The 57,671-nt window shown below is 61.4% G+C and carries 51 protein-coding genes and 1 pseudogene (2 of these 52 cut by a window edge); 19 read left to right on the forward strand and 33 right to left on the reverse strand.

The features are described from left to right. The 5 genes from BLU76_RS15110 to BLU76_RS15130 form a co-directional block, all read left to right on the forward strand. On the forward strand, positions 1–15 hold the 3' portion of the coding sequence (locus BLU76_RS15110) for an ABC transporter permease (RefSeq protein ID WP_092223290.1). The gene continues 933 nt to the left of window position 1, outside the view; only the last 15 of its 948 coding nucleotides appear in the window; the start codon falls outside the window, past its left edge; the stop codon is at positions 13–15. Beyond that, positions 5–823 carry an ABC transporter permease gene (locus tag BLU76_RS15115; protein ID WP_057448389.1) on the forward strand — a complete coding sequence of 273 codons (819 nt, stop codon included), beginning with the start codon at positions 5–7 and terminating at the stop codon, positions 821–823. The genes BLU76_RS15110 and BLU76_RS15115 overlap by 11 nt, the downstream gene beginning before the upstream one ends. Positions 824–905: 82 nt before the next feature. Next, entirely contained in the window at positions 906–2,330 is a 1,425-nt protein-coding gene (locus BLU76_RS15120) for a gamma-aminobutyraldehyde dehydrogenase (protein ID WP_092223292.1), read from the forward strand. A 146-nt stretch (positions 2,331–2,476) separates the two neighbouring features. After that, entirely contained in the window at positions 2,477–2,740 is a 264-nt protein-coding gene (locus BLU76_RS15125) for a CopG family ribbon-helix-helix protein (protein WP_063322816.1), read from the forward strand. Beyond that, positions 2,703–3,002, forward strand: a complete 300-nt coding sequence (locus BLU76_RS15130; protein WP_063322817.1) for a type II toxin-antitoxin system RelE/ParE family toxin — start codon at positions 2,703–2,705, stop codon at positions 3,000–3,002. The genes BLU76_RS15125 and BLU76_RS15130 overlap by 38 nt, the downstream gene beginning before the upstream one ends. Before the next feature lie 44 nt (positions 3,003–3,046). Here the strand turns inward: BLU76_RS15130 and BLU76_RS15135 are convergent, their stop codons facing one another. Beyond that, a complete protein-coding gene (locus BLU76_RS15135) occupies positions 3,047–3,232 on the reverse strand; it encodes a hypothetical protein (RefSeq protein ID WP_092143945.1) in 186 nt (61 codons plus the stop codon). Positions 3,233–3,593: 361 nt separating this feature from the next. Between BLU76_RS15135 and BLU76_RS15140 the strand changes: the two genes are divergently transcribed. Next, positions 3,594–5,222 carry a glucan biosynthesis protein D gene (locus BLU76_RS15140; protein ID WP_063322818.1) on the forward strand — a complete coding sequence of 543 codons (1,629 nt, stop codon included), beginning with the start codon at positions 3,594–3,596 and terminating at the stop codon, positions 5,220–5,222. Between the two features lie 113 nt (positions 5,223–5,335). On the opposite strand, the gene BLU76_RS15145 is transcribed toward BLU76_RS15140, so the two are convergent. From BLU76_RS15145 to BLU76_RS15155, 3 genes are all read right to left on the reverse strand, one after another. Beyond that, positions 5,336–6,442, reverse strand: a complete 1,107-nt coding sequence (locus BLU76_RS15145; RefSeq protein ID WP_092143939.1) for an NADH:flavin oxidoreductase/NADH oxidase — start codon at positions 6,440–6,442, stop codon at positions 5,336–5,338. Positions 6,443–7,085: 643 nt separating this feature from the next. Further along, positions 7,086–8,795 carry a single-stranded-DNA-specific exonuclease RecJ gene (recJ, locus tag BLU76_RS15150; protein ID WP_092143935.1) on the reverse strand — a complete coding sequence of 570 codons (1,710 nt, stop codon included), beginning with the start codon at positions 8,793–8,795 and terminating at the stop codon, positions 7,086–7,088. Positions 8,796–8,960: 165 nt separating this feature from the next. Then, positions 8,961–9,503, reverse strand: a complete 543-nt coding sequence (locus BLU76_RS15155; protein ID WP_003198109.1) for a YaeQ family protein — start codon at positions 9,501–9,503, stop codon at positions 8,961–8,963. A 147-nt stretch (positions 9,504–9,650) separates the two neighbouring features. Here BLU76_RS15155 and BLU76_RS15160 point away from each other — a divergent pair, with 147 nt between their 5' ends. Continuing rightward, the gene (locus BLU76_RS15160; protein WP_063322821.1) at positions 9,651–10,850 is read left to right on the forward strand and encodes a CaiB/BaiF CoA transferase family protein; all 1,200 of its coding nucleotides are present in this window, start codon (positions 9,651–9,653) and stop codon (positions 10,848–10,850) included. 234 nt (positions 10,851–11,084) lie between these two features. On the opposite strand, the gene BLU76_RS15165 is transcribed toward BLU76_RS15160, so the two are convergent. The 11 genes from BLU76_RS15165 to ffh all read right to left on the reverse strand — a co-directional run bounded on the left by BLU76_RS15165 (position 11,085) and on the right by ffh (position 21,682). Further along, entirely contained in the window at positions 11,085–11,372 is a 288-nt protein-coding gene (locus BLU76_RS15165) for a DUF3509 domain-containing protein (protein WP_063322822.1), read from the reverse strand. Positions 11,373–11,557: 185 nt separating this feature from the next. Further along, complete coding sequence (locus BLU76_RS15170; RefSeq protein ID WP_092223294.1) at positions 11,558–12,928, reverse strand: transporter substrate-binding domain-containing protein; 1,371 nt, start codon at positions 12,926–12,928, stop codon at positions 11,558–11,560. Between the two features lie 120 nt (positions 12,929–13,048). Continuing rightward, complete coding sequence (thrC, locus tag BLU76_RS15175) at positions 13,049–14,458, reverse strand: threonine synthase (RefSeq protein WP_063322824.1); 1,410 nt, start codon at positions 14,456–14,458, stop codon at positions 13,049–13,051. Positions 14,459–14,604: 146 nt separating this feature from the next. Then, entirely contained in the window at positions 14,605–15,909 is a 1,305-nt protein-coding gene (locus tag BLU76_RS15180) for a homoserine dehydrogenase (RefSeq protein ID WP_003198098.1), read from the reverse strand. A 132-nt stretch (positions 15,910–16,041) separates the two neighbouring features. Continuing rightward, positions 16,042–16,773 (reverse strand): DsbC family protein, encoded by a 732-nt coding sequence (locus BLU76_RS15185; protein ID WP_092143926.1) that lies wholly within the window; start codon positions 16,771–16,773, stop codon positions 16,042–16,044. Between the two features lie 306 nt (positions 16,774–17,079). After that, complete coding sequence (xerD, locus tag BLU76_RS15190; protein WP_003198093.1) at positions 17,080–17,976, reverse strand: site-specific tyrosine recombinase XerD; 897 nt, start codon at positions 17,974–17,976, stop codon at positions 17,080–17,082. 133 nt (positions 17,977–18,109) lie between these two features. Continuing rightward, positions 18,110–18,460 (reverse strand): 50S ribosomal protein L19, encoded by a 351-nt coding sequence (rplS, locus tag BLU76_RS15195; protein WP_003175895.1) that lies wholly within the window; start codon positions 18,458–18,460, stop codon positions 18,110–18,112. Positions 18,461–18,505: 45 nt separating this feature from the next. Continuing rightward, positions 18,506–19,279, reverse strand: a complete 774-nt coding sequence (gene trmD / locus BLU76_RS15200; protein WP_170845966.1) for a tRNA (guanosine(37)-N1)-methyltransferase TrmD — start codon at positions 19,277–19,279, stop codon at positions 18,506–18,508. Further along, positions 19,261–19,797, reverse strand: coding sequence for a ribosome maturation factor RimM (gene rimM / locus BLU76_RS15205; RefSeq protein ID WP_058544503.1), 537 nt, complete (start codon positions 19,795–19,797; stop codon positions 19,261–19,263). The genes trmD and rimM overlap by 19 nt, the downstream gene beginning before the upstream one ends. Before the next feature lie 5 nt (positions 19,798–19,802). Continuing rightward, positions 19,803–20,054: a 30S ribosomal protein S16 gene (rpsP, locus tag BLU76_RS15210; RefSeq protein WP_003198088.1), complete on the reverse strand. Its 252-nt coding sequence runs from the start codon at positions 20,052–20,054 to the stop codon at positions 19,803–19,805. Positions 20,055–20,305: 251 nt separating this feature from the next. After that, on the reverse strand, positions 20,306–21,682 hold the full coding sequence (ffh, locus tag BLU76_RS15215; protein WP_003198085.1) for a signal recognition particle protein: 1,377 nt from the start codon (positions 21,680–21,682) through the stop codon (positions 20,306–20,308). 206 nt (positions 21,683–21,888) lie between these two features. On the opposite strand from ffh, the gene BLU76_RS15220 reads away from it, so the two are divergent. From BLU76_RS15220 to cmoB, 8 genes are all read left to right on the forward strand, one after another. Then, entirely contained in the window at positions 21,889–22,701 is an 813-nt protein-coding gene (locus BLU76_RS15220) for a cytochrome C assembly family protein (RefSeq protein WP_063322827.1), read from the forward strand. A 12-nt stretch (positions 22,702–22,713) separates the two neighbouring features. Beyond that, positions 22,714–23,955, forward strand: a complete 1,242-nt coding sequence (locus BLU76_RS15225; RefSeq protein ID WP_092223296.1) for a transporter associated domain-containing protein — start codon at positions 22,714–22,716, stop codon at positions 23,953–23,955. Between the two features lie 430 nt (positions 23,956–24,385). Continuing rightward, positions 24,386–25,699 (forward strand): MFS transporter, encoded by a 1,314-nt coding sequence (locus BLU76_RS15235; protein ID WP_063322829.1) that lies wholly within the window; start codon positions 24,386–24,388, stop codon positions 25,697–25,699. 150 nt (positions 25,700–25,849) lie between these two features. Continuing rightward, on the forward strand, positions 25,850–28,264 hold the full coding sequence (lon, locus tag BLU76_RS15240; protein ID WP_092143911.1) for an endopeptidase La: 2,415 nt from the start codon (positions 25,850–25,852) through the stop codon (positions 28,262–28,264). Between the two features lie 198 nt (positions 28,265–28,462). Beyond that, the gene (locus BLU76_RS15245) at positions 28,463–28,855 is read left to right on the forward strand and encodes a protease inhibitor I42 family protein (protein WP_092223301.1); all 393 of its coding nucleotides are present in this window, start codon (positions 28,463–28,465) and stop codon (positions 28,853–28,855) included. A gap of 2 nt (positions 28,856–28,857) precedes the next feature. Then, entirely contained in the window at positions 28,858–29,502 is a 645-nt protein-coding gene (locus tag BLU76_RS15250; RefSeq protein WP_092223302.1) for a lysoplasmalogenase, read from the forward strand. Between the two features lie 143 nt (positions 29,503–29,645). Next, positions 29,646–30,389, forward strand: coding sequence for a carboxy-S-adenosyl-L-methionine synthase CmoA (gene cmoA / locus BLU76_RS15255; RefSeq protein ID WP_018611163.1), 744 nt, complete (start codon positions 29,646–29,648; stop codon positions 30,387–30,389). Then, positions 30,386–31,342: a tRNA 5-methoxyuridine(34)/uridine 5-oxyacetic acid(34) synthase CmoB gene (cmoB, locus tag BLU76_RS15260; RefSeq protein ID WP_092143899.1), complete on the forward strand. Its 957-nt coding sequence runs from the start codon at positions 30,386–30,388 to the stop codon at positions 31,340–31,342. Before cmoA ends, cmoB begins: the two co-directional genes overlap by 4 nt. Before the next feature lie 504 nt (positions 31,343–31,846). Here the strand turns inward: cmoB and tadA are convergent. The 8 genes from tadA to treP form a co-directional block, all read right to left on the reverse strand. Next, positions 31,847–32,344: a tRNA adenosine(34) deaminase TadA gene (tadA, locus tag BLU76_RS15265; protein ID WP_092223304.1), complete on the reverse strand. Its 498-nt coding sequence runs from the start codon at positions 32,342–32,344 to the stop codon at positions 31,847–31,849. Then, a complete protein-coding gene (locus tag BLU76_RS15270; protein WP_092223306.1) occupies positions 32,344–33,720 on the reverse strand; it encodes a multicopper oxidase family protein in 1,377 nt (458 codons plus the stop codon). Before BLU76_RS15270 ends, tadA begins: the two co-directional genes overlap by 1 nt. Before the next feature lie 196 nt (positions 33,721–33,916). Continuing rightward, positions 33,917–34,309, reverse strand: coding sequence for a DUF6632 domain-containing protein (locus BLU76_RS15275; RefSeq protein ID WP_092143889.1), 393 nt, complete (start codon positions 34,307–34,309; stop codon positions 33,917–33,919). Between the two features lie 104 nt (positions 34,310–34,413). Next, complete coding sequence (locus BLU76_RS15280) at positions 34,414–34,701, reverse strand: PTS sugar transporter subunit IIB (protein WP_092143886.1); 288 nt, start codon at positions 34,699–34,701, stop codon at positions 34,414–34,416. A 2-nt stretch (positions 34,702–34,703) separates the two neighbouring features. Then, entirely contained in the window at positions 34,704–37,238 is a 2,535-nt protein-coding gene (ptsP, locus tag BLU76_RS15285) for a phosphoenolpyruvate--protein phosphotransferase (RefSeq protein ID WP_092223309.1), read from the reverse strand. 71 nt (positions 37,239–37,309) lie between these two features. Beyond that, positions 37,310–38,533, reverse strand: coding sequence for a maltoporin (locus BLU76_RS15290; RefSeq protein ID WP_092223311.1), 1,224 nt, complete (start codon positions 38,531–38,533; stop codon positions 37,310–37,312). Between the two features lie 142 nt (positions 38,534–38,675). Further along, complete coding sequence (treC, locus tag BLU76_RS15295; RefSeq protein WP_092223313.1) at positions 38,676–40,319, reverse strand: alpha,alpha-phosphotrehalase; 1,644 nt, start codon at positions 40,317–40,319, stop codon at positions 38,676–38,678. Positions 40,320–40,392: 73 nt separating this feature from the next. Further along, positions 40,393–41,835: a PTS system trehalose-specific EIIBC component gene (treP, locus tag BLU76_RS15300; RefSeq protein ID WP_092143874.1), complete on the reverse strand. Its 1,443-nt coding sequence runs from the start codon at positions 41,833–41,835 to the stop codon at positions 40,393–40,395. 243 nt (positions 41,836–42,078) lie between these two features. Here treP and treR point away from each other — a divergent pair, with 243 nt between their 5' ends. Beyond that, complete coding sequence (gene treR, locus BLU76_RS15305) at positions 42,079–42,783, forward strand: trehalose operon repressor (protein ID WP_092143871.1); 705 nt, start codon at positions 42,079–42,081, stop codon at positions 42,781–42,783. Between the two features lie 39 nt (positions 42,784–42,822). Here the strand turns inward: treR and BLU76_RS15310 are convergent. The 6 genes and pseudogenes from BLU76_RS15310 to BLU76_RS15335 all read right to left on the reverse strand — a co-directional run. After that, a pseudogene (locus tag BLU76_RS15310) lies at positions 42,823–43,221 on the reverse strand (helix-turn-helix transcriptional regulator); the annotation flags it as partial. 137 nt (positions 43,222–43,358) lie between these two features. Continuing rightward, positions 43,359–44,972 carry a Fic family protein gene (locus tag BLU76_RS15315; RefSeq protein ID WP_092223315.1) on the reverse strand — a complete coding sequence of 538 codons (1,614 nt, stop codon included), beginning with the start codon at positions 44,970–44,972 and terminating at the stop codon, positions 43,359–43,361. A 254-nt stretch (positions 44,973–45,226) separates the two neighbouring features. Continuing rightward, entirely contained in the window at positions 45,227–46,804 is a 1,578-nt protein-coding gene (gene guaA / locus BLU76_RS15320) for a glutamine-hydrolyzing GMP synthase (protein WP_045155136.1), read from the reverse strand. A gap of 79 nt (positions 46,805–46,883) precedes the next feature. Beyond that, positions 46,884–48,353, reverse strand: coding sequence for an IMP dehydrogenase (gene guaB / locus BLU76_RS15325; RefSeq protein ID WP_092143865.1), 1,470 nt, complete (start codon positions 48,351–48,353; stop codon positions 46,884–46,886). A gap of 293 nt (positions 48,354–48,646) precedes the next feature. Then, positions 48,647–49,195 (reverse strand): sugar ABC transporter ATPase, encoded by a 549-nt coding sequence (locus BLU76_RS15330; RefSeq protein ID WP_092223370.1) that lies wholly within the window; start codon positions 49,193–49,195, stop codon positions 48,647–48,649. Positions 49,196–49,265: 70 nt separating this feature from the next. Continuing rightward, positions 49,266–50,033, reverse strand: coding sequence for a sulfite exporter TauE/SafE family protein (locus tag BLU76_RS15335; RefSeq protein WP_092143862.1), 768 nt, complete (start codon positions 50,031–50,033; stop codon positions 49,266–49,268). 212 nt (positions 50,034–50,245) lie between these two features. Here BLU76_RS15335 and xseA point away from each other — a divergent pair, with 212 nt between their 5' ends. The 3 genes from xseA to leuA all read left to right on the forward strand — a co-directional run bounded on the left by xseA (position 50,246) and on the right by leuA (position 54,619). Further along, the gene (gene xseA / locus BLU76_RS15340) at positions 50,246–51,625 is read left to right on the forward strand and encodes an exodeoxyribonuclease VII large subunit (RefSeq protein WP_092223372.1); all 1,380 of its coding nucleotides are present in this window, start codon (positions 50,246–50,248) and stop codon (positions 51,623–51,625) included. A 3-nt stretch (positions 51,626–51,628) separates the two neighbouring features. Next, complete coding sequence (locus BLU76_RS15345; protein WP_092143859.1) at positions 51,629–52,450, forward strand: peptidoglycan DD-metalloendopeptidase family protein; 822 nt, start codon at positions 51,629–51,631, stop codon at positions 52,448–52,450. A gap of 489 nt (positions 52,451–52,939) precedes the next feature. After that, positions 52,940–54,619, forward strand: coding sequence for a 2-isopropylmalate synthase (gene leuA / locus BLU76_RS15355; protein ID WP_063322843.1), 1,680 nt, complete (start codon positions 52,940–52,942; stop codon positions 54,617–54,619). 193 nt (positions 54,620–54,812) lie between these two features. On the opposite strand, the gene BLU76_RS15360 is transcribed toward leuA, so the two are convergent. From BLU76_RS15360 to der, 4 genes are all read right to left on the reverse strand, one after another. Beyond that, positions 54,813–55,226, reverse strand: coding sequence for a hypothetical protein (locus BLU76_RS15360; protein WP_063322844.1), 414 nt, complete (start codon positions 55,224–55,226; stop codon positions 54,813–54,815). Positions 55,227–55,289: 63 nt separating this feature from the next. Then, positions 55,290–56,084 (reverse strand): amidohydrolase, encoded by a 795-nt coding sequence (locus BLU76_RS15365; RefSeq protein ID WP_092223317.1) that lies wholly within the window; start codon positions 56,082–56,084, stop codon positions 55,290–55,292. Further along, positions 56,072–57,220 carry a pyridoxal phosphate-dependent aminotransferase gene (locus tag BLU76_RS15370; protein ID WP_092223319.1) on the reverse strand — a complete coding sequence of 383 codons (1,149 nt, stop codon included), beginning with the start codon at positions 57,218–57,220 and terminating at the stop codon, positions 56,072–56,074. The genes BLU76_RS15365 and BLU76_RS15370 overlap by 13 nt, the downstream gene beginning before the upstream one ends. A gap of 270 nt (positions 57,221–57,490) precedes the next feature. Continuing rightward, positions 57,491–57,671: the 3' portion of a ribosome biogenesis GTPase Der gene (gene der / locus BLU76_RS15375; protein WP_063322847.1), read on the reverse strand. It continues 1,292 nt past the right edge of the window; only the last 181 of its 1,473 coding nucleotides appear in the window; the start codon falls outside the window, past its right edge; it ends in the stop codon at positions 57,491–57,493.

A 57,671-nucleotide genomic window follows, 5' to 3' on the forward strand; every position in this document is an offset into this window, starting at 1 on the left:
TTCGATGCACTCTGACTCTCAAGACCGGGCCTCGTGGGGCTTGCGGATCGCGGCGTGGGGCGGGCTGGTGTTCCTGCACTTCCCAATCCTGATCATCTTCCTCTACGCCTTCAATACCGAGGACGCGGCGTTCAGCTTCCCGCCCAAGGGCCTGACCTTGAAGTGGTTCAGCGTCGCCTTCTCGCGCCCGGATGTACTGGAAGCGATCAAGCTGTCGTTGCAGGTCGCGGCCATCGCCACACTGATCGCCATGGTGCTTGGCACCCTGGCCTCGGCGGCGCTGTACCGCCGGGATTTTTTCGGCAAACAGGGCATTTCGCTGATGCTGATCCTGCCGATTGCCTTGCCGGGCATCATCACCGGTATCGCGCTGCTGGCGACCTTCAAGACCTTGGGCATCGAACCCGGGATGTTCACCATCGTCGTCGGCCATGCAACCTTCTGCGTGGTGATCGTCTACAACAACGTGATCGCCCGCCTGCGCCGCACCTCCCACAGTCTGATCGAGGCTTCGATGGACCTGGGCGCCGACGGCTGGCAGACCTTTCGCTACATCATCCTGCCTAACCTGGGGTCGGCACTGCTGGCCGGCGGGATGTTGGCGTTCGCGCTGTCGTTCGACGAGATCATCGTCACCACCTTCACCGCCGGCCACGAACGCACTTTGCCGCTGTGGCTGCTCAACCAGCTTAGCCGCCCTCGCGATGTGCCGGTGACCAACGTGGTGGCGATGCTGGTGATGATGGTCACGATGTTGCCGATATTGGGCGCGTATTACCTGACCCGTGGCGGTGAGAGCGTGGCCGGTAGCGGCGGGAAATAGTCACGGTGGAACCGGATCCCTTGTGGGAGCGGGCTTGCTCGCTCCCACAGGAGTCACAAACAAGATTGAAGAGGACTTGGACATGCAAACCAAACTGCTGATCAACGGCCACCTGGTGAACGGCGAAGGCCCCGGCCAGGCAGTGTTCAACCCGTCGCTGGGGCGAGTACTGGTGGAAATCAACGAGGCCAGCGAGGCCCAGGTCGATGCCGCCGTGCGCGCCGCCGATGCCGCCTTCGAAGCCTGGTCGCAAGTACCGCCCAAGGACCGCTCCCTGTTGCTGCTCAAGCTGGCCAATGCCATCGAAGCCCACGGCGAAGAACTGGCGAAGCTGGAGTCGGACAACTGCGGCAAACCCTTGAGCGCCGTGCTGAACGACGAGATCCCGGCGATTGCCGACGTATTCCGCTTCTTTGCCGGTGCCAGCCGCTGCATGAGCGGTTCGGCGGGGGGCGAATACCTGCCGGGGCACACTTCGATGATCCGTCGCGATCCGGTGGGCGTCATCGCCTCCATCGCGCCGTGGAACTACCCGCTGATGATGGTCGCCTGGAAAATCGCCCCGGCCCTGGCGGCCGGCAATACCGTGGTGCTCAAGCCGTCGGAGCAAACCCCACTGACGGCGTTGCGCCTGGCGGAACTGGCGTCGGAAATTTTCCCGGCCGGCGTGCTCAACGTGATCTTTGGCCGTGGGCAGACCGTCGGCAATCCGCTGGTCACCCACCCGAAAGTGCGCATGGTGTCGCTGACCGGCTCCATCGCCACCGGCTCGAACATCATTTCCAGCACGTCCGACAGCGTCAAGCGCATGCACATGGAACTGGGCGGCAAGGCCCCGGTGATCATTTTCGACGACGCCGATATTGACGCGGCGGTGGAAGGCATTCGCACTTTCGGTTTCTACAACGCCGGCCAGGACTGCACCGCCGCCTGCCGCATCTATGCCCAGCAAGGCATCTACGAGCAGTTCGTCGAGAAACTCGGTGCCGCGGTGGGCAGCATCAAATACGGCCTGCAAACCGCGCCGGACACCGAAATGGGCCCGCTGATCACCGCCCAGCACCGCGACCGCGTGGCCGCTTTCGTCGAGCGGGCCATCGCCCAGCCTCATATCCGCCTGGTCACCGGCGGCAAAGCGGTGGACGGCAACGGTTTTTTCTTCGAACCGACGGTGCTGGCCGACGCCCAGCAGGATGACGAAATCGTCCGCCGGGAAGTCTTCGGGCCAGTGGTGTCCGTCACCCCGTTCCTCGACGAAGCACAAGTACTGGCCTGGGCCAACGATTCGGACTACGGCCTGGCCTCATCGGTGTGGACCGCCGACATTGGCCGTGCCCATCGCCTGTCGGCACGCCTGCAATACGGCTGCACTTGGGTGAACACGCACTTCATGCTCGTCAGCGAAATGCCCCATGGCGGTCAGAAACGTTCCGGCTATGGCAAGGACATGTCCATGTATGGGCTGGAGGACTACACGGTGGTGCGGCATGTGATGTTCAAGCATTGACGACAAGACAACGTTGGCAACACATGCTCGCGCCTGCCCGGCGTTCGTCCTGCTAAGGTTTTCGTCGATCGGTGCACGCCCGCCGGTTGACGGAAATCCTGGCAGCACCTAGGGTGTCTACAACGTATACACCTTGGAGATCAGCCATGGCCTCGCCCGTTTTGTCCTTTCGTGTGGAAGAAGGTCTGGCCCAACAGCTGGACTTGCTGGCTGCCGCCACCGACCGCGACCGCCAATATCACCTCAAGCGTGCACTGGTTCGATATGTGGAAGCCGAATCCTGGCATCTGCAAGCCATCAGCGAAGGCATGGCCGATGCCGACGCTGGAAATCTGACCGATCTGGACGCCGTGAAGGCTAAGTGGGCAAAGCGTGCCGAGCATCGTACTGACCGACAAAGCACAGAGTGACCTCGACTCGATCCACGAACATTACCAAAGCGCTATCGGCGCAGAAGGCGCCGATGAGGTCATCCTCGCCATCCTGGAGACATTGCGCCAACTGCAACGCTTTCCCGGCTCGGGCCGTCCTTCGGTCGTTCCCGATATTCGAGAGCTGGTGTTGACACGCTACCCGTTCGTTGCCCCGTACCGGCTCGAGCAGGGACAACTGCAAGTGCTGCGGATACTGCACCAGCGCACCGAACGTCCCCAGGACTGGTCGGTGGAGTGATGTCGGCCGGCGCGCCTGCCCCGACCGCTCACCTGCGCCACGCTTCAAAACCGCGAAACACTCCTCATCGCATCCACCAGGTAGCGCATGGCGATGCGGTCGTTTTCCGACAACTCCCGATAACGCTCCACCAGTCTCAATTCTTCAAGGCTGAGCCGGCGTGGCCTGCGCGGGTTGGTCAGGCCAGGAAAGATCCCCAGCATTTCGGTAATGCCCTGTATTTTTGTCATGAGTTGTCCTTCTTTACGTCGAGGTTGACCTGATAGCCCCGTCTGAACCCGGATTAGATCGTCTATCACGCTAAAGAATAGGGAGGATTCAAAGCGTGAAAAGGGAGTTTTAGAGTAATTAGTCAAAAAAAGTCGAAATCGATATAAAAAAAGAAATAACTGTAAGAAAATTTGACCAAGCCACGCTTTCCTTGCTCTCAAAGCCCGTATTTCCCCTATGATTTTGCGCCTCGGTGAACCGATCCAGCTCTCAGGCATCTGTTCTAACGTTCGTCGCGTTTGGCCAAAGGCATGTCCGAACTCCCTTATCAGTCTTTGTTGCCAGGAACGGCTCGGGATTGTTTCGAGAAAGGTTGTATTTATGCACCGCAGGAATCTGCTCAAGGCCTCCATGGCCTTCGCCGCCTACACCGGGCTTTCAGCCTCCGGGCTCATGGCCGCACGCGCCTGGGCCGCCGATCAGACTGCCGACGGCGAAGCCCGTCCTTTCGACTTCAACGGTTTGAAAGATCAAGCCCGACGGCTGGCCGAGAGCCGCTATGTCGACACCAAGCAAGTCCTGCCAGAAACCCTGGCCCTGATGTCTCCGCTGCAGTTCAACGCCATCCAGTACGACGTCAACCACTCGCTGTGGAATGACCTGGACGGGCGGCAACTGGATGCGCAGTTCTTCCACGTCGGCATGGGCTTCAAGCAACCGGTGCGCATGTACAGCGTCGATCCGAAGACGCGTATGGCCCGTGAGGTGCACTTCCGTCCGGAACTGTTCAACTATCAGAAAACCACGGTCAACACCGCGCAATTGAAGGGTGACCTGGGCTTCGCCGGCTTTCGCGTCTTCAAGGCGCCGGAACTGGACCGGCACGACATCGTTTCGTTTCTGGGGGCCAGCTACTTCCGCGCCGTGGATGCCAGCGGCCAGTACGGGCTGTCGGCCCGCGGCTTGGCCATCGACACCTACGCCAAGCAACGCGAAGAATTCCCGGACTTCACCAAGTTCTGGTTCGAAACCCCGGAAAAGAACAGCACCCGGTTCGTGGTCTATGCCCTGCTCGACTCCCCCAGCGCCACCGGAGCCTATCGGTTTGACATCGATTGCCAGCCAACCCGGGTAGTGATGGAGATCGACGCGCACATCAATGCCCGTACCGCCATCGAGCAACTGGGTATCGCGCCCATGACCAGCATGTTCAGCTGTGGCACCGTCGAACGGCGCATGTGCGACACCATTCACCCGCAAATCCACGATTCCGACCGGCTGGCCATGTGGCGCGGCAACGGCGAGTGGGTGTGCCGTCCGTTGAACAACCCCGCCACCTTGCAATTCAACGCCTTCGCCGACAAGGACCCGAAAGGTTTCGGCCTGGTGCAGACCGACCACGACTTTGCCAGCTACCAGGACACTGTGGACTGGTACAGCAAGCGCCCAAGCCTGTGGGTCGAACCGACGACGGCCTGGGGCGAAGGCTCGGTCGACTTGCTGGAGATTCCTACCACCGGCGAAACCCTGGACAACATTGTCGCGTTCTGGACGCCGAAAAAACCGGTGGCCGCCGGTGACTCGCTGAACTATGGCTACAAGCTCTACTGGAGCGCGCTGCCGCCGGTCAGCACGGACCTGGCCCGCGTCGACGCCACCCGCTCAGGCATGGGCGGTTTCATCGAAGGCTGGGCACCGGGCGAGCATTACCCGACCGTCTGGGCCCGTCGCTTTGCCGTGGACTTCAGCGGCGGCGGCCTCGACCAACTGCCGCCGGGCACCGGCATCGAACCGGTGGTGACCTGCTCCCACGGCGAAGTGAAGGACTTCAATGTGTTGGTGCTGGATGCGATCAAGGGCTACCGCATTACCTTCGACTGGCACCCGACCGACGACAGTGTGGAGCCGGTGCAGATGCGCCTGTTCATTCGCACCAAGGACCGCACCTTGAGCGAGACCTGGTTGTACCAGTACTTCCCGCCGGCGCCGGATAAGCGCAAGTATCCCTGATCGTTATCCAGCGACTGGGCTTGCTCGCGATGAGGCAAGTACAGGCACCGGCATTTCAGCCAGACAAGCAAAAGCCCCGGCCAACCCGACCGGGGCTTTGTTTTATCCCTCACTCAATCACGCAAATCCGACTCATGAATCGGCTGGTCCCGATGCGTGGCCCGCTGGTACTGCGCGGGCCACGTGGCCTTGCGTCCGCCCAGGTCATCGTCGGCATGCAGGGCCCAGTACGGATCGCGCAACAATTCGCGGGCCAGGAAGATGATATCGGCCTGGCAGGTGCGCAGGATGTGTTCGGCCTGGGCCGGTTCGGTGATCATGCCGACGGTGCCGGTGGCGATTTCCGACTCCTTGCGCACCCGCTCGGCAAAGCGCGTCTGGTAACCCGGGCCGGTGGGAATTTCCGCATTGGCGGCCGTGCCACCCGATGACACATCGATCAAATCCACTCCCAGGGCCCTGAACCGCCGTGCCAGCTCCACGGTTTCGTCCGGGTTCCACCCGTCCTCGACCCAATCGGTGGCAGAAACGCGAACGAACACCGGCAGTTCTTCAGGCCATACGGCCCGCACCGCTTCGGTGACTTGCAGCACCAGGCGGATGCGATTCTCGAACGAGCCGCCATATTGATCGCGCCGCTGATTGCTCAAGGGCGAGAGGAACTGATGCAACAGATAACCATGGGCCGCGTGGACCTCAACCACCTTGAAGCCGGCCGTGAGAGCACGCTTGGCCGAGTCCACGAAGGCCTGGATCACCCCGGCGATCTGCTCTTCGTCCAGTTGGACCGGCTGGGTGTGCTGCGGGTCGAAGGCAATCGGCGATGGGCCAACCGGCACCCAACCGCCGTCCGCCGGTTTTACGCTGCCATGCTTGCCCAGCCAGGGTCGCCAGGTGCTGGCCTTGCGTCCGGCATGGGCCAGTTGTATGCCCGGCACGGCCCCTTGGGCGGTAATGAACCGGGTGATGCGTTGCAAGGGTTCGATCTGTTCATCATTCCACAGCCCCAGGTCCTGGGCAGTGATGCGACCGTCGGCGGTGACGGCGGTGGCTTCGGTGAACACCAGGCCGGCACCGCCCACGGCACGGCTGCCCAAGTGCACCAGGTGCCAATCGTTGGCCAGGCCATCGGTGCTCGAATACTGGCACATCGGCGATACCGCGATGCGATTGGGCAGGGTCAATTGGCGAAGGGTATAGGGTTCCAGCAGCAGACTCATGGGGCACCTCTCGAATCAGTGGGCAGGCTCCAGGGTTCTGTTTGAAAAGTCGACGTGTGACAAAAGGTGCAACACCCGCCCCCGCGGGCAAAAAATTCGACAAGACGTCACAAGGGCTATCAAGCAGTGCTTAGAGCCTAGTCGACAACCCGCAGGGACGGAGGGTTCAGAACTTAAAAACCGACGGTGTGACGCAAGCGCCTCCCCCTGTGGCGAGGGAGCTTGCTCCCGCTGGGCTGCGCAGCAGCCCCCTCTCAAGCTCACTCAATCAACCTGATCCACCGCGTCGCCAGGTTCTAGGGCCGCTGCGCGCCCCAGCGGGAGCAAGCTCCCTCGCCACGGGAATTGGGCACGGCGTGGGTTAAGGGAATGCCTCGAATCGGTGTCAGCTTCAAGAGCAAATCGGTTGGTCGACCGGAATGCTTTTGAGCTTTTGAGCTTTTGAGCTTTTGAGCTTTTGAGCTTTTGAGCTTTTGAGCTTTTGGGCTTTTGGGCTTTTGTGGCGAGGGAGCTTGCTCCCGCTGGGCTGCGCAGCAGCCCCCTCTCAAGCTCACTCAATCAATCTGATCCACCGCGTCGCCGGGCTCCAGGGCCGCTGCGCGCCCCAGCGGGAGCAAGCTCCCTCGCCACAAAGGCCTGTCGGCTAGCGCGGTTCGATATGGGCAATCATCAACTGCACCGTTTCCTGGCCGCGGAACTCGTTGAGGTCGAGCTTGTAGGCCAGTTCCACCCAGCGCACGGTAGGGTTGGGCCAGATCTCGCGGTCGATGCCGAAGGCAATGCCGTCGAGCTTCACCGAGCCGCACTCGCTCTTGAGGACGACCTTAAGGTGCCGTTCGCCCACCACGCGTTGTTCGACCAACTGGAACACGCCATGGAACATCGGCTCCGGGAAATGCTGGCCCCAGGGACCGGCATGGCGCAGCGCCCGGGCCAGTTCGAGGTGGAACTCCTCCACTGCCAGGGTGCCATCGGACAACAGCCGGCCGGTCAGGTCTTCTTCGCGCAATTGCCGGCGCACTTCCGCGTCGAACGCTTCGGCGAACAACGGAAAATTCGCTTCCGGCAACGTCAACCCCGCCGCCATGGCGTGACCGCCGTACTTGCTGATCAGGGTCGGATGCTGCGCCGCCACCACGCTCAGCGCATCGCGAATGTGAAAGCCCGGTACCGAGCGCCCCGAGCCCTTGAGCAAGCCGTCCCCGGCATCGGCAAAAGCAATGGTCGGACGGAAATAGCGCTCTTTCATCCGCGAGGCGAGAATGCCGATGACCCCTTGGTGCCACTGCGGATCGAACAGGCACAAGCCGAACGGCATGGACTCCACCGGCAGGTCCTTGAGCTGGGCCAGGGCTTCGCGCTGCATGCCCTGCTCGATGGACTTGCGGTCCTGGTTCATGCCGTCCAGTTGCGCCGCCATCTCCCGCGCCAGGGCCGGATCGTCGGTGAGCAGGCACTCGATGCCCAGGCTCATGTCGTCCAGGCGCCCTGCCGCATTCAGACGCGGCCCGAGGATAAAGCCGAGGTCGGTGGAGGTGATACGCGAAGCGTCGCGCTTGGCCACTTCCAGGATTGCCTTGATGCCGGGCCGGGCACGCCCGGCGCGAATCCGTTCCAGGCCCTGGTGCACCAGGATCCGGTTATTCGCGTCCAAGGGCACCACGTCGGCCACGCTGCCCAGGGCCACCAGGTCGAGCAATTCGCCGATGTTCGGCTGAGGTGTACTGGCATACCACCCCAGGCTGCGCAGACGCGCCCGCAGGGCCATCAGCACATAGAAAATCACCCCGACACCCGCCAGGGCCTTGCTCGGGAACTCGCAGCCCGGCTGATTCGGATTGACGATGGCATCGGCTGCCGGCAGTTCGAGGCCGGGCAAGTGGTGGTCGGTGACCAGCACCTTGAGCCCCGCCGCTTTCGCCGCAGCCACGCCTTCCACGCTGGAAATACCGTTATCCACGGTGATCAGCAACTGTGGTTCGCGGGCCAAGGCGACTTCGACGATTTCCGGGGTCAGCCCGTAGCCATATTCGAAGCGATTGGGCACTAGGTAGTCGACATGGGCCGCACCGAGCAGGCGCAACCCGAGCATGCCCACGGTGCTGGCGGTCGCGCCATCAGCATCGAAGTCACCCACGATCAGGATGCGTTGGCGTTGCTCCAGCGCCGTCACCAGCAGATCCACCGCGGCGTCGATCCCCTTGAGCTGCTGAAAGGGAATCAAGCGCGCCAGGCTCTTGTCCAGTTCGGCCTCGGACTGCACACCACGCGCAGCGTACAGGCGGGTCAACAGGGGCGGCAGGTCACCGAGAAATGGCAGGGTGTCGGGCAGTTGGCGGGGTTCTATGCGCATGGGGTGACGGACATTTCTCTATAAAGCTATGGAATTTTGATTACTTGTGGCGAGGGAGCTTGCTCCCGCTGGGCTGCGAAGCGGCCCCTTTTTGTGGGTGCTGCGCACCCAAGCGGGAGCAAGCTTCCTCGCCACAATGAGTTCACTCAATACCGGGTCAACGGCTCAACCACGCTCGCCCAGCAACCATTGCAGCTGGACTTCATGCTGACCACGGTCGTCGGTCACGAAAATCGTGCCCTCACTGATCATCACATCCCACTTGATCACCCGGGGCATGTCCTGGGCCAGGGTTTCGAGCACTTCCTGGGGCACAGCGGCGATGTTGACGTTCTTCAGGTTCTTGACCGCCGGGATCACCTTGCCTTCCCACACCCGCAGGCTGCCGTAGGCCAGCAGGCTGGTGCGCTCGGTCCGGCGCGAGCACCAGGTCAGGCGATCGGCATCCGGCTGGCCGACTTCGATCCAGTGCAGCACACGGTCATCCAGGCTTTTTTCCCACAGCGCAGGCTCGTCGACGTCTGACAGGCCACGACCAAACGCCAGCAGCTCGTTGTACCAGAACGCGTAGGCCAGCAGACGCACGGTCATGCGCTCTTCGGTTTCCGAAGGGTGGCGGGCGATGGTCTGCTTCACATTCTCATACACATTGCGGTCGAGATCGGTGAGGTTCAGTTCAAACTTGTAAGTCGTGGACGGCTGGGCCATGAACGGGCTTCTTGATACGAGGAAAGGCGGCAAGTCTAACCGATGACGCGGGCAATCCACGAATTGCCGACCATCAACCTACGGCGACTGACGCTGGCCTATGATAAAACGCTCTATTCGTTCTGCCTTTGTCCTACAGGATCTGTCATGTCGCTTACTGCCAAACCCCTTGCCGGCGTCAAAGTCATCGAACTCGGCACCTTGATCGCCGGGCCCTTCGCCTCGCGCATCTGCGGCGAATTCGGAGCCGAAGTCATCAAGGTCGAATCGCCCGACGGCGGTGACCCCCTGCGCAAGTGGCGCAAGCTATACGAAGGCACCTCGCTGTGGTGGTTCGTCCAGGCACGCAACAAGAAGTCCCTGACCTTGAACCTCAAGCACCCTGAAGGCCTGGCGATCCTGAAAAAACTGCTCGGCGAAGCCGATATCCTGATCGAGAATTTTCGCCCCGGCGTCCTGGAAAAGCTCGGCCTGGGCTGGGATGTCCTGCACGCACTGAACCCGAAACTGGTGATGGTGCGGCTTTCAGGCTTCGGCCAGACCGGGCCGATGAAAGATCAGCCGGGGTTTGGCGCGGTGGGCGAATCCATGGGCGGCCTGCGCTACATCACCGGCTTCGAGGACCGCCCGCCAGTGCGTACGGGGATTTCCATCGGCGACTCCATCGCCGCCCTCTGGGGCGTGATCGGCGCCTTGATGGCCCTGCGTCACCGCGAGATCAACGGCGGCACCGGGCAAGTGGTGGACGTGGCGCTGTACGAGGCGATTTTCGCCATGATGGAAAGCATGGTGCCGGAGTTCGATGTGTTCGGCTTCATCCGTGAGCGCACCGGCAACATCATGCCCGGCATCACCCCCTCGTCCATCCACACCAGCTCTGACGGAAAGCACGTGCAGATTGGCGCCAACGGCGACGCAATCTTCAAGCGCTTCATGCAGATCATTGGCCGCGACGACCTGGCCAATGACCCGCAACTGGCCAGCAACGATGGCCGTGACAGCCGCCGCGACGAGCTGTACGGCGTCATCGATCGCTGGGTCAACGCGCTGCCGCTCGATAGCGTTATCGACCAATTGAACCAGGCCGGAGTGCCGGCCAGTCGGATCTTCAGCGCCGAGGATATGTTCAGCGACCCACAGTTTCTGGCCCGTGAAATGTTCCTGCAGGCCAAGTTGCCGGACGGCAAGGCGTTCAAGATGCCGGGGATCGTACCGAAACTCTCCGACACCCCGGGCACCTCCGAATGGGTCGGGCCGGCGCTGGGTGAACACAATGCACAAGTGCTCGGCGAGCTTGGCTACGATGCACAGCAGATCGCCAAGCTGCGCACCGAGGGTGCCATTTGACACACCGCAGCAGGCCGTCACAGAAGATCAGACCTGTGGGAGCGCCTGACAGAACGCGCTAAAAACGTAAAAGCCAGGCAAAAAGAAACCCCGAGAAGTGGGGAGACGACTCGGGGTTAAACGTGACCATTCATGGTCCGTACAACAAGCGACAAGCACCGGAGCACAATGCTTGCTCTTGTTGGTAAAGAGTCTGACTCGTCAGGACGTAGGAAGGTTCCCACAAACCCCCAGTCAATTCGCCCCGACCATGACCTTGTCGCGCGCCAGATTGCGCAGCGCCGCAATCACACAGGGCTCCAGGCGGCCCTCGGCAATCAATACATCGCGATGCAGGCCATCGACCACATCCGTCAACTGACGCTTGTCGGTCAATTGGGCCTGATTGAACACTCGCTCGACCATGATGGCCCCGGAGGCATTCTTCAGCGTCACCAGGCATTCGCCCTTGGCGCCGGAGGGAGTCAGCGTGACCAGATACGGGCTCAAAGCCTCACTCAGCAATAGGCTGATACTTTCCATTCGCTCACCCTTCAATAGTCCGAAAAACAACTGCATGTTCACAGTAAGTGACCGTGGGCCGCAGCAGAAAGTTCGTCAGCGCACCGGACCGGCACGCCTCCAACCTGTTCAACCGAGCATGCGCGCCCAATATGACAGGCAAACAACAGCCTTCTCTTGAGGCCTTGGCGTGGTGACGCTCGGCGTCAGGCCATCAACTTGTCGCAACGGCGCCGCCGACGCCCGGCATCGGTCCAGCCCCCCAGAATGCCGCGCAACTGCCCATCAGCCCCATAGAAGGGCACCGACCAATGATAGATTTCCCGCAAGCCGCTGCTGAACATCAATTGCCGGTCGAAGAACCGAGACTGGCCGGTGCGCAATTGCTCCATCACCTCCCCATGGAGCAACTCGGCGGTGGCCGGTGGAAATGCCGCCAAATCCGTCAGCCGCGTGCCCCGCAGCTTTTCGAAGCGGGTCGCTAACTGGTCCTCGTAGCTTTTGTTGCACATGACCAGGCGCCCTTCCAGGTCCCGGATGAAAATCGGGTCGGGAATGGCGTCCATCAAGGCGCGTTGGAGCATCAATTGGTCCTTGAGGATCGCCTCAGCCTTGAGGCGCTGGTCGATTTGTATCTGCAGACGGCGGTTCCATAGCAGGGACAGGAGGCCGAACACCACGACCACGGTCACGCACCAGTACCCCCAGCGGGAAAACCGCTCCCAGATCGATGGCGCCGGCGCGGGTGTGCTACCGGCCATCCATTTGGAACGCAGCGCGCGCATGTCCTTGGCCGGGAAGGCTTCCAGGGCTTTGTTCAAGATGCTCAGCAGCACAGCCAGGTCCTGGCGTACCGCGAGGTAGTCAGGTTCCCACTTGCCCTCAAGCCCCCTTCCTACCTGCAATTGCCCCGCCGGATAGAGATGCACCCCGGTTTCATTTTCGATGGTGGCATAGGCCTCCCGACTCTCGACCAATGCCCGCGCCTCGCCATAGGTCTTGGTCGTGCGCAATTTGATGGCCGGGTAGTCGCGCCTGATCTCCGCTTCCAGGGCATGCCGCGCCGGCAACGCCAGGACCTTCCCTTCCAGCTGTTCCAGCGAATGGAGGATCGACTCTCCGTCACGGCCAACAAATACCCAGCCCGAGCCACCAAATGCATGGCTAAAGCTCAGGAAATCCCTGCGTTCGTCATTCATCGCCAAGAGGGTCGTCATGTCGGCTTCGCTGTTCTCCAGCATCGTCAGCAACTCGCCGGGGGAGAACGACTCCCGATGCACGAACTCAAGGCCAGTCATTTGCGAGATGCGCTGGAGAATGTCGTGGTTCAGACCGTTCCACTGCCCCAGTTCATTCTTGAACAGGTACAGCGGAAACTGCATCGTGGCCACAATGACGCGTGGGTTCTCCTTGATCCACTTCAATTCCTGCGCATCCAATACCAGCCGCTCGCCAGGATTGAACGGCGGCGTTTCGAAAGCCGCCAACTGCGTCGCATTGCCCCCCTGCACCCAGTGCATCAGGGCCAGGCCCATTACCCAGCCCCGGGCTGGCTTGCATTTGCTAAAAAACGACATCTGCATTTCCTTCGAGATGACTCGCCCGTCCCTCCAAGGGCGAAAACCTGATCAGTTTGGCATGCAGAAACAAGAAAGCCCGTCAGGAGACGGGCTTCAAAATGTGACAGGTCTAGGCTATCAGAGCGGCTTGCCGCGGTTGCCATGCTGGCTGACAAAGGCCTGCACAGCCTTCAAGTCGTTGGGCAACACGGTGCAACGCTCATCTCGCTCAAACAAATCAGAAAGATGTGCAGGTAGTTCAAGCGCTTTTCCTACACCGGCTTTCTCCACGGCTTCCGGGAACTTGACCGGATGCGCCGTGCCGAGAATCACCATCGGGATGTCCAGGCTACGACGGCACTCACGAGCGGCCCTGACGCCAATGGCCGTGTGCGGATCGAGCAACTCACCGCTCTGCGCGAACACCTCGGCGATGGTTTCGCAAGTCTGCTCATCGTCCACGGCCAGGGAGTCGAACAACTTGCGGGCTTCGGTCCAGCGCTCAGGCTCGACGCTGAAACCGCCGCCCTGGCGGAAGCTGTCCATCAGGCCGGCAATCGCCGCACCATTGCGACCGTGCAGGTCGAACAGCAAGCGTTCGAAGTTCGACGACACCATGATGTCCATTGAAGGCGACAGCGTGGCGTGCAGGGTTTCCTTGACGTACTGGTTGCCGCTCATGAAGCGGTGCAGGATGTCGTTGCGGTTGGTGGCGACGATCAATTGATTGATCGGCAGGCCCATGTTGCGCGCCAGGTAACCGGCGAAAATATCGCCGAAGTTGCCGGTCGGCACCGAGAACGACACGGAGCGGGCCGGGCCGCCCAATTGCAGGGCCGCGTGGAAGTAATAAACGATCTGGGCCATGATCCGCGCCCAGTTGATCGAGTTCACCGCCACCAGCCGCGTGCCCTTGAGGAAGCTCTGGTCGGCGAAACTGGCCTTGACCATTTCCTGGCAGTCATCGAAGTTGCCTTCGATGGCGATGTTGTGGATGTTATCGCCAAAAATCGTCGTCATCTGCCGACGTTGTACTTCCGAGACCCGGTTGTGCGGGTGCAGGATGAAAATGTCGACGTTCTCGCAATGCTTGCAGCCTTCGATGGCCGCCGAACCGGTGTCGCCAGAAGTGGCACCGACGATCACCACACGCTCGCCACGCTTTTGCAGCACGTAGTCCAGCAGGCGACCGAGCAATTGCAGGGCGAAGTCCTTGAACGCCAGGGTGGGGCCGTGGAACAGCTCCATGACCCATTCGTTACCGTTGAGCTGACGCAGCGGTGCGATGGCGTTGTGGGAAAAGACGCCATAGGTCTCTTCCAGGATTTTCTTGAAATCGGCGTCCGGGATGCTGCCGGTGACGAACGGGCGCATGACCCGGAACGCCAGCTCGTGATACGGCAGGCCGGCCCAGGAAGCGATTTCTTCCTGGGTGAAACGCGGCAGGTTTTCCGGCACATAGAGACCGCCGTCCGTGGCCAGGCCGGCCAGGAGGACATCTTCGAAATTCAGGGCCGGTGCCTGGCCGCGGGTGCTGATATAGCGCATAAGGGCAAACCTTCGGTTTGAGCTTCGAGCTTCAAGCTACAAGCTACAAGTTAAAAGCAGCCGGGCTTTTGCTTGTAGCTTGCAGCTCATGGCTTGCAGCTGTATTGATTTAACTTGCAGCTTTTAGCTTGGAACTTGCAGCTGCTTCAATTCAAATGCTCGACGCGGATACGGACCACCGGACCCACGACGCCCTGCAGGGCCTCCAACGCCGCAATCGCGTCGTTGATGCGCTGCTCGACCACACGGTGGGTCAGCAGGATCATCGGCACCAGGCCGTCGTGTTCCTCGACTTCCTTCTGCATGATCGACTCGATGTTGATACCGCGTTCCGAGAGAATGCTCGCCACTTGGGCCAGCACACCCGGATGGTCCTTGGCCTGGATACGCAGGTAGTAGGAGCTTTCGCATGCCTCGATCGGAAGAATCGGGTGAGCCGACAGCGAGTCTGGCTGGAAGGCCAGGTGCGGCACACGGTTTTCCGGGTCCGAGGTCATGGCGCGAACCACGTCCACCAGGTCGGCGATCACCGAAGAGGCCGTCGGTTCCATGCCCGCACCGGCACCGTAGAACAGCGTCGAGCCGGAGGCGTCGCCGTTGACCATCACCGCGTTCATCACACCGTTGACGTTGGCGATCAGGCGATCGGCCGGGATCAAGGTCGGGTGCACACGCAGCTCGATGCCGTTGGCGGTGCTGCGCGCCACGCCCAGGTGCTTGATGCGATAGCCCAAGGCTTCGGCGTAGTTCACGTCAGCGGTGGTCAGCTTGGTGATGCCTTCGGTGTAGGCCTTGTCGAACTGCAACGGGATGCCGAACGCAATGGAGGCCAGGATCGTCAGCTTGTGCGCTGCGTCGATGCCTTCCACGTCGAACGTCGGATCAGCCTCTGCGTAGCCCAGGGCCTGGGCTTCGGCGAGCACGTCTTCGAAGGTACGACCCTTCTCGCGCATCTCGGTGAGGATGAAGTTGCCGGTGCCGTTGATGATCCCCGCGACCCAGTTGATACGGTTGGCGGACAGGCCTTCGCGGATCGCCTTGATCACCGGGATACCACCAGCCACGGCGGCTTCGAAAGCCACGATCACGCCCTTCTCGCGGGCCTTGGCGAAAATCTCATTACCGTGAACAGCGATAAGCGCCTTGTTCGCGGTGACCACATGCTTGCCATTCTCGATGGCCTTGAGTACCAGCTCACGGGCAACGGTGTAGCCGCCGACCAGCTCTATGACGATGTCGATCTCAGGGTTCGTGGCCACTTCGAAGACATCGTTGGTAATCGCAATACCGGTCGTCTGGAACTGAGGCTTTGGCGTGCGCATGGCAATTTGTGCCACTTCGATCCCACGCCCGGCACGACGAGCAATTTCCTCGGCGTTGCGCTGAAGTACGTTGAAGGTGCCGCCACCGACGGTACCTAACCCACAGATGCCTACTTTGACCGGATTCACTCTTGACTCCCCATGAAACGGCCGACACAAGGTCGGCCGTGAAATACAGCCGCGCAGCAACGCGACTTTGTGTTTAACGGCCCGACGAAGGTTTTCGCCGAGCCGTGATCTTCAGAAGCGGATCGCCCATGATCATTTTGCGCCCAGGGCCAGTTTGGCGACTTGTGGCGCCGGCTGATAGCCCGGAATCACCTGGCCGTCGGCCAAAACGATGGCCGGCGTGCCGTTCACACCAATGGACTGGCCAAGGGCGAACTGCTTGGAAACCGGGTTCTCGCACTTGGCGGCCTTGATTTCCTTGCCATCGACCATCTTGTCCATGGCCGCTTTCTTGTCCTTGGAGCACCAGACCGCCTGCAACTGCTCATCGCCCGGCGAGCCCAGGCCCTGGCGCGGGAATGCAACATAGCGCACTTCGATGCCACGCTTGTTCAGCTCCGGCACTTCGGCGTGCAGCTTGTGGCAATACGGGCAAGTGGTGTCGGTGAACACGGTGATGTGGGACTTGGTTTCGCCAATGGCCGGATAGACCACGGTTTCAGCAACTGGAATGCCATTGATCAACTTGGAAATGCCCTGGCGCTCGGTCATCTCGGTGAGATTGACCGGCTTGCCGTCCTTGAGCTCGAACAGGTTGCCCTGGACGATGTACTGACCGTCGGCGCTGGCGTAAAGCACGCGGCTGCCCTTGAGCTTGACCTCATACAGGCCAGCCATGGGACTGGCCGAGATGGTTTCGATCGGCACTTCGAGCTGAAGGTTTTCCAGGCTCTTGCGGATAGCCTTGTCGGCCGCGTCGTCGGCAATGGCAAAGGTACTGGCCAGCGCAATGGCGGCGGCGGTGAATATCTGGATCAAACGCATGGGGACTCCTGAGGCGAACAAATGAGACGGGAAACGCCGACCCGCAGATTCGGGTTCCAACCGCCCACTGTGCAAACCGGGAAAGCCTACCACATAAGGCCCGCGTGACCGAATGCACCTGTCGCAAGACAACATGCAATGCACGAGCATCAGTAACTTTGTGGCGAGGGAGCTTGCTCCCGCTCGACTGCGCAGCAGTCGCTAATGACGCACCCGTTTTTCCTGACAGTTCCTGGTGTGTGGATTCAGGGCCGCTGCGCGCCCCAGCGGGAGCAAGCTCCCTCGCCACAAAAAGCGATGCAACGCCTATCCACGCGGGTGATGCTTGGCATGCAAGTCCTGCAACCGCGCCCGGGCGACATGGGTGTAGATCTGGGTGGTGGACAAGTCGCTGTGGCCGAGCAGCATCTGCACCACCCTCAGGTCGGCGCCGTGGTTGAGCAGGTGCGTGGCGAAGGCATGGCGCAAGGTGTGGGGCGAGAGGGATTTGTTGATTCCGGCCACCTTGGCCTGGTGCTTGATGCGGTGCCAGAACGTCTGGCGGGTCATCTGCTCGCCGCGCAGGCTGGGGAACAGCACGTCGCTGGGGCGCCCGCCCAGCAGTTCGTGGCGGGCATCGCGCATGTAGCGCTCGACCCAGACGATCGCTTCCTCACCCATCGGCACCAGGCGTTCCTTGCTGCCTTTGCCCATCACCCGCAGCACGCCCTGGCGCAGGTTGACCTGCTCCAGCGTCAAGCTGATCAACTCGGTGACCCGCAGGCCGCAGGCGTACAAGACCTCCAGCATGGCCCGGTCGCGCTGACCAATGGCTTCGCTGAGGTCGGGGGCCGCCAGCAGCGCTTCCACATCGGCTTCCGAGAGGGACTTGGGCAATGGACGCCCCAATTGCGGCATCTCCACGCGCAAGGTCGGGTCCACCGCAATCAATTTTTCCCGCAGCAAATAGCGATAAAAACCACGCAAGCCAGAGAGAAACCGCGCCGTCGAGCGCGGTTTGTAGTTCTGCTCCAGGCGCCACGCCAAGTGATCGAGGATTAATTCCCGACCGGCATTGATCAGTTCCAGGTGGTTTTCCTGCAACCAACCATTGAACAGCGCCAGGTCACTGCGATAAGCATCACGGGTGTTATCGGACAACCCCTTTTCCAGCCACAGGGCGTCGAGAAACTGGTCTATCAGCGGATGATCGATGGCGGGCATAAGAACTCTTGAAGGATGCGGGCACACACAGCATCAAAATGGCAAGTGAAGCTATGCAGGGTGCTCAAAGCGCAAATCGCAGGCAACAAAAAAGCAGCCCGCAGGCTGCTTTTTTTTGCATCGGAAGCTGGACTTAAGCCAGTTTTTCCTTGATGCGAGCTGCTTTACCCGACAGGTCACGCAGGTAGTACAGCTTGGCTTTACGTACGTCACCGCGACGCTTGACAGCCATGCTGTCGATTTGCGGGCTGTAGGTCTGGAAAGTACGCTCTACGCCAACACCGTTGGAGATTTTACGAACGGTGAATGCACTGTTCACGCCGCGGTTACGCTTGGCGATAACGACGCCTTCGAACGCTTGCAGACGGGAACGGTCGCCTTCCTTCACTTTCACCTGAACGACAATGGTGTCGCCTGGGGCAAAGGTAGGGATTTCTTTGGTCATCTGCTCTGCTTCGAGTGCAAGGATGATTTTGTTAGTCATGCTGTGCTCCTAAGGCAAGTCGTCGGACTCACCATCGATACGTTGTTAACTATCGTCCCGCTCGCGGATGTATTCCTCGAGCAGCTTCTTCTCTTCTCCAGAAAGCGAGCGGCTTTCCAGAAGATCGGCGCGTCGTTCATAGGTCCGACCAAGGGACTGCTGTAAACGCCAACGCCGGATGTGCGCGTGGTTGCCACTTAGCAACACGTCGGGAACACGCTGATCCGCATACACCTCCGGTCGGGTGTAGTGCGGGCAATCCAGCAGACCATCCGTAAAGGAATCTTCCTCAGCGGAATCTGCATGCCCTAAAGCTCCAGGCAGCAGTCGTGTAACCGCATCGATCAGGACCATCGCCGGCAGCTCGCCGCCAGACAGTACATAGTCGCCAATCGACCACTCTTCATCGACATGAGCTTCAATGAAACGCTCGTCAATGCCTTCATAACGGCCGGCAATCAGGATCAATGCATCCGAATTCGCCAGCTCGCGTACCGCCGACTGAGTCAGCTGGCGGCCTTGGGGCGACAGGTAAATTACCTTCGCACCCTCCCCGGCTGCCGTCCTGGCCTGAACCAGCGCATCTTCCAGGGGCTTGATCTTCATCACCATGCCCGGACCACCGCCAAACGGGCGATCGTCCACAGTGTGATGCCGATCCGTGGTGTAGTCCCGCGGATTCCAACAGGTGAGCTGTAACAGCTCCTGTTTCACCGCGCGGCTGGTTATGCCGTACTCGCTGATGGCGGAAAACATCTCGGGAAACAATGTGATGACTTCAACGCGCAAGTTAGCCACGTTCAGAAATCCGCATCCCATTCCACCTTCATCTCGCCTGCGGCAAGGTCGACGGCCAACACGCATTGCTCGGTATAGGGCAACAGGCGTTCGCGATCATCCAGGCTGCCGACGCAAGGCTTGACCACCATGACATCGTTCGAACCGGTCTCGAGCAGGTGATCGATTTTCCCGAGCAATTGCCCGAGGTGGTCGATGACCTTCAGACCCACCAGCTGGTACCAGTAGTACTCGCCGTCGGTCAGTTCAGGGAACAGGTTGCGCGGCACGCAGATCTCATAACCGGCCAGAAGACGCGCTTCTTCACGATCATCGAGACCCTTGAGCTTTGCGACCAGGAACTTGTCGTTCCCGCGTCCGCTGACCAGCTCCACCTGTTTCACGCTACCTTCGCGCTTGAGCGTCCAGGTTTTGTAGTCCAACAGGTTCTTGATCGGATCAGTAAAGGAATACACCTTCACTTCGCCGCGAACGCCATGTACAGAGTAGATTTTGCCGACAACGATCAAATCATCAGCATCTTTTGGCGTCGCGTTCATATTGCTCAGGCCGCAGCCTTAGCCGATTCCTTCAACAACTGAGCAACGCGCTCAGAAGGTTGTGCACCAACGCTCAGCCAGTAGGCTACGCGCTCTTGGTTCACGGACAGACGAACTTCCTGACCACGGGCAACAGGGTTGAAGAAACCAACCTGCTCCTTGTGGGAACCGTCACGCGGGTTGCGGCTGTCGGTTACGGTCAGGTGGTAAAACGGGCGCTTTTTGGAGCCGCCAAGGGCAAGACGGATTGTTAGCATGTGAACATCGTTCCTGTAGTCGGTGCTGCAAATCTAAATGCACAGCGGGCATAGGTGCCCGAAAGGCCGCATATTCTAAGGAATATCCGGACTTTTGCAAATGTCTTTTTCCGGCGCCTGGCGCCATGCGATCAAGATTTGCCATAGAGCCGTCATGAAAAACGGCAAGTCAGCTCCCGCGTAGCGCGGGTTTGCTGGAGATCCCCGCATCCGTGCGGGGCAACGCCGACATGACAGCCGGCGCAGATTCTTTACATTTTCGGCATGCCGCCGCCGGGCAACATACCGCCCATGCCGCGCATCATCTTGGCCATTCCGCCCTTGGCGGAGAATTTCTTCATCATCTTCTGCATCTGCTTGTGCTGCTTGATCAAGCGACCGATGTCCTGCACCTGGGTGCCGGAACCCATGGCGATACGGCGCTTGCGCGAACCGCTGATCAGCTCAGGGTCGCGGCGCTCGGCCGGGGTCATGGAGTTGATGATGGCTTCCATCTGCTTGAACTGCTTTTCAGCCGCGCCTTGGGCGTTGCCCATCTGCGCCAGGTTCACGCCGCCGATGTTCGGCAGTTTGTCCATGAGCCCGCCGAGGCCGCCCATGTTCTTCATTTGTTGCAGCTGGTCGCGGAAGTCTTCGAGGTCGAAGCCCTTGCCCTTCTTCAGCTTCTTGGCCAGTTTGTCGGCCTTGTCCTTGTCGAGGGTCTGTTCAGCCTGCTCGATCAGGCTGAGCACGTCGCCCATGCCGAGGATGCGCGAAGCGATACGCTCGGGATGGAACGGCTCGAGCGCTTCGCTCTTCTCGCCCATACCGATGAACTTGATCGGCTTGCCGGTAATGGCCCGTACCGACAGCGCGGCACCGCCACGGGCGTCACCGTCGACCTTGGTCAGGATCACGCCAGTCAACGGCAGCGCATCGCCGAATGCCTTGGCGGTGTTGGCCGCGTCCTGGCCGGTCATGGCATCGACCACGAACAGGGTTTCCACCGGGTTGATCGCAGCATGCAGCGCTTTGATCTCGCCCATCATCTCTTCATCGATGTGCAGGCGACCGGCGGTATCGACGATGACCACGTCGATGAATTTCAGCTTGGCTTCTTTAATAGCCGCCTGGGCGATGTCCACCGGTTTCTGGCTCAGGTCGGACGGAAAGAACGTCACGCCGATGTCGTTGGCCAGGGTTTCCAGTTGCTTGATCGCCGCCGGACGGTAGATGTCCGCCGACACCACCATCACCGACTTCTTCTTGCGCTCTTTAAGGAAGCGCGCCAGCTTGCCGGCTGTCGTGGTCTTGCCCGCGCCCTGCAGACCAGCCATCAGCACCACCGCTGGCGGTACGGCACTCAGGTTCAGGTCTTCGTTGGCGGCGCCCATCAGGCTTTCGAGTTCGGCCTGGACGATCTTCACGAACGCCTGGCCCGGTGTCAGGCTGCGCGACACTTCGGTGCCGACGGCGCGTTCCTTGACCGAATTGACGAAGTCCTTGACCACCGGCAGGGCGACGTCGGCTTCGAGCAACGCCATGCGCACTTCGCGCAGGGTGTCTTTGATGTTGTCCTCGGTCAGTTTCGCCTTGCCGGTGACATGGCGCAGCGTCTGCGAGAGACGGTCGGTTAGGTTTTCAAACATGCGCGATCCTTTCAGGCCCAGATGAGACCGGGATAATGGCGGCCCAGACCGTGAAAAATGTGCTCGGCGAGCCTGCGGCGTGGGCAGGTCGCGGATTATAGCGAAGAAGCGGGCAACGTACACCTTGCTGTCAGTTGCTGTGGTCTTTCGTGCGGAGGCGGTTCTATGCCAAACTCAGCGCCTTTCGGGCTTGCCTAACAGGATTTATGCTCCCCTTGTCACCCAGCTTGCTTGCCACGCTCGCCGCCGCCTGCCTTTATGCCGCTGCGACCCTCTATCAAGGCACCCGCCTGGCCACCGGCGCCAAGGCGAACAAACGCCTGCTGGTCACGCTCGGCGTGCTGGCGGTGCTCGGCCACGCGGCCAGCCTTTATACCCACTTGATGACGCCGATCGGCCTGGGCCTGGATTTTTTCAACGCCGCCAGCCTGATCGCCGTGGCTGTGATCGGCTTGACGCTGATCGCCTGCTCGCGCATCCCGGTGGAGAACCTGCTGGTGCTGCTGTTCCCGCTGGGGCTGGCGACGGTGCTGCTGGCGCAGTTCGCGCCGTCAGGTACGGTGCAGATCATCGACGAAGAGCCGGGCATCCTTGCCCACATCCTGCTGTCGATCCTCGCCTACGGCCTGTTCACCATCGCAGTGTTCCAGGCCTTGCTGCTGCTGGTGCAGGACCACCAGCTCAAAAACAAACACCCGTCCGGGCTGATCCGCAACTTCCCGCCATTGCAAACCATGGAAAGCCTGCTGTTCGGCTTCCTCTGGGCCGGCTGGAGCCTGCTGTCGCTGTCGCTGATCTCCGGTTGGCTGTTCGTCGAGAACCTGTTCGCCCAGCACCTGGTGCACAAGACCCTGCTGGCCTGCCTGGCGTGGATCGTCTTCAGCGTGCTGCTGTGGGGCCGCAACCGCCTCGGCTGGCGCGGCCACAAGGCGATTCGCTGGACCCTGGCCGGTTTCTGCCTGCTGATGCTCGCGTACTTCGGCAGCAAGCTGGTTCGCGAATACATCCTGCATGTCTGACGGACGGCCCTGATGGATACATTGCCCGTGGCGCCGCTGTTTGCCGTGCTGGTGGTGCTGATCCTCTGGTCGGCCCTGTTCACCGCCATCGAAGCCGCCCAGCAGCATCTGTTGGCCCAGCGCACGGCCTCGCGCGCCAGTGACAAACCGCTGGCAACGCTGACATTCCCACTGGCCAGCCTGATCCTGTGCAATACCCTCTGTCGCACCCTGGCCGTGGTCATCGGCACCTTGCTGGCGATTTTTACCTGGCTGGAAAACGGCCCCTGGGTCGCCTGGCTCGGCACCAGCGCCGCCCTGCTGGTGCTTGCCGACTACCTGCCGCGCGCCTTGGCCACCCGCCAGCCAGAAGCGGTGCTGGCGCTGGGCAACACGTTGCTTGGCATACCGTTGAAGATCCTCTATCCGTTTGCCTGGCTGTTGAATAGTGCCAGCCAATTGTTGCTGCGCCCCTTTGCGCGCAAGGCCCGCATTGTGCAGCAGAGCGACGACGAGATGCCCGCGCCACCGCGCAGCGAACACGAACCTGAGCACGGCGCCAGCCGACTGCACCCGATTTCCGGCATCCACGCCCTGGACAACATCACCGTCAACGATATCCTCGTGCCCCGCAGCGAGGTCGATGGGATCAACCTCGACGACCCCATCGGCGAGATCATCGAACAGCTGCGCCTGAACCGTCGCACCCGCCTGCCGGTGTTCCACAGCGACATCAACCAGGTCGAAGCGGTGCTCAACACGCGCCAGATCCGTCATTTGCTGGCGGATGCGAGCCTGACCCAAGAAGCGCTGCTGGCCGCCTCCCACGAGCCTTACTTCGTCCCTGAAAGCACGCCATTGCAACTGCAATTGCTGAATTTCCACAAGCAGCAACGGCGCTTGGGCATGGTGGTGGACGAGTACGGCGAAGTGCTGGGCATCGTCACCCTGGAAGACATCCTGGAAGAAATCGTCGGCGAATTCGAAAGCGAGCACAGCCTCGACAACCCCCACGTCCACCCCCAGCCCGATGGTCGCCTGATGATCGATGGCGCGGCGTCGATCCGCGAATTGAACAGGACCCTGGGCTGGCATCTGCCTTGCGACGGCCCCAAGACCCTCAACGGGCTGGTGACCGAAGCCCTGGAAACCATCCCCGAAAGCCCGGTGTGCCTGAAGATCGGCCGTTATCGACTGGAAATCATCGAGACCGTGGACAACCGTGTCAGCCAGGTGCTGGCGTGGCATAACAGTTTGATGCCTGCCGCTTCCTGAAACTCCTGCCTGGACCGGGCGCAGGGTAGCCCTTGTGGCGAGGGAGCTTGCTCCCGCTGGGGCGCGAAGCGGCCCTGAAACCTGATAAAACGGTGCGTCAGGCAGGTTGGGGTTGCTGCTTTGGGGCTGCTTCGCAGCCCAGCGGGAGCAAGCTCCCTCGCCACAGAGTTCTGCGCAAGCGTCACGAACGTGCGCAGGCTCACTTGTTGATTAGTTAGCCTCCTTCCTATACTCCATCCGCTTACCCAGCCCCGCCCGAACCCCGTGCCTACCCCGCACCCAGCCGGTTCCGGCCAGACCATCGGCAAAATCCGCATCAGTCCTGCGACTGTTCCCACCCGAAACAGCGAAAGGATACCCGCCCACATCCCTGGGTGTTCGACCATAATAATTCGCTCCAATGGAGCACATGACTGTCAGGGATAACCGCATGACGACCGCTACCTGCAACGAGGCTGTGTCTGCCCAGCCGACAAACTCGACCACCCGCGTGGCCACCGCAAGTTTCATCGGCACCGCCATCGAGTTCTACGATTTCTACGTCTACGCCACGGCTGCGGCCCTGGTGATCGGGCCGGTGTTCTTCCCGCAAACCTCAGGCACGGCACAGATGCTGTCGTCCTTCCTGACGTTCGGCATCGCCTTCCTTGCCCGCCCGTTGGGCTCTGCGCTGTTCGGCCACTTCGGTGACCGGATCGGGCGCAAGTCCACGCTGGTGGCGTCCCTGTTGCTGATGGGTGTGTGCACCACCCTCATCGGTGTGCTGCCCGGCTACGCCAGCATTGGCGCCTGGGCGCCGATCCTGCTGTGCGTGCTGCGTTTCGGCCAGGGCCTGGGGTTGGGCGGTGAATGGGGCGGCGCGGCGCTGCTTGCCACCGAGAACGCGCCCAAAGGCAAGCGTGCCTGGTTCGGCATGTTTCCCCAACTGGGGCCCTCCATCGGTTTCCTGGCGGCCAACGGGCTGTTCCTGACCCTGGCCATGGGCCTGGATGATGAGCAATTCCGCGCCTGGGGTTGGCGGATTCCGTTCCTGCTCAGTGCCGTGCTGGTGATCGTCGGCCTCTATGTACGGCTCAAGCTCCACGAAACCCCGGTATTCGCCAATGCCATGGCCCGACAGGAGCGGGTAAAGGTGCCGTTGGTCGAGCTGTTCAGCCAGTACTGGGCGCCAACGTTGCTGGGCGCGGCGGCGATGGTGGTGTGCTACGCGCTGTTCTACATCTCGACGGTGTTTTCCCTGAGCTACGGCGTATCCACCCTCGGCTACAGCCGCGAGACCTTCCTGGGCCTGCTGTGCTTTGCGGTGCTGTTCATGGCCGCCGCCACGCCCTTGTCGGCCTGGGCCAGCGACCGCTACGGGCGCAAGCCGGTGCTGATCGGCGGCGGCGTATTGGCGATTGCCTCGGGTTTCCTCATGGAACCCTTGCTGACCCACGGCTCGACCAGCGGCGTGGCGCTGTTCCTGTGCATCGAGCTGTTCCTGATGGGGGTGACCTTTGCCCCCATGGGCGCCTTGCTGCCGGAACTGTTTCCCACCCACGTGCGCTACACCGGCGCCTCGGCGGCCTACAACCTGGGCGGCATCGTCGGCGCCTCGGCCGCGCCGTTCTTCGCCCAGAAACTGGTGGCGATGGGTGGTTTGAGCTACGTCGGCGGTTACGTATCAGGGGCTGCGGTGCTCAGTGTGATCGCCGTGTTGTGCCTGAAAGAGACACGCCACAACGATTTGAACAGGGTCGCCTGAACAGGGAGCCGGGCCTGGCAACAGGCCCGGCTCCAGACCTGTCGGACACCTGAACAACGCTCAATGAAATACCCGCTAACATTCACCCACCATTGAAACCACCCCCCACCTGCCCCATCTAAGACCCATACCCCATTGCGCAGGTGCCCCATGAGCGACCAGCACTCTACCGAAGCCACTCACGATTACGCCGATTCCGACCACATCGAACACACCTCCTCCGGCACCGGCCTGGCGCTGCCTGGCCAGAATTTGCCGGACAAGGTCTACATCATCCCGATCCACAATCGTCCGTTCTTCCCGGCCCAGGTGCTGCCGGTCATCGTCAACGAAGAACCGTGGGCCGAAACCCTGGAGCTGGTGGCCAAGTCCGACCATCACTCCCTGGCGCTGTTCTTCATGGACTCGCCCCAGGAAGACCCGCGCCATTTCGACACCTCGAAACTGCCGCTATACGGCACGCTGGTGAAGGTGCACCATGCCAGCCGGGAAGGCGGCAAACTGCAATTCGTCGCCCAGGGCCTGACCCGCGTGCGTATCCGCACCTGGCTCAAGCACCATCGCCCACCGTACCTGGTGGAAGTCGAATACCCGCACCAGCCGAGCGAGCCGACCGATGAGGTCAAGGCCTACGGCATGGCGCTGATCAACGCGATCAAGGAACTGCTGCCGCTCAACCCGCTGTACAGCGAAGAGCTGAAGAACTATCTCAACCGCTTCAGCCCCAACGACCCTTCGCCGCTGACCGATTTTGCCGCTGCGCTCACCTCCGCCACCGGCAATGAGCTGCAGGAAGTGCTCGACTGCGTGCCCATGCTCAAGCGCATGGAAAAAGTCCTGCCGATGCTGCGCAAGGAAGTCGAAGTGGCGCGGCTGCAGAAAGAGATCTCCGCCGAGGTCAACAACAAGATCGGCGAACATCAGCGCGAGTTCTTCCTCAAGGAGCAGCTCAAGGTCATCCAGCAGGAGCTGGGGCTGACCAAGGACGACCGCAGCGCCGATATCGAGCAGTTCGAGCAGCGGCTCGAAGGCAAGGTGCTGCCGGCCCAGGCGCAGAAGCGCATCGAAGAGGAAATGAACAAACTCTCGATCCTGGAAACCGGCTCGCCGGAATATGCCGTCACCCGCAATTACCTGGATTGGGCGACCTCGGTGCCGTGGGGCGTGTATGGCCAGGACAAGCTTGACCTCAAGCACGCGCGCAAGGTGCTCGACCAGCACCACGCCGGCCTGGACGACATCAAGGACCGCATCCTGGAGTTCCTCGCCGTCGGCGCCTACAAAGGCGAGATCAGCGGTTCCATCGTGCTGCTGGTCGGCCCGCCGGGCGTGGGCAAGACCAGCGTCGGCAAATCCATCGCCGAATCCCTGGGGCGGCCGTTCTACCGTTTCAGCGTCGGCGGCATGCGCGACGAGGCGGAGATCAAGGGCCATCGGCGCACCTACATCGGCGCCCAGCCGGGCAAGCTGGTGCAGGCGCTGAAAGATGTCGAAGTGATGAACCCGGTGATCATGCTCGACGAAATCGACAAGATGGGCCAGAGCTACCAGGGCGACCCGGCCTCGGCCCTGCTGGAGACCCTCGACCCGGAGCAGAACGTCGAATTCCTCGACCACTACCTGGACCTGCGCCTGGACCTGTCGAAAGTACTCTTCGTCTGCACCGCCAACACCCTGGACTCGATCCCCGGCCCGCTGCTGGACCGAATGGAAGTGATCCGCCTGTCGGGTTACATCACCGAAGAAAAAGTCGCCATCGCCAAGCGCCACTTGTGGCCCAAGCAACTGGCCAAGGCTGGCGTGTCCAAGGGCAGCCTGAGTATCAACGACAGCGCCCTCAAGGCCCTGATCGATGGCTATGCCCGTGAAGCCGGGGTGCGACAGTTGGAGAAACAGCTGGGCAAACTGGTGCGCAAGGCGGTGATGAAGCTGATCGACGACCCCAAGGCCGTGATCAAGCTCGGGCCAAAGGACCTCGAGGCCTCCCTGGGCAAACCGGTATTCCGCAACGAGCAGGTGTTGTCCGGCATCGGCGTAATCACCGGCCTGGCCTGGACCAGCATGGGCGGCGCGACCTTGCCGATCGAAGCGACGCGCATCCACACCCTCAATCGCGGCTTCAAGCTGACCGGGCAACTGGGGGACGTGATGAAGGAGTCGGCGGAAATCGCCCACAGCTACGTCAGTTCGCACCTGAAGCAATTTGGCGGCGATCCGAAGTTCTTTGACGAGGCCTTCGTTCACCTGCACGTACCGGAAGGCGCCACGCCCAAGGACGGCCCGAGCGCCGGCGTGACCATGGCCAGCGCGTTGCTGTCCCTGGCCCGCAACCAGCCGCCGAAAAAAGGCGTGGCCATGACCGGCGAACTGACCCTCACCGGGCACGTCCTGCCGATTGGCGGGGTGCGCGAGAAGGTCATCGCGGCGCGGCGGCAGAAAATCAACGAACTGATCCTGCCGGAAGCCAACCGGGGCAATTTCGAAGAACTGCCGGACTACCTCAAGGAAGGCGTCACGGTGCACTTTGCCAAGCGGTTTGCAGATGTGGCCAAGGTGTTGTTCTGATCGTTATACAGCGGCTGTACCGGCCTCATCGCGAGCAAGCTCGCTCCCACAAAGGAATCTTGTGAACGCCACAAGTCCCTGCGGGAGCGAGCTTGCTCGCGATGGGGCCCTGACAGACAACACATCCCCACCTGACACACCCAGTAGCATCTTCGGTTATGCTCGCCGTTCGTCGTGAATGCCGGAGCCGTTGCCCTTATGTCCCTCACTCGCCTGCTTGTCCCCCTCAGCCTCGCCCTGTTGAGCGCCTGTGCCACGCAACCGAAACACAACGTGACCGTGGAAAAACTGAGCCAGTGCCCGGTAAGGCTCAATAACGGACAGAACCTGATCCTGAGCCTGCCCAGCAACCCCAGCACCGGTTATCGCTGGGCGATCCAGGATTCGGCCGGTGGTGTATTGAAGGGCTTGGGGCCGGAGGTTTATCGCAACCCGGAAGACGCCGGCATCGTTGGCGCCGCGGGTGTTTCGACCTGGCGCTTCCAGGCGTTCAGCGCCGGCACCGGGCGCTTGCGCCTGACTTATCAACAGCCCTGGGCCCCGGAAGTGCCGCCCGTGGAAACCTTTGACTGCGCCATTTCGGTGAATTGACCGTGGGCTGGCTGATCCTGGCACTGATGGGCGCAGTCACCTACCTGTACGGCCTGACCGTGCACGCCACACTCTTGTGCCTGCTGGTCAAGCCCATGCCGGTGCTGGCCCTGCTCGGCTGGCTGCACGATGCGCCGCCCAGTGACTATCGGCGCTGGGTCAGTCTCGGGCTGATTTTCTCGCTGGTGGGCGACGTATTGCTGGCCTGGCCGGGGGACCTGTTCGTGTTCGGCCTCGGCGCGTTTCTGCTGGCGCACCTGGCCTACCTGAAAGCCTACCTCAGCGACTGCCGCCGCCCGGCGCTGCTGCCCTTGGCCCTTGCCTTGGGCATCGGTGCGATGCTGTTGGGAGTCCTGGTGTCGAACGGCCTAGGGTCGTTGCTGGTGCCGGTGATTGTCTACGGCCTGGTCATCAGCACCATGCTCTGGCGGGCGTTGGCGCGGCTGGGCACCGGTGTGCCCAAGCGTTCGGCGTGGCTGGCCGCCGCCGGGGCGCTGGCGTTTGTGTTTTCCGACAGCCTCATCGGCATCAACCGGTTCGTGCACCCCTTCCATGCCGCGTCTTACCTGATCATCATCAGTTATTGGCTGGGCCAATGGGGCATTACAGCGTCGGCGTTTACCCAAAAGCCACACGGAGCCAAATAATGTGGGAGCGAACCTGCTCGCGATAGCGGTCTATCAGTCAACATTATCGCTGGCTGATCCATCGCTATCGCGAGCAAGCTCGCTCCCACAGGTTTTTTGGTTAAAATGCCGGCCTTTTCACCACCCATGCCGCTGGAACCGCCGTGAGCAAAGACCCTGATCGCCTATTCGCCCAACCCCTGGCCCAAGTGCCGGACTTCGCCTTCAACGAGGACGTGGTGCGGGTGTTTCCGGACATGATCAAGCGTTCGGTGCCGGGTTATCCGACCATTGTCGAAAACCTCGGCGTGCTCGCCGCGCAATTCGCCCAGCCGGGCAGCGTGCTCTACGACCTGGGCTCGTCCCTGGGCGCGGTGACCCAGGCCCTGCGCCGCCACGTGCGCACCGACGGTTGCCGGGTAATCGCGGTGGATAACTCGGCGGCCATGGTCGAGCGCTGCCGCGAATACCTCAACGGCCAGGACTCGATGTTCCAGGAGCTGCTGCCGGTGGAAGTGATCGAAGGCGACATCCTCGCCCTGACGTTCCAGCCGGCCTCGGTGGTGGCACTGAACTTCACCCTGCAATTCATCGCGCCGGACCAGCGCACCGCACTGTTGAGCCGCATCCGCCAGTCGTTGCTGCCCGGTGGCGCCCTGATTCTCTCGGAAAAGCTGCGCTTCAACGATGCAGAGGAACACGCCCTGCTCACCGACCTGCACGTGGCGTTCAAGCGCGCCAACGGCTACAGCGAGCTGGAAATTGCCCAGAAACGCAGCGCCATCGAAAACGTCATGAAGCCCGACAGCCTAGAAGAACACCGCGAACGCCTGCTCGCGGCCGGGTTCTCGAAAGTCGTGCCGTGGTTCCAGTGTCTTAACTTCGCCTCGTTGATTGCCCTGCCATGATCGATCTGTCCCCCCTCGCCCGCCATCTGGCCGGCACGCCCCTGGCCGATTGGGCCGCGACGCTGCAGACGCAACTCGACAGCAAGATGGAAAAGGGTCACGGCGACCTGGAGCGTTGGCAAAGCGCCCTCGATGCGCTGCCGGCCTTGCAACCCACCACCGTCGATCTGCTGAACGGCCTGACGCTCGACACCGATTGTTCCGACGAAACCCGCGCGCAGATGCGTACCGCGTTGATGGGCCTGTCGCCATGGCGCAAAGGACCTTTCGACCTGTTTGGCGTGCACGTAGACACCGAATGGCGCTCGGACTGGAAGTGGTCACGGGTGGCCCCGCACCTGGACCTGAAAGGCAAGCGCATCCTCGATGTGGGCTGCGGCAACGGCTACTACATGTGGCGGATGCTCGGTGCCGGGGCTGACACGGTGATCGGCGTCGACCCCAACTGGCTGTTCTTCTGCCAGTTCCAGGCGGTGCAGCGCTACCTGTCGCAGCCCAACGCCTGGCACCTGCCGTTTCCATTCGAAGCCTTGCCGCCGGAGCTGGAAGGCTTCGACACGGTGTTTTCCATGGGCGTGTTCTACCACCGGCGCTCGCCGATCGAACATCTGCTGGCGCTCAAGGACTGTCTGGTCAAGGGCGGCGAGCTGGTGCTCGAAACCCTGGTGATCGAGGGCGACGAACACCAGGTGCTGGTGCCCGAGGATCGCTACGCACAGATGCGCAACGTCTGGTTCCTGCCGTCGGTCCCGGCCCTGGAGCGCTGGCTGCGCCGCGCCGGGTTCAGCGATGTGCGTTGCGTGGACGTGAGCCTGACCACCGTAGAGGAACAGCGCAGCACCGAGTGGATGAAGTATCAGTCGCTGAGCGACTTCCTCGATCCCGCCGACCACGGCAAAACCATCGAAGGATTGCCGGCGCCGATGCGGGCGGTGATTGTGGCGCGTAAGTAAATAGCCCAGCCTTATTGGAGGCCAATGCTGTTCACTGGAGATGGTCAGAGTCACTGTGGCGAGGGAGCTTGCTCCCGCTGGGCTGCGCAGCAGCCCCCTCTCAAGCTCACTCAATCAACCTGATCCACCGCGTCGCCGGGCTCCAGGGCCGCTGCGCGCCCCAGCGGGAGCAAGCTCCCTCGCCACGGGAATTGGGCACGGCGCGGGTCAAGGGAATGCCTCGAATCAGTGTCAGTTTCAAGAGCAAATCGGTTGGTCGACCGGAATGCTTTTGAGCTTTTGAGCTTTTGAGCTTTTGAGCTTTTGAGCTTTTGAGCTTTTGAGCTTTTGAGCTTTTGAGCTTTTGAGCTTTTAGGCTTTTGTGGCGAGGGAGCTTGCTCCCGCTGGGCTGCGCAGCAGCCCCCTCTCAAGCTCACTCAATCACCCTGATCCACCGCGTCGCCGGGTTCTAGGGCCGCTTCGCGGCCCAGCGGGAGCAAGCTCCCTCGCCACGGGGTTGTGTGTTCAATCTTGCGATTTGGCTCTTCGGGCCTTGAAGAACTCGCTCAACACCGCGCTGCACTCCTCGGCCAACACCCCGCCCTCGAACATCACCCGATGGTTCAGGAAACCCTGGCTGAAGAACTGCCCCTGGCTCTGTACGATGCCAGCCTTGGGCTCCAGGGCGCCGTAGACGACCCGGGCGATACGCGAATGGACGATGAGGCCAGCGCACATGCTGCAGGGTTCCAGCGTCACATACAGCGTGCTGCCGGGCAGGCGATAGTTGCTCACCGCCTGGGCGGCGGCGCGGATGGCGACCATTTCCGCGTGGGCACTGGGGTCGTGGCCACTGATCGGGCAGTTGAAACCGCGTCCGATGATCTCACCGTCCTGCACCAGCACCGCGCCCACGGGCACTTCGCCCAGGGCGGCGCCTTGTGCGGCAAGGGCCAGGGCTTCGCGCATGAAGTCCTGGTCGCGGCTACGGTCGATGATTTTGGCGGGACGAATCTGACGCATCACGCCACCTCGATGGCGGCCATCAGGCCGGTTTCCATGTGGTCGATCACATGGCAGTGGAACATCCACACGCCTGGATTATCCGCCACCAGCGCCACCTGCGCCCGCTCGTTCTTGCCCAGCAGGTAGGTGTCGGTGAAGTACGGCACGACTTTGTGGCGGTTCGACGCGATCACCTTGAAGCTCATGCCGTGCAAATGGATCGGGTGCTGGTACTGGGTCATGTTCTTCAATTCGAAAATGTAGCTCTGGCCTTTTTTCAGCGTGGCGATCGGCCGGTCGGCGCAGGTCTTGTCGGTGATGTCCCAGGCCTTGCCGTTGATCTGCCACAGGCTCGGCGGCTTGCCGTTGTCGACGTTGACCGACACCGAACCGACCCATTCGAAATTGAAGTTGAGTTTCTCGGCATTGGCCAGGTCCGGCTCGGACACCGGGTTGGGCGGCAGCGCCGGCGGCCATTGGCTCGGGGCGTCACTGTTAGGCACCGAGCGCAGGGTCCCCAGGCGCACCGGGCCGTTGCGCAACGACAATTCTTCGCCCGCCGGCGGCGCCTTGATCGCCAGGCAAATGCGCATGCCCGGGCCAAGCCAGTATTCCTTGCCCAGCGGGCGCGGTTCGATGGGGTTGCCGTCCAACGCATAGATCTGCGCTTCAACGCCTGGGATGTTGATACGGTAAGTCAGGGTGTTGTCGAGGTTGAGCAAACGCACCCGGGTGATCTGCCCGGCCGGCAGGTCGATCACCGCCTGCGGCACACCGTTGATGGTCGCCAGCCGCCCGGCCGTGCCGCCACGCGCCGCCTCACGGGGAATACTGAACTCCACGAACTGACCTTGTTCGTCCACATGCCAGCTCTTGAGGCTCAGGGTCTGTTCATACTTGAAGCCAGTCGGCTCACGCTCTTCGATGATCAATGGTCCCACCAGCCCACGCCCGAGCTCTTCGCTGCTGTTGACGTGGGGGTGATACCAGTAACTGCCGGCGTCCGGCACGCGGAATTTGTAGTCGAAATACTCGCCCGGCAGCACCGGCAGTTGCGAGACATACGGCACGCCGTCCATCTCCAGCGGCAAACGAATACCGTGCCAGTGAATGGTGGTGGCGACCGGCAGGTGATTGATGAAGCGCACCCGCAACCACTCGCCCTGGCGCACCCGCAGTTCGGTGCCCGGCGCCGAGGGGCCAAACGCCCAGGCCTGGGTCTTGTGCCCGGCCACCAGTTCCACGTCCAGCGGTGCGGCGATCAGTTCATAGTCGTGACCAGCCTCGGCATCGGCGCGCTTGCCCAGCCAATACCGCGATGCGCCCCCCGCGCCTACGCCAACGACAACAAGACCGGCCAGGCCACCGAGTATTTGGCGACGGGTAAAGGACATGAACGCAACCACCTATTGAATCCGCGCGAACCGGTGGGTCCGCAAAAGGCGAATACGATACACCCGCAGATGAGAAACGGTAAGGCCAGCGAAAATGAAAAAAACAAAATGAAAATGCCCTGGGGAAAGTTATCCACAGGGCATTTTTCGTGCACATCGAAGCAGAGCTTATCGGCAGGATCAATTCATTCGCGGGTTACGCATTGCTGCGCCGCGGCGTGAAGAAAGCCAACGCCGCCGCAACAATGAACAACGCGGGCACGTCGCCCAGCAGATGGCCAACGTGGCTCGTCCCGTCCATATCGACGCCGAAGGACTGCACGGCCATGATCGCGCCGTGCACGACGCTCGACCACACGGTGAACCAGATCAGGCTCAAATGTTTCATCGGATCGCGCGACGCCATCAGCAAGAACACACCGAGTGTCGCGTAGATGCCGACGATCATCAGCGGGTACTGGGAATGGCCGCTGTGCCACGTCCAGCCGGACGGCCACAGGAGCATCAGCGGCCCGATCGCGAAGATGGCGATCAGACCGACCACAATCAAGACGATGCGCAAGGCGGCGAGCCGCTGGGTGTCGTTCATGGCGGGCTCCTTATTGCGGCGGGTTGCCGTAACTGGATGCCCGTGAGTATAGAACGCTCCCCGGTGTATACCCCGTCAACCGATACCTTCAGACATCTGGCGGTTCAGGCCGGCAAGCCCGTAATCAGATGCACCACGCCGTTCTCCAGTGTCATCACCCCGGCCACCCCGGCCGCGCTCAGCCCCGTCCGGTCGATCCGGGCCACATCCCGCAACTCCACCCGCAGCCGCGTCAGCGCTACGGGTTGATGGTGCTTGAGGTTATCCGCGCCACCCAGCGCGGCGACGATGGCCGGTGACAGTTCATCAACCGCTGCCGCTGGCCTGGGCTCTTCCGGTACCAGGTCCGGGGTCAGGGCTTTCCAGAATGCCTGTTGCAGTTTGTCGAACATGTTCAATGCTCCATGACCAGGGTGGCCGAACTGGCCGTGGATAAATGTCTGCGCAAGAGGTCGCGCACCTGCTCGGCGCTTTCCTGGGCCAAGGCCTGTTGGGCCAGCGTGCGGCATTCACTCAGATCCCATTCACGCACGCAGGCCTTGATGGCCGGAATCAGCGGCACGCTGACCGATAGCTCATCCACGCCCAGCCCCAGCAACACCGGTACCGCCAAGGTTTCCGATGCCAGCGCGCCACATACTCCGACCCATTTGCCATGGGCGTGAGCGGCCTCGACTGTCCGGGCGATCAGGCGCAATACCGACGGATGCAGTCCATCGGCCTGGCTGGCCAAGCGCGGGTGGTCGCGGTCCATGGCCAGGGTGTACTGGGTCAAGTCGTTGGTCCCGATGGAGAAGAAATCCACTTCGGGAGCAAACAGGTCGGCCATCAGGGCCGCCGCCGGGACTTCGATCATGATGCCCAGCTTCGGCGCTTGCGACAGGCCCAGGTTGCGCACCTCTTCGTCCAACATCTGCCGCGCCAGCCGCAATTCCGACAACTGCGTGACCATTGGCAGCATGATGTGCAGCCGCGTCAGCCCCGAACAGGCGAGGATTGCCCGGAACTGTTCACGCAATAACTGCGGTCGCTCCAGGCACAGGCGAATACCACGCATGCCCAGGAACGGATTGGCCTCGTGGGCCATCGGCACATAGGCCAGCGGCTTGTCTCCGCCCACGTCCAGGGTACGCACCACCAGATTTCGCTCAACCCCCAGGGCCCGGGCGACGGCACTGTACAAGGCCGCTTGCTCGTCATGGCCAGGTGGGTGCGCGCGATCCAGGTAAAGCAGTTCGGAGCGCAACAGCCCCACCCCTTCGCCCCCCAGGGTCATGGCCTGCTCCACGTCCCGAAGCGAGCCGACATTGGCGGTGATCTCGACTCGATGACCATCAAGGGTACGGGCCGCGAGGGCCGATTGTTCGAGGTCACGCCGCTGCCGTCGCAACTGTCGGTCACGGGAGGCCTGGAGTTGCTCGATCCGCGCCGGGTCTGGATTCAAATGCAGTTCGCCGCTGTCGGCATCCAGCAACACCGGGGTGCCGTTGGCAATGGTCAATGCCTGCTCAGGCACGCCACACAACGACGGCAGGCCCAGCGCACGGGCCAGGATCGCCACATGGCTGGTAGCACCGCCACCCACCGTGACGAAACCGGCGATTCGGGTGGTGTCCAGGCTCGCGGTCTGGGACGGCGTCAGTTGCGCGGCCACCAGGATCGACTGCTCGGGCAGGTCCCAGGTGTGCTCCTGCACGCCGAGGATCAGCTTGAGGACCCGATGCCCGACATCGGCCAGATCCATCGCGCGCTCGGCCAGCAAGGCATTGCCCGATTGCTGGAACTGCGTGGCGGTCGCCTCGGTCGCGGTTTTCCAGGCAAAGGCCGCGCTCTTGCCTTCGACGATCAGATCCCGAGCCTGCTCCAGCAAGGTGGGGTCTTCCAGCAGTTCCTGATGGGCGCTGAAAATCTGCGCCTGAACGCTGCCCGCACACTCGTTCTGCAGCGCCTTCAATGCCTGGTTGGCCTGGTTCAACGCCTGCTCCAGGAGCACCTGCTCGGTCTCGATTCCTGCGCCCGACGTTTGCACGTCCAACGCCTGGGTCGCGACCTGCACCACCACACCCGACACCGAGCCCGGCGAGGCACACACGCCTTGCCAGCGCTCAGGCGTGGGCGATTCGACGCACATGGGCACTTCTGGCGTCGGCTGCGCCTCGACGGATTCGCCGCAGCCCGCCAGCAACAGTTGCGTCAACGCCTCGAGCGCCTGTTCGGCCTGTGGACCGGCGGCACTGAGCTGCAAACTGTCGCCCTTGACCGTCTGCAACGCCATGATCGCCACCAGGGATTTGCCGTTGGCGCTGGCCTGCTGCTTGTGCAGGCAGATGTTCGCATCAAAGCCTTTTGCCGCCTGGGCGAACACCGCAGCGGGACGCGCATGCAGACCGCTGTCATTCGGCAGGATCAGTGGCTTGGAAAACAGCACCGAGCCCTGTTGCGTCTGCGCGTCCTGCCCTTGCGTTCCTTGACTCACCTGCAGCAGCGGCTGACCGCTTTCCACATAGGACGACTGGGCCGGTATCAGGCTGAAGTCTTCGCCAGTGACCACCAGCATCAACGTCAACAGACTGCGCGCGTGCAAGGCGATGTAGTCGGCATCGAAATCGATCAGCGGTTGCCCGGCCTCGACTCGTTGACCTATTTCTACTCGGGAAGTAAAGCCCTTGCCCGCCAGGTTCACCGTGTCCAGGCCGATGTGCATCAACACCTGAACACCGTTGTCACTGGTGACACTCACTGCATGGGCGCTGTCCTGGAGCGTGCCGACGACACCGGAGAGCGGCGCACAAAGGGTCTGCGAAGTCGGATCGATACAGATTCCGTCCCCCACGACACGGTTGGAAAAGACCGGATCAGGCACGTTTTCCAAGGGCATCAAGACCCCGGACAATGGTGCGAGCAATTGCAAAGGTTGCGTTGTGTTCATGACTTCACCTGCTGCTGTCTGTTCTTTTCGCATCGCGGGCAGAGCGCGTTCACTGACCCGCGCCACACGGGTCATTTCCACCAGTACTCGACCTGCACGCCCACGTTGGAACCATGCCGCGTACCGCCAAATGCACCGGTTTCGGACAGCGCCGAACCGGCCGCCAGTTCATTGGCTGCGCGCTGGGCCGCCGCGTTCCAGCTGGCGTAGGTGTAATACAGTCGTATTTCCGGGCGAGCCCAGAATTCCGGGCCCTTGGGCGACCAGGTAGGGGCAAAGGTGAATTTGCTCAGCTTGCGTGTTCCATCGCTGGCCTGCACTTGGTCATGGCCCAGTTCGGTCACCAACTTGAACTGATCGGTGATGGCGTAGGCCGGGCGAACCCCCAACGACAGCCAGTCCTGATCGACGCCGTCAGGACGAATGTCTTTCTGGTACACCGCCTGTACTTGCCCGCCGAAACGCGGCGTGATCTGCCAATCGAAAAACTCCACCAGACGATAGCTCTTGTTGCTGTCGTCCAGTCCGGTATCGCCGGTATAACCCAGTCCGGTGCCGGGCCCCTCCCCATATTGCAAGGCCAGTTTATTCTTGCCGCCAAGGAAGTCCTGCTGCACATGCTGGGCGGTCAAGGCCCAACCGCGATGGGCATCGCGCCGGCTCGCCCGGTCGATGAGACTCACCCCGAACTCCAGCTCGCCACCGGGGTTGGTATCGAAGCCGCCCACGTTGAAGTCATGCCGGTTGACCGGGTCTTTCTGGTACAGGTTGTCCTTGCGCGAAAAGGCGTAGCTGTATTTCAGCCCGCCGATCAACACATCCTCGATTCCGGCCCCAGTGGCGCTCTGGTTCCAGTAGTAGAAATCGGAAATATGGATGTCGTTACGCTTGTAGTAACGCCGACCGGCCCATAGCGAGCCTCCGTTCAGGCTGGGCATGTTCGACCACTGGGCATACATCTGCGGCATCCGCGCCGCGCCGTTTTCGCCCTGGAAGGTCGGCGTGCGGTCGTAGCGGTTATACAACGAAGCCATGCCATCCACGCTCAGCACCGAACCGTCGTCGAGGGTGAAAAGGTCCTGGCGCAGCTCCAGTTCGCCATATTGTTCGCACTCGTTGCCCAATCGATATTTGCTTTGCGCCCCGGGCAACTGGAAACAGGATTGGGAGCGGCCATTGGTGGCACTGCCGACGCCACTGCGCAGGTAGCCGGAGAACTCCAGCGCCTGGGCGGGGAATGGCAATGCCAGGCAAATACAAGACACTGCAAGACCACGATTTATTGTTGTTTTCATATGCCGCTCCTTCTTTTTTATTGTTTTTTGATGCACTTCAATCTCCCTTCGCCTGCCAGCGAATGGGCGACAAAAGGCACACGGTGCGTCGAGCGCAACGTGGTCGCTATCAGGCGATGCCTGGGTCAGAAATGACGTTTGTTCAGTCGCTCAGGTGCAGCACGAACGACTCGTAGGGGCGTAGGAACAATCGTCGCTCACGGTGTTGGCGGTCGTAGTTGCCGATCACCCATCGTTGCTTCGTGTCGGCGCAGAGAATTCCTTCCGGCAACTGGACTTCGCAGTCGCCACCGTAAAAGTGGCTGACCACCAGCAGGCGCTCGCCCTGCCCTTCGCGCAGGTACGCCCACACCTGGGGATGCTCGGGCAGCAGCAGGCGATAGACCCCGTCCTGGATCAAGGCCTCGCTGCGACGCAGGGCAATCAAGCGACGGTAGTAATGCAGTACCGAGGTCGGGTCTTGCAGTTGCTGCTCGACATTGATGAAGGTCGCGTTGGCGGGTACGTCGATCCAGGGTTCGGCACGGCTGAAACCCGCGTTCGGCCCGGCATTCCATTGCATCGGCGTACGCCCGTTGTCACGGGACTTTTGCATGATCGGCCCCATGGCCTCGGCTTCAGGCATGCCGGCGTTGCGCTTGAGGCGATAGATGTTCAGGGTTTCCACATCGCGGTATTGATCGATGTGATCGAAGCCCGGATTGGTCATCCCCAGCTCCTCGCCCTGGTACACGAAAGGCGTGCCCTGCAGAAAGTGCAGCGCAGTGGCGAGCATCTTCGCCGAGACCACCCGATATTCTCCGTCATGCCCGAAGCGCGACACCACCCGCGGCTGATCATGGTTACACCAGAACAGTGCGTTCCAGCCGCCACCGGCCTGCATGCCGGTCTGCCAGTCGGACAGGATGCGCTTGAGCTGGAAAAAGTCGAAGTCGGCCCGCACCCACTTCTGCAGGTTCGGATAATCCACCTTCAAGTGATGGAAATTGAAAGTCATCGACAACTCCCGTGAGTCCGGGCACGAATAGCGAACGCAGTGTTCAAGGCTGGTGGACGACATCTCGCCAACGTTGATCAGGTCGAAACCTTCGAAGACTTCCCGATGCATTTCCTGCAGATAGCGGTGTACGTTGGGGCCATCGGTATAGAAACGTCGGCCATCGGTGTGATCGTCAGGAAAGTCGGCCGGCTTGGAGATCAAGTTGATCACATCGAGACGGAAGCCCCCCACCCCCTTGTCCCGCCAGAAGCGCATCATCTTGAACACTTCGGCGCGCACCTGAGGGTTGTCCCAGTTCAGATCGGCCTGGGTGTGGTCGAACAGGTGCAGGTAATACTGGCCGGTCTGTGCTTCGTACTCCCAGGCAGAACCACCGAATTTGGATTCCCAACTGTTGGGCTGGTCGCGCCAGACGTAGAAATCGCGATACGGGTTGTCGAGGCTGCTGCGAGCGGCCTGGAACCAGGGATGCTCGATAGAGGTGTGGTTGACCACGATATCGAGCATCAGCTTGATACCGCGCCTGTGGGCTTCGGCGATCAGCAATTCACAATCGGCCATGGTGCCGTAGCTGGGGTCAATGGCGTAGTAATCGCTGATGTCGTAGCCATTGTCCCGTTGCGGCGAACGCAGGAACGGGGTGAGCCACAGGTAATCCACACCCAGCCAGTGCAGGTAGTCGAGCTTGTCCACGACGCCCAGCAAATCGCCGGTGGCCTGGCCACCATGGCTGTAGAAACTCTTCGGATAAATCTGGTAGATCACTGAACGTTGCCAGTCTTGCATGGCGAGATTCCTTCAGTCTGTTGGGTACCGAACCGGGAGGCCTCATCGCGGGCCAGCCCGGATCCCACGAGTGTCAGGCGACGCGATACCCCGGCCGGACGATCTTCATGCTCAATGCACAGGTCAGGGCAAAGGGCACGCTCATGGCGATGGCCATGCCGATCACGAACATGGGTATGGCGTCGGGAACGATCGAGATGAAACCCGGCAAGCCTCCCACGCCAATGGCCGAGGCCTTGATCTTGTTCAACGAGAGGAAAATACAGCCCAGGGCCGAGCCGGCCAGGGCGCAATAAAAGGGGAACTTGTAACGCAGGTTGACCCCGAACATCGCCGGCTCCGTGATGCCGAAGTAAGCGGAAATCGCCGAGGTGGACGCCATGCTCTTGTCCCGGGCATTGCGGGTCATGTAGAACACCGCCAGCGCCGCACTGCCCTGGGCCAGGTTGGACATGACGATCATCGGCCAGATAAAGGTCCCGCCCTGGGTCGAGATCAACTGAAGGTCCACTGCCAGGAACATGTGGTGCATGCCGGTGACCACCAGCGGCGCATAGAGAAGGCCAAAGATCGCCCCGCCGATCACCGGCGCCAGGTCGAACAGCGCCACCATACCCTCGGTGATCAGGATCCCCAGGTGCCGGGTGACCGGACCGATGATGGCGAGGGCCAGCACTCCGGTGACCACGATGGTGGTGATGGGTATCACCAGCAGTTGGATCGCATTGGGCACCCTGGCACGCAACCATTTCTCGATCACGCTCATGACATAGGCCGCCAGCAGGATCGGCAGGATCTGCCCCTGATAGCCGACTTTTTCGATCCGGAACCAGCCGAAGATATCGAAATAGGGCAGGCTCTGGCCGTCCAGCCCCGCCACGGCCTTGCCGTAGTTCCAGGCGTTGAGCAGGTCCGGGTGGACCAGCATCAGGCCCAGCACGATGCCGAGGATTTCACTGCCGCCAAAACGCTTGGCCGCCGACCAACCTACCAGGGCCGGAAGAAAGACGAAGGAGGTGTTGGCCATCAGGTTGATCAGGCTCCAGACACCGTCCAGGTTGGGATACGCATCGAGCAACGTCTGGCCGGCAATGAACATGCCCTTGGCCCCCAGCAGGTTGTTGACGCCCATCAACAGACCGGCGATCACCAAGGCGGGCAGGATCGGCATGAACACGTCGGAAAGCACCCGTACCAGGCGCTGCATGCCGTTTCCCTTCTGCGCGCCCTGGCGCTTGACGTCGGCAATGGTCGCGGCCGCAAGGCCAGTCAGTTCCCGCAGGGCGGCGTAGACCTTTTCCACTTCGCCCGGCCCGATGACCACCTGAAACAGCCCACCGGTAAAAAACGATCCCTTGACCAGATCAATCTGGTTCAGCGTGGCGCTGTTCACCCGGGCGGCATCCTTGAGGGACAGGCGCAGGCGCGTCACGCAATGGGCGGCCTGCTCGATATTGTCGACGCCACCGAGGCTTTGCAGCAGCTCACTGGCGATTTTGGAGTAATCGTGGCTCATGCTTTTTTCTTCCGCGTCATTCTTGTTATTGAGAGTCGACAGCACGTGGAAGCGAAAGTACTCGTCTGTACGAGTTAAATCAACAACTCGTACAGACGAGTTTTGAAATTGTTTATGATACCCATGACAAAACGGGAAACGTCCTACGCTCCTCTCATCAAATAATGACAGTCGAATGGACAAATCCCCCACTTGGCCCTTAAGGTTCCGCCCCGGTGAACAGCGCGGTACAGAGCCCTCTCCATGAGTAAATACAACCGGATCTACAACGATCTGCTGACCAGCATTACCACCGAACGCCTGGAGCGTGGCGCCCGCTTGCCTTCGGAAACCGAACTGATGGACAGCTACCAGGCCAGTCGCGGCACCGTGCGCAAGGCGATCGAACAGCTTCAGGAACGTGGTTTTGCCCAGAAGATCCACGGCAAGGGCACCTTCGTGCTGTCGACCTCCCCCATCGAATTCCAGCTCGGCGGCATCGTCAGCTTCCAGGAGACCTACCCGCGCCTGGGCGACGATGTCAGCACTGATGTGGTCGAGTTCACTCAACTGCCGTTGGAAGGCGCCCTGCTCGAGCACATCAAGGCACCCGCCGGCAGCCAGGTGACGCGCATCAAGCGGGTACGGCGAATCGACGGCAAACGGGTGATCCTGGACATCAACCATTTCGTCAGCGACGTGATCCCCGGCCTGACCCGCGACATCGCCGAGCGCTCGATCTACGCCTTCATCGAACAGACCCTGCAGCTGCAAATCGCCTATGCCCAGCGCACCATCGAAGCGATTCGCTGCGGCAAGGACGACCAGCAACACCTGGACCTCGACGGCCAGAGCCACGTCATCGTGGTCAGCAACCAGACCTTTCTCCAGGACGGCCGACAGTTCGAGTACACCGAATCACGGCATACCCTGGATAAGTTTTATTTTTCGGACGTGGCGCGGCGCTGAAGTCGTGAGGAATCCCAGCTCAGCGACGCCACAGGATTGTCACCCAACCAAAGCTTCCAGCTCTTTGGAAGCCATGCCCGGTAACCGTCGGCCTTCTTTCGCAACGTTGACCTGCAACGCCACCTGGGCCACATCCAAAACGCTCTTGGCAAGCGAATAGCTGCCCTTGGCCTGGAGCCAGCTCAGAACGTCTGCCAAGTGCCAGATAGACGCACTCCCCTCGTGCACGGGCGTCGGGAAGCTGCCCGGATGAGCCAACATCAGCTTGCGCATGTTTTGCCGAGATACACCGACGATCTCGGCTACGTCGGTCAGCCCGACGAAATCAGGCGCTACCTCGATCAGTCTGGCCGATGGCACCGCGCGGCGAACGTCGCCCAGCGCACTAAGCACTGCCTTAACCGCATCAGGCGCATCCCGAGTGAACTCAAGTGCCAGTGTGATACCCGCAAGCATACCGCCCGATGATAAACGCAGCTCGGTGCCCGCGGAGGCGGTAGTCGTAGCGAAACGTGACGGGGAAACCGACTGGCAGAAGAACCTCCCCTAGGAGGACGGAAATTGCATGAACGGCTTCAACGGTCGACGGGCTTTCCCGGGCGATATCGATCAATCACAGTAGCACCCGCTCCGCCGTTCTCCTCGAACGCCCGCGAAACGGCATCAACGATTTCGGCCCAGACCCCGACCTGTTGCAGCACGGGCATTTCCTTGGCAAGCACATTGCTCAACTCGCCGCGATTCTGCTCAATTGAGCGCAGCACCCGATCCGCCTGTTGGTCGGGCATCTCGACCACCTCCTTCAGCATCGCGCGGGCACGCGCATGGCTGCGCAGATAACGAGACTCTTCGCGCATCTGCTCGGTCAAAGTCCGGCCAATGATATTGGCCAGAAACACGGTATGAGGTCCGAGATCCGGATAACGCCACAGCGGTCGGGCTTGGTCAGCGCCCTGAAAAGAGAAGTTCGACACAACACCATCTGGATCGGTCGTCTGTCTGGACTCGAAGACTACTCGCTCGCGTACAGCCTGCATAAGCGGCCTGGACACCTGGTCCAGCACTCGGTCATAGCCGCGACGCTCGCCTACGTCATCTGTAATAACCGCAGAGATCGGCAGAATCACAGGATCCGGGATTACGCCGTCGCGTCGCAGTACGTCGTTGACCAAAAACCGGTGCACACGGCCGTTACCATCAGCGAGTGGATGGATATAGACGAAACCAAAGGCTGCAACTGCGCTGCGCATCACCGACGACTGGCCTTGCGTCCTTTCGAGGAACACCCTCAGCCCTTCAAGCATCGCGCCGATTTCATCGGCCGCAGGGGCGACGTAGTGTACGACCTCCTGGTAGCGCACCGTTTCGCCGACGAAAACCGGTGACTGGCGCACGCCGAAGTGGGCGATCGTCGTCCGATCACCGAGAATTTCCCGCTGCAACTCCGCCAGTGCAGCGTTGCTCAATGGCACCAGACCTTGTCCGGTGCGGCGCGCCATCACGTCGGCAAAACGTTGTACTCGCCCTACCCGGTCAGCCTCGCCTTCGATGGCGAAACTGGCCTTGCTTTCGCGTAACGTCATCCAGACCGCCGATCGTATCAGCAGATCCTCGCCGAACTCGTCCGTCAACTCACCGAACAAACGTGGAATGTCCAGACTGGCCGCACGCATCATCGCCTCAGTCTTGACTACGCAGGGGCAGAATTCGCGCGTACCGGCCAGATTGTCATTCACCCGCCAGCGCTGCACCTTGACCACCCGGTCCCGCGATGCCGAAACCAGCTTGGCTTCGTCGATGGCATCGACGTAGTTGCCCCCCAGACGCTCGGGTACGACCAGGGTGTCCCGGGTCAGCCATTCATACAGAAACGCAGCGCGACGCGCATACTGCCCGGTAGGCTCGGCCGCGACCCAGGCTTGGACGAAATCAGGCCCCGTCCGCTCGAAAAGACGGGCCAGGAACTCCAGATGGGGGACTTCATGCCGTAGGTGGAACTGCAGATGCGCGGCAGGCTTTGCATCCGGTCGCATCGCCTCGGGATAGGTTTCCAGACTAAAACCATCGTTGATCTGGGTTGCGCGTCGCCCGCCCGCCTGGCTCGTCACAGGCAGTCTCCCCAGCGGCAGCACGCCATAGAGTCGGGCCAGCCAGCTGGCGCCTATGGGATCGGCGGGCAAATCGATCATAAGGGACCTCTGCGGACAAGAAGGCTTTTCAGGGATTCAAAAATGATGCGAGACGCCTAATCTTGTTAATTGATGCTTAAGATCAGACAAAAACAATTAGAAAACAAGAGAAACGAACAAAAGCGATTATTGCCTGCAATCCAGCTCGTCAGAGCTGAGGAAGGGGCTGAACATGCACCCTTCCTCTGTCCGACTACGGAATCGACGTTGCATCGATTTCAAGATAGCTGGAGATGGCCTCTAGAGACCTCCCTTCACTCCCACTCAATCGTCGCCGGCGGCTTGCTCGACACGTCATACGTCACGCGAGAAATACCTTCGATTTCATTGATGATCCGCCCGGAAACGGTTTCCAGCAGCTCGTATGGCAGGTGTGCCCAGCGAGCGGTCATGAAGTCGATGGTTTCCACGGCACGCAGGGCCACGACCCAGGCGTAACGACGGCCATCACCGACCACGCCGACGGATTTCACCGGTTGGAACACCACGAACGCCTGGCTGACCTTGTGGTACCAGTCGGCCTTGCGCAGTTCTTCGATGAAGATGTGGTCGGCGCGACGCAGCAGGTCGGCGTATTCCTTCTTCACTTCACCGAGGATCCGCACGCCCAGGCCTGGGCCCGGGAATGGGTGGCGGTAGACCATGTCGTAGGGCAGGCCCAGCTCCAGGCCGAGGCGACGAACCTCGTCCTTGAACAGTTCGCGCAGCGGCTCGACCAGCTTGAGGTTCATCTCTTCCGGCAGGCCACCGACGTTGTGGTGGGACTTGATCACGTGGGCCTTGCCGCTCTTGGCGCCGGCCGACTCGATCACGTCGGGATAGATGGTGCCCTGGGCCAGGTACTTGATGTTGTCCAGCTTGCAGGATTCGGCATCGAACACGTCGATGAAGGTACGGCCGATGATCTTGCGTTTCTTCTCTGGGTCGGACTCGCCAGCCAGGTTGTTCAGGAACTGCTCTTCGGCGTTGGCGCGGATCACCTTGACGCCCATGTTCTCGGCGAACATGGCCATCACTTGCTCGCCTTCGTGCAAGCGCAGCAGGCCGTTGTCGACGAAAACGCAGGTCAGCTGATCGCCGATGGCCTTGTGCAGCAGCGCAGCGACCACCGAGGAGTCCACACCGCCGGACAGGCCCAGCAGCACGTTATCGGTACCGACCTGGGCGCGCACCTGGGCGATGGCGTCTTCAGCGATTTTCGACGGGGTCCACAGGGCTTCGCAACCGCAGATGTCGAGGATGAAGCGCGACAGGATGCGGCCGCCCTGCTTGGTGTGGGTCACTTCAGGGTGGAACTGCACGCCGTAGTAACGGCGATCATCGTTGAACATGCCGGCAATCGGGCAGCTCGGGGTGCTGGCCAGGATGTGGAAGTCTTCCGGCATCTTGGTGACTTTGTCACCGTGGCTCATCCACACGTCCAGGCCGAACAGGCCGTCGGCGTCGACGTGGTCTTCGATGCCGTCCAGCAGGCGGCTCTTGCCGACGACGTCAACGCGGGCATAACCGAACTCACGCAGGTCGGAGCCTTCTACCTTGCCGCCCAGCTGTTCGGCCATGGTCTGCATGCCGTAGCAGATACCAAAGACCGGTACACCCAGGTCGAACACGGCTTGCGGGCAGCGCGGGCTGTCGGCTTCGTGCACGGACTCGGGGCCGCCGGCGAGAATCACGCCTTTAGGCGCGAATTCGCGAATCGCTTCGTCATCCATGTCGAACGGATGCAATTCGCAGTACACACCGATCTCACGCACGCGGCGGGCGATCAGCTGGGTGTACTGGGAACCGAAGTCGAGGATCAGGATGCGGTGAGCGTGAATGTCGAGGGCCATGACTCATTCTCATGTAGTGAATCAGAAACAACTCGGGGCTGAATGAACAGCCCCGGTGATTAACGTTTTGCTGGAAGCCTTAACCTACGCGGTAGTTCGGCGCTTCCTTGGTGATCTGTACGTCGTGGACATGGGACTCGGCCATACCGGCACCGGTGATCCGGACGAATTCCGGCTTGGTGCGCATCTCTTCGATGTTGGCGCTGCCGGTGTAGCCCATGGAAGAACGCAGGCCGCCCATCAGTTGATGGATGATGGCGCTCAGGGTGCCTTTGTATGGCACGCGACCTTCTATGCCTTCCGGTACCAGCTTCTCGGCACCCGCGGAGGAGTCCTGGAAGTAACGGTCGGAAGAGCCCTGGGCCTGGGACATGGCACCCAGCGAACCCATGCCGCGATAAGCCTTGTAGCTACGGCCCTGGAACAGTTCGATCTCGCCCGGTGCTTCTTCGGTACCGGCAAACATCGACCCCATCATCACGCAGGAGGCACCGGCGACGATGGCCTTGGACAGGTCACCGGAGAAGCGGATACCGCCGTCGGCGATCAACGGCACGCCCGTGCCTTCAAGGGCGGCGGCGACGTTGGCGATGGCGCTGATCTGCGGCACGCCGACACCGGCAACGATACGGGTGGTGCAGATCGAGCCAGGGCCGATACCGACCTTGACCGCGTCGGCGCCGGCTTCGGCCAAGGCCTTGGCCGCAGCGCCAGTGGCGATATTGCCACCGATCACCTGCACGTCAGGGAAATTCTGCTTGACCCAGCGAACGCGGTCGATCACGCCTTTGGAGTGGCCGTGGGCGGTGTCGACCACCACCACGTCAACACCGGCACTGACCAGGGCCGCGACGCGATCACCGGTGTCCTTGCCGGTGCCGACCGCCGCGCCGACGCGCAGACGACCTTGGTCGTCCTTGCTGGCCAGCGGGTAGGCCTTGGCTTTTTCGATGTCGTTGACGGTCATCATGCCCTTGAGGGCGAATTTGTCGTCGACGATCAGCACGCGCTCGATACGGTGCTTGTGCAGCAACTCGCGGACTTCGTCCTTGTTGGTGCCTTCCTTGACCGTGACCAGGCGCTCTTTAGGCGTCATCACTTGGCGGACGGTGGCATCCAGGCGGTTCTCGAAACGCACGTCGCGGGAGGTGACGATGCCGACCAGGTCGCCATCGTGCAGCACCGGAACGCCGGAGATGTTGTGCATACGGGTCAGTTCGAACAGATCCCGGACCGTGGCGTCAGCCTCGATGGTGATCGGATCCTTGACCACGCCAGCCTCGAACCGCTTGACCTTGCGCACTTCGGCGGCCTGCTGTTCGATGGTCATGTTCTTGTGGATGATACCGATACCGCCTTCCTGGGCCATGGCAATGGCCAGACGGGCTTCGGTCACGGTGTCCATGGCGGCGGAAACCAGGGGGATATTCAGTTCGATGCCACGGGTGAGACGGGTTTTGAGACTGACTTCGTTAGGCAGTACTTCGGAATAACCGGGCACTAGGAGAATGTCGTCGAAGGTCAGAGCTTCTTGGCTGATACGCAGCATCGCGGGGGCTCCCGAGCGGGAAAATGGAAGCGCGCCATTATACTCATGGACCCCGTCTGGCTCAATGTAAAACTCTGTCTATTATTGCCGGGCTGATTGACGGAGCTAATCACTACAATCTCTGGAGCACTCCTGATCCTGTGGCGAGGGGATTTATCCCCGCTGGACTGCGCAGCAGTCCCAAAGCAGTCGACTCATATACCTGATGTACCGCATAGCCTGGGTTTAGGGCCGCTTCGCGCCCCAGCGGGGATAAATCCCCTCGCCACAAAAGCAGTCTCCAGTGCGCTTATCTACAACTCCACCCTCACCCAACTCACCGGCTGATCGAGCCAATCGGCGAATTCATCGAGAAAGTCCTGCTTGAACCCCGCCTCCAGCCAATTGTTGAAGATGAACCCCAGGTTGGAAAACCCGCAGGGCTGCAGGAACAGGAAGCCATTGATGTCGTCTTCATGACCGCATTCAGGGCAAGTGAAGTTGTCGGTGCGCGCCGGCATCCAGTCTTCCAGGCTTTCGAACAGCGCTTCGCCGACTTCCTTGCGGCACTCGGCGCAACCGGCTTCTTCGAGAAAGCCCTTGGCCGGTGTATAGATGCAGCGCTTGGTGATGATCTCCAGGCCATTGATCGCTTCACCGAACGGCAAGGCTTCGGGATGCAGGACCACCTCGCGAGCACCGGGGGCGATGGCGTGGGCCATGCGATTGCCGGTGCGCCCGCAGGTGGTCAGTTGTTCTTCGACGATATTCTTGCGCACCAGCCAGCGCACGATCGCCCGGGCCCGGGGCTCGTGGACCGGCAGGGTGGAAATTTTCGGAACGATGATGCTTTGCGAGTTCATGGCGAGGCCTGGCTGTTTCCCTGGCAGGGTCTGATCAAAGGCCGGCAGCTTAATCCCTGGCGGGGCCAGGTCAAGCACTCAGGTAGCGCCCGATCAACGCGAGGCCGCTGGCAAGCACCAGCCAGGTGACCAGACGCACGAATGCCTCTCGCGACATTTTCATGGTCAAGCGACGCCCTACCCACAACCCCAGCGCCATGGCCGGCAACAAACACAGCGCCAGTACCAACAAGGGTAGCTCGGCATAGACCCCGGCCACGATAAACAGGCTCAGGCGCACCACGGTGCTGCAACTGATCAGGGCACTTTGCGTGGCTCGGGCCGGGTCCTTGGGCAAGCGACTGTTCAGGTAGATGGCATATAAAAAGCCGCCACTGCCAAACAACGCGCCGAACATCCCGCCCACCGTACCCATCGGAACCGCCCACAGCGCCGACAACTGTGTCGGCCGGGTCTTGATCAGCAGGCTGTAGATCGCATAGCAACTGATGAACACCCCCATCAGCAGCAACAACAGGTCGGACTTGAGGTTGAGCAGGAAAATCACCCCGAGGGTGCAGCCCAATGCCATGCACGGCAACAACCGCAGCAGCTCCGGCCGGGACACGTCCCGACGCGATGGCAGCAAGTTGCCAAAGGCCGCGACAAAATCCAACAAGACCAGCAGCGGGACGATTTTCGACAGGGGCATGAACAGCAGCAGGATGGGCGCGGCCACCAGCGCCGTGCCGAACCCGGCAATGCCGAAGACGATGTAGGCCAGGGCAATGGCCGAGCCGATCACCAGCCATTGCGTGGGGGTAAATGCCCACTGGCCCAACCATGGGAGAAGATTCATCCGGCACTTCCTTGATGAGGAGAGCGGCGACTTTAGCCAGAGGTCGGGGGCTTATCCAGCATTTGTGGTGACAGGCCTGTCGCTATCGCGAGCAAGCTCGCACACATTTGATCTTCAGTGCGACATAGGTCCCCTGCGGGAGATTCCATGTCGCAGGGCAACCCGGTCTAATTGTCTGCACACCATTGGCGAATCCCCTTATCATGCCGCCCATGATTAAAGATCCCTTTGCCCGACTGGGCCTGGACCGTGAGGTCTTGACTGTCAGCCAGCTCAACGGCCGTGCGCGGGTGTTGCTCGAAGACGTGTTCAGCAACATCTGGGTCGAGGGCGAAATCTCCAACCTCGCCCGCCCGGCCTCCGGCCACGTGTACTTCACCCTCAAGGACAGCGGTGCCCAGGTGCGTTGCGCGTTGTTCCGGCAGAACGCCGCGCGGGTGCGCCAGGCCTTGAAAGACGGGTTGGCGGTGAAAGTGCGCGGCAAGGTCTCGCTGTTCGAAGGCCGTGGCGATTATCAACTGATCCTCGACACCGTCGAGCCAGCCGGCGATGGCGCCCTGCGCCTGGCCTTCGATGCCTTGAAGGAAAAACTCAGCGCCGAGGGCCTGTTCAGCGCCGAGCGCAAGGTGCCGCTGCCGGCCCATCCGCAACGCATCGGCATCATCAGTTCGCCCACCGGCGCGGTGATCCGCGACATCATCAGTGTCTTCCGCCGCCGCGCGCCGCAGATCGCCCTGACCCTGATCCCCACCGCCGTGCAAGGGCGCGAAGCCACCGCACAAATCGTCCGCGCCCTGAAGCTGGCCGACGCCCGTGGTTTCGATGCGCTGATCCTGGCCCGGGGCGGCGGTTCGCTGGAAGACTTGTGGTGCTTCAACGAAGAAGCCGTAGCCCGGGCGGTGGATGCCTGCGTCACGCCGATCGTCAGCGCCGTGGGCCATGAAACCGATGTGTCCATCAGCGATTTCGTCGCCGACGTACGCGCCCCGACCCCGTCCGCCGCCGCCGAACTGCTGGCACCGGATGCTGGCGACCTGGTGCGCCGGGTCGAAAGCCTGCATCGTCGGCTGGTGATGCGCATGCGCGACCGCCTGATGCGCGATCAACTGCGCCTCGAAGGCCTGACCCGACGCCTGCGCCACCCCGGCGAACGCCTGCGCCAGCAAGCCCAGCGCCTCGACGATCTGGACATGCGCCTGCGCCGGGCCTTCGAGCGCAGCCTTAATACCCGCCGCGAACGCTTGATCCGCCTGGAAACCCGCCTGGCCGGGCAACATCCAGGCCGGCAGCTGGCGTTGCTGCGCCAGCGCCTGGACAGCCTCGCCGAACGCCTGCCCCGGGCGATGCGCGAAGGCCTGAAAGCGCGACGCGTGCAGCTGCACAACCAGATGCAGACGCTGCACATCGTCAGCCCCCTGGCGACCCTCGGCCGCGGCTACAGCATTCTGCTCGACGAACGCGGCCAGGCGATCCGCAGTGCCGGGCAAACCCAGACCGGCCAGCGCCTGACCGCCCGCCTTGGCGAAGGTGAGCTGCTGGTACGGGTCGAAGACAATCACCTCACGCCGGTCACCCTTTCTTTACTGGATTGATTCATGCCGCGATATCTCGCCCCTTTGCTCTTGCTGTGCCTGGCCTTCAACGCCCATGCCGACAGTTACATCACCCGCCTGCTGAACAAACCGGTGCCCGGCGGCGTGGCCGTGGTGGACCTGGGCAGCGCCGCCAAGGCACCGAAAGCCAGTTACCAGGGCAAGCCGGTGCTGGTGGTCAAGGAACAGGACAACTGGCTGGCGATTGTCGGCATCCCGCTGACGGTGCAGCCCGGCACGCAACAGATCAGCAGTGGCGGCGGCACCCAGCCGTTCGTGGTCGGCTACAAGAAGTACCCCGAGCAACACATCACCCTGAAGAACAAGCGCCAGGTCAACCCGAACCCGGCGGACCTCAAGCGCATCGATGCCGAGCTGGCGGTGCAACTGAAGGCCTACCGCAGCTTCAGCCCGAACATCCCCAGCAACCTGTTGCTGGACAAACCGGTCAACGGCCCGCTGTCGAGCAAGTTCGGCGTGCGCCGCTTCTTCAACGGCGAAGAACGCAACCCCCACGCCGGCCTGGACTTCGCCGTGCCCGCCGGCACGCCGATCAAGACCCCGGCCGCCGGCAAGGTGATCCTCACCGGTAATTACTTCTTCAATGGCAACACCGTGTTCGTCGACCATGGCCAAGGCTTCATCAGCATGTTCTGCCACATGTCGAAGATCGATGTGAAGGTCGGCCAGCAACTGGCCCGGGGCACCGTGGTGGGCAAGGTCGGCGCCACCGGCCGCGCGACCGGGCCGCACATGCACTGGAACATCAGCCTGAACGATGCCCGGGTGGATCCGGCGATTTTCATCGGTGCGTTTCAGCCCTGAGATGTGTGCCAGGGCTACTGGCCTCATCGCGAGCAAGCTCGGCTCCCACAGGTACAGCGCTGTTCTTAAAAGTACCTACTCCCACAGGTACAGCACTCTTTCACAAGTACCGAGCTACCCTGTGGGAGCCGAGCTTGCTCGCGATGGGGCCGGCAGTAGCACCGCCTCTTCCTGAATTGCCGAGCCACAAACATCGACGCAATAAAACTACAAATTTCCGAAAAACTCGCGATTAAATCTCGCAAAACCTCCCCAAAGCAGAACTTATCTCAATTTTTTCCGACTGCTTGCGATCCTTCCCTCACGCGGTTAGGGTTGAAGGCATGAAAACCTCTCACACCCTCATTCAGCTTCGCCAGCACCGCAGCCTGTGCCTCGTCAGCGCACGACTGCCAGGCTGAATCGCGGCACCTCGTCCAGGCTTCAAGCCACCCCATTCGAACCACCGGCAGGCCGCCTTTTTCCGGCCACGACAATAAGGATTTCCCCATGAGCATGCTCAAAGACCCGTCTTCCAAATACCGCGCCTTCCCGACCATCAACCTGCCGGATCGCACCTGGCCGTCGAAGACCATCACCGCCGCGCCGATCTGGTGCAGCTCCGACCTGCGCGACGGCAACCAGTCGCTGATCGAGCCGATGGACGCGGTCAAGAAACTGCGTTTCTGGAAAACCCTCGTCGCGGTGGGCGTGAAGGAAATCGAAGCATCGTTCCCAGCCGCTTCGCAAACCGACTTCGACTTCGTGCGCACCCTCATCGAAGAAGGCCACATCCCGGACGACACCACCATCCAAGTGCTGACCCAGGCCCGTGAAGACCTGATCGCCCGTACGTTCGAATCCCTGCGCGGCGCGAAAAAAGCCATCGTCCACCTGTACAACGCCACCTGCCCGTCGTTCCGCCGCATCGTGTTCAACCAGGACAAGGAAGGCGTGAAGGAAATCGCGGTGAACGCGGCCAAGCTGTTCGTCAAATACGCCGCCCAGCAGCCGGAAACCCAGTGGCAGTTCGAGTATTCGCCAGAGACTTTCAGCGCCACTGAGCTGGAATTTGCCAAGGAAGTCTGCGACGCAGTGATCGAAGTCTGGAACCCGACGCCCGAACGCAAGGTGATCCTCAACCTGCCCGCTACCGTGGAAGTCGCCACCCCGAACATCTACGCCGACCAGATCGAGTGGTTCCACCGCAACATCAGCCGGCGTGACAGCGTGCTCATCAGCCTGCACACCCACAACGACCGTGGCACTGGCGTGGCCGCTACCGAGCTGGGCCTGATGGCCGGCGCCGACCGTGTCGAAGGCTGCCTGTTCGGCAACGGCGAACGCACCGGTAACGTCGACCTGGTGACCGTGGCGCTGAACCTCTACACCCAGGGCGTCAACCCGGAGCTGGACTTCTCCGACATCGACGGCGTGCGCAAAGTGGTCGAGGAATGCAACCAGATTCCGGTGCACCCGCGTCATCCGTACGTTGGCGACCTGGTTCATACCGCGTTCTCCGGCTCGCACCAGGATGCCATCCGCAAGGGCTTCGCCCAGCAGAAATCGGACGGTCTGTGGGAAGTGCCATACCTGCCAATCGACCCGGCCGACATCGGTCGCAGCTACGAGGCGGTGATTCGCGTCAACAGCCAGTCGGGCAAGGGCGGTATCGCCTACCTGCTGGAACAGGAATACGGCATCAGCCTGCCGCGTCGCATGCAGATCGAGTTCAGCCAGGTGGTACAGCGCGAAACCGATCGCCTGGGCCTGGAAATGACTGCACAGCAGATCCACGCCTTGCTGCAGCGTGAATACCTGCAAGCCAACACTCCGTACGCACTGGTCAGCCATCGCCTGCAGGAAGAAAACGGCAATAGCGCCGTAGAAGTGGAAGTGGCCAGCAAGGGCCAGGGCGAGACCAACCTGCACTGGCGCGGCAAGGGCAACGGCGCGCTGGAAGCCCTGGTGGCCGGCCTGCCGATTCCGGTGGAGATCATGGACTACAACGAACACGCCATCGGCGCCGGCACCAATGCCAAGGCGGCGGCCTACATTGAACTGCGAGTCAACGGCGAGCGTGCGGTGCATGGCGTGGGTATCGATGAGAACATCACTACCGCTAGCTTCAAGGCGCTGTTCAGTGCGCTGAACCGCTCGTTGAGCCAGCCGGAAGCCAAGGCGGCCTGATCTACAGCTGAAATGCAAAAAGGCCCTGGGGTGTGAACCCTGGGGCCTTTTTGTTTGGCTGATGGTTGGGTGCTGACTGTACTGGCCTCATCGCGAGCAAGCTCTCCACACTGGATCTTCAGTGGAGCCGAAATCCTGTGCCCCTGTGGGAGCGAGCTTGCTCGCGATGGCGGCCTGTCAGACAACCAAAATGTCAGGCATGGGTATCGACAGAAACGGTCATGGCCTGCAACAACGACGCCCGCAGGGTTTGCAGCATCGCTTGGGTACCCATGATCTGGGTCTGGATGGCCATGGCCTGCTGGGCCTTCTGCTCTTCGTTGGCCTGGCTTTTCTGGACCCGGGCCAACTGGGCTTGCTGCTGGGCCAGCAGTTTCTCGGCCTGCTCGATCTGCTTTTTCAGTTGCTCGATGATGTCCCCACCGCCGCTGGCGGGAGCACCGGCGACATTCGCGCCGCGGGTATCGACCTGCAGTGTCTTGTCTTTGTCGTCGGCGTCAGTCGATGCCACTGGACTGACCGCTTTCTCTTCTTCAGTCCCGCGGATGGAGACTTTAGGGGCTGACAATGGATAAGGGTTTACGGTGGTTGCGCTGATACTGGTCATAGGGACTTCTCCTTGGCTGACCGGTTATCGGCATGCAACACCGTTCCTTGAGGCTGAATCGTTTCAATTCGTGAGTTCGAAGCGATCAGCATCCAGGTTCGCCGGAAACCGCGTGCGATACGCCGCCAGGTCCGCTGCGTTCAAGCACACCTTGAACACACCATCCGCTTCACCGGCGCTGAGCAAGCTCTCGCCCTGGAAATCCAGCACCTGGCTGTCACCGGTATAGGCGAAACCCTTGCCGTCGGTACCAACACGGTTTACCGCGGCCACGTAGCACAGGTTCTCGATCGCCCGGGCCGGCAACAGCCGATTCCAGTGCAAACGCCGCGCCCCGGGCCAGTTGGCGGTGTATAGCAGCAGGTCGGTGTCCTCGGCGTCGCGGCTCCAGACCGGGAAGCGCAGGTCGTAGCAAATCAGCGGACGAATCCGCCAGCCCTTGAGCTCGAACAGCACCTGTCGCTCACCCGGGGTGTAGTGGTTGTGTTCCCCCGCCATGCGAAACAGATGGCGCTTGTCGTAATGCAACACTTCGCCATCCGGCCGCGCCCAGAGCAAGCGATTGCGATGGCTACCGTCCGCGGCCTGGATGATCACACTGCCGGTAATCACCGCGTCCAGCTTCGCCGCCTGGGCCTTGAGCCATTGGCGCGTCGGGCCGTTCTCCGGCTCCGCCAGGGTCTCGGATTCCATGGAGAAACCCGTGGTGAACATCTCTGGCAGGATGATCAGATCAGCCCCACGTGCCTGCTCAAGCAGCGCTTCGAAATGCTCAAGGTTGGCCCGGCGGTCGTGCCAGGCCAGGGTGGTCTGGACCAGTGCAATGTCGAGGTCCGGTAACGTGCTCAGATCACGCATAGTTTTTCCGCCGCTTCGCGCAGCGTCTCCTCGCGTTTGGCAAAGCACAGGCGCACCAGGCGCTGGCCTTGGGGTGGGTGCTGGTAGAACACCGAGATCGGAATCGTCGCCACGCCATGCTCGCGGGTCATCCACACGGCCATGTCGACGTCATTCAGGTCCGGGCGAATCTGCGAGTAGTCCACCAACTGGAAATAGGTGCCGGTCACGCGCTTGAAGCTGAACCGTGACGGGGCGAGCAGATCGCAGAACAGGTCACGCTTGGCCTGGTAGAAGTCCGGCAGTCCGTTGACGTGTTCCGGATGTTCGGCCATGTAGTCGGCCAGGGCGTACTGCAACGGCGTCACGCCGCAGAAGCTGACGTACTGGTGTACCTTGCGTAGTTCCGCCGTCAAGGCCGCTGGCGCCACCACGTAGCCGGTTTTCCAGCCGGTGACGTGGTAGGTCTTGCCGAACGAACTGACCACGAAGGCGCGGCGGTACAGTTCTTCGTGGGCCAGGACACTGGCGTGGGCGACGCCGTCGAACACCAAGTGTTCGTAGACCTCGTCGCTGACCAGGTAGATGTCACGGTCGCGAATCAGCGTCGCCAACTGATCCAGTTCGGCGCGGCTGATCAGGGCACCACTGGGGTTGTGCGGCGAGTTGAGGATGATCATGCGCGTACGCGGGCTCAGGGCTTCGCCGAGCTTCTCGAAGTCGATGACGAAGTCATCCAGGCCCAATGGCACGTGCACGCAGCGCCCACCGGCCAATAGAACGGAAGGCTCATAGCTGTCGTAGCTGGGGTCGAAGACGATCACTTCGTCACCGCTGTGGACCACCGCCGCGATGGCACAGAAAATCGCCTGGGTCGCGCCAGGGGTCACGGTGACCTCTTGATCGGCATCGACGTTGGCGCCGTAGCTGCGGGCGATCTTCGCTGCGATCTGCTGGCGTAGCGCCGGCAGGCCGGTCATGGGCGAATACTGGTTATGGCCTTGGGCAATGTGCCGGCCAACCGCATCGCGCAGGGCCTGCGGGCCATCGAAATCGGGAAATCCCTGGGACAGATTGAGCGCACCGGTCTGCGCCGCGAGCTGGGACATCTGAGTAAAGATAGTGATGCCGACATTCGGCAACTTGCTGGTGATCATCAAGGGTTCCCTGCTCTGCACCCGGCTCTGGTGCGGCGCGGGAGAGCTCGAGAATAGCCCAATCGCCGGGCATGAAAAAGGGTGCCACCAAGGACACCCTTTTCATGTCGCCGAACGACCGTGGCGAGGGAGCTTGCTCCCGCTGGGCTGCGCAGCAGCCCCTGGGTTGTGCCTGATGCACTGCGGGGGCAGAGACATCTGGGGGGCGCTTCGCACCCCAGCGGGAGCAAGCTCCCTCGCCACACAAGCTTCCGGGCAACAGGTATTGAATCAGCGCTTGTCGCGGCGCTTCTTGTCGGCCTTCTTGTGGTGCGACATCAAGCGGCGCTTCTTGTTGACCTGGCGGTCGGTGAGCGTGTTCTTGTTGCCTTCGTACGGGTTCTCGCCGCCCTTGAACTCGATGCGGATCGGCGTGCCGACCAGCTTCAGGACGCGACGGTAGGTGTTCTCC

Source organism: Pseudomonas sp. NFACC08-1, assembly GCF_900106735.1.
Lineage (GTDB): Bacteria > Pseudomonadota > Gammaproteobacteria > Pseudomonadales > Pseudomonadaceae > Aquipseudomonas > Aquipseudomonas fluorescens_Q.

Excerpts from the sequence above, each read along its gene's own strand:
- BLU76_RS15170 (WP_092223294.1), bottom strand. The coding sequence starts at position 12,928 with ATGTCGTTTTTTAGCAAATGCAAGCCAGCCCGGGGCTGGGTAATGGGC.
- ptsP (WP_092223309.1), bottom strand. The coding sequence starts at position 37,238 with ATGAACACAACGCAACCTTTGCAATTGCTCGCACCATTGTCCGGGGTC.
- BLU76_RS15155 (WP_003198109.1), bottom strand. The coding sequence starts at position 9,503 with ATGGCCCAGCCGTCCACGACTTACAAGTTTGAACTGAACCTCACCGAT.
- BLU76_RS15245 (WP_092223301.1), top strand. The coding sequence starts at position 28,463 with ATGTCCCTCACTCGCCTGCTTGTCCCCCTCAGCCTCGCCCTGTTGAGC.
- BLU76_RS15185 (WP_092143926.1), bottom strand. The coding sequence starts at position 16,773 with ATGCGTTTGATCCAGATATTCACCGCCGCCGCCATTGCGCTGGCCAGT.
- treR (WP_092143871.1), top strand. The coding sequence starts at position 42,079 with ATGAGTAAATACAACCGGATCTACAACGATCTGCTGACCAGCATTACC.
- BLU76_RS15140 (WP_063322818.1), top strand. The coding sequence starts at position 3,594 with ATGCACCGCAGGAATCTGCTCAAGGCCTCCATGGCCTTCGCCGCCTAC.
- BLU76_RS15365 (WP_092223317.1), bottom strand. The coding sequence starts at position 56,084 with ATGCGTGATCTGAGCACGTTACCGGACCTCGACATTGCACTGGTCCAG.
- BLU76_RS15370 (WP_092223319.1), bottom strand. The coding sequence starts at position 57,220 with ATGATCACCAGCAAGTTGCCGAATGTCGGCATCACTATCTTTACTCAG.
- BLU76_RS15115 (WP_057448389.1), top strand. The coding sequence starts at position 5 with ATGCACTCTGACTCTCAAGACCGGGCCTCGTGGGGCTTGCGGATCGCG.
- xseA (WP_092223372.1), top strand. The coding sequence starts at position 50,246 with ATGATTAAAGATCCCTTTGCCCGACTGGGCCTGGACCGTGAGGTCTTG.
- rpsP (WP_003198088.1), bottom strand. The coding sequence starts at position 20,054 with ATGCTAACAATCCGTCTTGCCCTTGGCGGCTCCAAAAAGCGCCCGTTT.
- lon (WP_092143911.1), top strand. The coding sequence starts at position 25,850 with ATGAGCGACCAGCACTCTACCGAAGCCACTCACGATTACGCCGATTCC.
- BLU76_RS15315 (WP_092223315.1), bottom strand. The coding sequence starts at position 44,972 with ATGATCGATTTGCCCGCCGATCCCATAGGCGCCAGCTGGCTGGCCCGA.
- BLU76_RS15290 (WP_092223311.1), bottom strand. The coding sequence starts at position 38,533 with ATGAAAACAACAATAAATCGTGGTCTTGCAGTGTCTTGTATTTGCCTG.
- ffh (WP_003198085.1), bottom strand. The coding sequence starts at position 21,682 with ATGTTTGAAAACCTAACCGACCGTCTCTCGCAGACGCTGCGCCATGTC.
- BLU76_RS15165 (WP_063322822.1), bottom strand. The coding sequence starts at position 11,372 with ATGGAAAGTATCAGCCTATTGCTGAGTGAGGCTTTGAGCCCGTATCTG.
- treC (WP_092223313.1), bottom strand. The coding sequence starts at position 40,319 with ATGCAAGACTGGCAACGTTCAGTGATCTACCAGATTTATCCGAAGAGT.
- BLU76_RS15235 (WP_063322829.1), top strand. The coding sequence starts at position 24,386 with ATGACGACCGCTACCTGCAACGAGGCTGTGTCTGCCCAGCCGACAAAC.
- BLU76_RS15220 (WP_063322827.1), top strand. The coding sequence starts at position 21,889 with ATGCTCCCCTTGTCACCCAGCTTGCTTGCCACGCTCGCCGCCGCCTGC.
- BLU76_RS15275 (WP_092143889.1), bottom strand. The coding sequence starts at position 34,309 with ATGAACGACACCCAGCGGCTCGCCGCCTTGCGCATCGTCTTGATTGTG.
- BLU76_RS15125 (WP_063322816.1), top strand. The coding sequence starts at position 2,477 with ATGGCCTCGCCCGTTTTGTCCTTTCGTGTGGAAGAAGGTCTGGCCCAA.
- trmD (WP_170845966.1), bottom strand. The coding sequence starts at position 19,279 with ATGGGATGCGGATTTCTGAACGTGGCTAACTTGCGCGTTGAAGTCATC.
- xerD (WP_003198093.1), bottom strand. The coding sequence starts at position 17,976 with ATGCCCGCCATCGATCATCCGCTGATAGACCAGTTTCTCGACGCCCTG.
- BLU76_RS15360 (WP_063322844.1), bottom strand. The coding sequence starts at position 55,226 with ATGACCAGTATCAGCGCAACCACCGTAAACCCTTATCCATTGTCAGCC.
- thrC (WP_063322824.1), bottom strand. The coding sequence starts at position 14,458 with ATGCGCTATATCAGCACCCGCGGCCAGGCACCGGCCCTGAATTTCGAA.
- leuA (WP_063322843.1), top strand. The coding sequence starts at position 52,940 with ATGAGCATGCTCAAAGACCCGTCTTCCAAATACCGCGCCTTCCCGACC.
- BLU76_RS15135 (WP_092143945.1), bottom strand. The coding sequence starts at position 3,232 with ATGACAAAAATACAGGGCATTACCGAAATGCTGGGGATCTTTCCTGGC.
- BLU76_RS15120 (WP_092223292.1), top strand. The coding sequence starts at position 906 with ATGCAAACCAAACTGCTGATCAACGGCCACCTGGTGAACGGCGAAGGC.
- BLU76_RS15345 (WP_092143859.1), top strand. The coding sequence starts at position 51,629 with ATGCCGCGATATCTCGCCCCTTTGCTCTTGCTGTGCCTGGCCTTCAAC.
- BLU76_RS15335 (WP_092143862.1), bottom strand. The coding sequence starts at position 50,033 with ATGAATCTTCTCCCATGGTTGGGCCAGTGGGCATTTACCCCCACGCAA.
- BLU76_RS15270 (WP_092223306.1), bottom strand. The coding sequence starts at position 33,720 with ATGTCCTTTACCCGTCGCCAAATACTCGGTGGCCTGGCCGGTCTTGTT.
- guaB (WP_092143865.1), bottom strand. The coding sequence starts at position 48,353 with ATGCTGCGTATCAGCCAAGAAGCTCTGACCTTCGACGACATTCTCCTA.
- cmoB (WP_092143899.1), top strand. The coding sequence starts at position 30,386 with ATGATCGATCTGTCCCCCCTCGCCCGCCATCTGGCCGGCACGCCCCTG.
- BLU76_RS15280 (WP_092143886.1), bottom strand. The coding sequence starts at position 34,701 with ATGTTCGACAAACTGCAACAGGCATTCTGGAAAGCCCTGACCCCGGAC.
- rimM (WP_058544503.1), bottom strand. The coding sequence starts at position 19,797 with ATGAACGCGACGCCAAAAGATGCTGATGATTTGATCGTTGTCGGCAAA.
- BLU76_RS15330 (WP_092223370.1), bottom strand. The coding sequence starts at position 49,195 with ATGAACTCGCAAAGCATCATCGTTCCGAAAATTTCCACCCTGCCGGTC.
- guaA (WP_045155136.1), bottom strand. The coding sequence starts at position 46,804 with ATGGCCCTCGACATTCACGCTCACCGCATCCTGATCCTCGACTTCGGT.
- BLU76_RS15225 (WP_092223296.1), top strand. The coding sequence starts at position 22,714 with ATGGATACATTGCCCGTGGCGCCGCTGTTTGCCGTGCTGGTGGTGCTG.
- BLU76_RS15160 (WP_063322821.1), top strand. The coding sequence starts at position 9,651 with ATGTCGCTTACTGCCAAACCCCTTGCCGGCGTCAAAGTCATCGAACTC.
- rplS (WP_003175895.1), bottom strand. The coding sequence starts at position 18,460 with ATGACTAACAAAATCATCCTTGCACTCGAAGCAGAGCAGATGACCAAA.
- treP (WP_092143874.1), bottom strand. The coding sequence starts at position 41,835 with ATGAGCCACGATTACTCCAAAATCGCCAGTGAGCTGCTGCAAAGCCTC.
- tadA (WP_092223304.1), bottom strand. The coding sequence starts at position 32,344 with ATGCGTCAGATTCGTCCCGCCAAAATCATCGACCGTAGCCGCGACCAG.
- recJ (WP_092143935.1), bottom strand. The coding sequence starts at position 8,795 with ATGCGCATAGAACCCCGCCAACTGCCCGACACCCTGCCATTTCTCGGT.
- BLU76_RS15145 (WP_092143939.1), bottom strand. The coding sequence starts at position 6,442 with ATGAGTCTGCTGCTGGAACCCTATACCCTTCGCCAATTGACCCTGCCC.